This is a genomic window from Roseibium hamelinense (assembly GCF_007830545.1).
In the GTDB taxonomy this organism is placed as follows: domain Bacteria; phylum Pseudomonadota; class Alphaproteobacteria; order Rhizobiales; family Stappiaceae; genus Roseibium; species Roseibium hamelinense.
This window is the reverse complement of sequence record NZ_VLLF01000001.1, coordinates 170025-227695: the sequence shown is the minus strand read 5'-3', so window position 1 is coordinate 227695 and position 57671 is coordinate 170025. Positions and strand designations below refer to the sequence as shown.

At 57.4% G+C, this 57671-nt stretch carries 53 protein-coding genes, 1 tRNA gene and 1 pseudogene (2 of these 55 cut by a window edge); 28 read left to right on the top strand and 27 right to left on the bottom strand.

The genetic code is table 11. From position 1 onward, the window contains the following. The 5 genes from recJ to JM93_RS01075 all read right to left on the bottom strand — a co-directional run. On the bottom strand, nucleotides 1-1306 hold the 5' portion of the coding sequence (gene recJ / locus JM93_RS01095) for a single-stranded-DNA-specific exonuclease RecJ (protein ID WP_145340229.1). 515 nt of this gene lie to the left of the window's left edge; 1306 of the gene's 1821 nt are visible here — the first part of the coding sequence; the start codon lies at nucleotides 1304-1306; the stop codon falls past the left edge of the window. A 50-nt stretch (nucleotides 1307-1356) separates the two neighbouring features. Then, complete coding sequence (glpX, locus tag JM93_RS01090; RefSeq protein WP_145340228.1) at nucleotides 1357-2352, bottom strand: class II fructose-bisphosphatase; 996 nt, start codon at nucleotides 2350-2352, stop codon at nucleotides 1357-1359. A 50-nt stretch (nucleotides 2353-2402) separates the two neighbouring features. Then, complete coding sequence (locus JM93_RS01085; RefSeq protein ID WP_145340227.1) at nucleotides 2403-3728, bottom strand: homoserine dehydrogenase; 1326 nt, start codon at nucleotides 3726-3728, stop codon at nucleotides 2403-2405. Between the two features lie 36 nt (nucleotides 3729-3764). Further along, nucleotides 3765-4982, bottom strand: a complete 1218-nt coding sequence (locus JM93_RS01080) for an LL-diaminopimelate aminotransferase (protein WP_145340226.1) — start codon at nucleotides 4980-4982, stop codon at nucleotides 3765-3767. Between the two features lie 159 nt (nucleotides 4983-5141). Continuing rightward, complete coding sequence (locus JM93_RS01075) at nucleotides 5142-5417, bottom strand: hypothetical protein (RefSeq protein WP_145340224.1); 276 nt, start codon at nucleotides 5415-5417, stop codon at nucleotides 5142-5144. 240 nt (nucleotides 5418-5657) lie between these two features. Here JM93_RS01075 and JM93_RS01070 point away from each other — a divergent pair, with 240 nt between their 5' ends. Further along, complete coding sequence (locus JM93_RS01070; RefSeq protein WP_145340222.1) at nucleotides 5658-7463, top strand: PHA/PHB synthase family protein; 1806 nt, start codon at nucleotides 5658-5660, stop codon at nucleotides 7461-7463. A gap of 60 nt (nucleotides 7464-7523) precedes the next feature. Here the strand turns inward: JM93_RS01070 and JM93_RS01065 are convergent, their stop codons facing one another. Then, nucleotides 7524-9842 (bottom strand): sensor domain-containing protein, encoded by a 2319-nt coding sequence (locus JM93_RS01065; protein ID WP_145340220.1) that lies wholly within the window; start codon nucleotides 9840-9842, stop codon nucleotides 7524-7526. A gap of 179 nt (nucleotides 9843-10021) precedes the next feature. Here JM93_RS01065 and JM93_RS01060 point away from each other — a divergent pair, with 179 nt between their 5' ends. After that, a complete protein-coding gene (locus JM93_RS01060) occupies nucleotides 10022-10642 on the top strand; it encodes a DUF6653 family protein (RefSeq protein WP_145340218.1) in 621 nt (206 codons plus the stop codon). Nucleotides 10643-10727: 85 nt separating this feature from the next. On the opposite strand, the gene speB is transcribed toward JM93_RS01060, so the two are convergent. After that, nucleotides 10728-11687, bottom strand: a complete 960-nt coding sequence (gene speB, locus JM93_RS01055; protein WP_145340216.1) for an agmatinase — start codon at nucleotides 11685-11687, stop codon at nucleotides 10728-10730. A gap of 407 nt (nucleotides 11688-12094) precedes the next feature. Between speB and guaD the strand changes: the two genes are divergently transcribed. Next, on the top strand, nucleotides 12095-13405 hold the full coding sequence (guaD, locus tag JM93_RS01050; RefSeq protein ID WP_145340214.1) for a guanine deaminase: 1311 nt from the start codon (nucleotides 12095-12097) through the stop codon (nucleotides 13403-13405). A 28-nt stretch (nucleotides 13406-13433) separates the two neighbouring features. On the opposite strand, the gene JM93_RS01045 is transcribed toward guaD, so the two are convergent. After that, nucleotides 13434-14831: an MATE family efflux transporter gene (locus JM93_RS01045; RefSeq protein WP_145340212.1), complete on the bottom strand. Its 1398-nt coding sequence runs from the start codon at nucleotides 14829-14831 to the stop codon at nucleotides 13434-13436. A 297-nt stretch (nucleotides 14832-15128) separates the two neighbouring features. Between JM93_RS01045 and cueO the strand changes: the two genes are divergently transcribed. Further along, nucleotides 15129-16703 (top strand): multicopper oxidase CueO, encoded by a 1575-nt coding sequence (cueO, locus tag JM93_RS01040; RefSeq protein ID WP_244300735.1) that lies wholly within the window; start codon nucleotides 15129-15131, stop codon nucleotides 16701-16703. Nucleotides 16704-16766: 63 nt separating this feature from the next. Here the strand turns inward: cueO and JM93_RS01035 are convergent, their stop codons facing one another. The 3 genes from JM93_RS01035 to rplM all read right to left on the bottom strand — a co-directional run bounded on the left by JM93_RS01035 (nucleotide 16767) and on the right by rplM (nucleotide 18117). Further along, a complete protein-coding gene (locus JM93_RS01035) occupies nucleotides 16767-17087 on the bottom strand; it encodes a VOC family protein (RefSeq protein WP_145340210.1) in 321 nt (106 codons plus the stop codon). Nucleotides 17088-17170: 83 nt separating this feature from the next. Next, a complete protein-coding gene (gene rpsI, locus JM93_RS01030) occupies nucleotides 17171-17647 on the bottom strand; it encodes a 30S ribosomal protein S9 (protein ID WP_145340208.1) in 477 nt (158 codons plus the stop codon). Further along, nucleotides 17647-18117, bottom strand: coding sequence for a 50S ribosomal protein L13 (gene rplM, locus JM93_RS01025; protein WP_145340206.1), 471 nt, complete (start codon nucleotides 18115-18117; stop codon nucleotides 17647-17649). The genes rpsI and rplM overlap by 1 nt, the downstream gene beginning before the upstream one ends. Nucleotides 18118-18449: 332 nt before the next feature. On the opposite strand from rplM, the gene JM93_RS01020 reads away from it, so the two are divergent. Further along, nucleotides 18450-19664: a GGDEF domain-containing protein gene (locus JM93_RS01020; RefSeq protein ID WP_145340204.1), complete on the top strand. Its 1215-nt coding sequence runs from the start codon at nucleotides 18450-18452 to the stop codon at nucleotides 19662-19664. A 38-nt stretch (nucleotides 19665-19702) separates the two neighbouring features. Here JM93_RS01020 and JM93_RS01015 read toward each other — a convergent pair whose 3' ends face one another. Further along, complete coding sequence (locus tag JM93_RS01015) at nucleotides 19703-20650, bottom strand: LysR substrate-binding domain-containing protein (RefSeq protein WP_170230463.1); 948 nt, start codon at nucleotides 20648-20650, stop codon at nucleotides 19703-19705. Nucleotides 20651-21140: 490 nt separating this feature from the next. Between JM93_RS01015 and JM93_RS01010 the strand changes: the two genes are divergently transcribed. The 8 genes from JM93_RS01010 to JM93_RS00975 are packed head-to-tail and all read left to right on the top strand — an operon-like array spanning nucleotide 21141 to nucleotide 28698. Then, nucleotides 21141-22133 (top strand): type 2 periplasmic-binding domain-containing protein, encoded by a 993-nt coding sequence (locus tag JM93_RS01010; RefSeq protein WP_145340200.1) that lies wholly within the window; start codon nucleotides 21141-21143, stop codon nucleotides 22131-22133. A gap of 37 nt (nucleotides 22134-22170) precedes the next feature. After that, nucleotides 22171-22707 (top strand): cobalamin-dependent protein, encoded by a 537-nt coding sequence (locus JM93_RS01005; RefSeq protein ID WP_208994851.1) that lies wholly within the window; start codon nucleotides 22171-22173, stop codon nucleotides 22705-22707. Nucleotides 22708-22709: 2 nt separating this feature from the next. After that, a complete protein-coding gene (locus JM93_RS01000; RefSeq protein WP_145340198.1) occupies nucleotides 22710-23747 on the top strand; it encodes an aspartate-semialdehyde dehydrogenase in 1038 nt (345 codons plus the stop codon). 1 nt (nucleotide 23748) lies between these two features. Next, nucleotides 23749-24816, top strand: coding sequence for an amino acid kinase family protein (locus JM93_RS00995; RefSeq protein ID WP_145340196.1), 1068 nt, complete (start codon nucleotides 23749-23751; stop codon nucleotides 24814-24816). Nucleotides 24817-24846: 30 nt separating this feature from the next. Continuing rightward, on the top strand, nucleotides 24847-26229 hold the full coding sequence (locus JM93_RS00990; protein WP_145340194.1) for a methylaspartate mutase: 1383 nt from the start codon (nucleotides 24847-24849) through the stop codon (nucleotides 26227-26229). A 27-nt stretch (nucleotides 26230-26256) separates the two neighbouring features. Further along, nucleotides 26257-27297 (top strand): TauD/TfdA family dioxygenase, encoded by a 1041-nt coding sequence (locus JM93_RS00985; RefSeq protein ID WP_145340192.1) that lies wholly within the window; start codon nucleotides 26257-26259, stop codon nucleotides 27295-27297. A 28-nt stretch (nucleotides 27298-27325) separates the two neighbouring features. Then, nucleotides 27326-28249, top strand: a complete 924-nt coding sequence (locus JM93_RS00980) for a DMT family transporter (RefSeq protein ID WP_208994850.1) — start codon at nucleotides 27326-27328, stop codon at nucleotides 28247-28249. Nucleotides 28250-28251: 2 nt separating this feature from the next. After that, nucleotides 28252-28698, top strand: coding sequence for a hypothetical protein (locus JM93_RS00975; protein ID WP_145340190.1), 447 nt, complete (start codon nucleotides 28252-28254; stop codon nucleotides 28696-28698). A 280-nt stretch (nucleotides 28699-28978) separates the two neighbouring features. On the opposite strand, the gene JM93_RS00970 is transcribed toward JM93_RS00975, so the two are convergent. The 10 genes and pseudogenes from JM93_RS00970 to gndA form a co-directional block, all read right to left on the bottom strand. After that, a complete protein-coding gene (locus tag JM93_RS00970; protein ID WP_170230462.1) occupies nucleotides 28979-30142 on the bottom strand; it encodes an MFS transporter in 1164 nt (387 codons plus the stop codon). Beyond that, on the bottom strand, nucleotides 30132-30488 hold the full coding sequence (locus JM93_RS00965) for a hypothetical protein (protein ID WP_145340188.1): 357 nt from the start codon (nucleotides 30486-30488) through the stop codon (nucleotides 30132-30134). Before JM93_RS00965 ends, JM93_RS00970 begins: the two co-directional genes overlap by 11 nt. Next, entirely contained in the window at nucleotides 30485-31207 is a 723-nt protein-coding gene (locus tag JM93_RS00960) for a cupin domain-containing protein (RefSeq protein ID WP_145340187.1), read from the bottom strand. Before JM93_RS00960 ends, JM93_RS00965 begins: the two co-directional genes overlap by 4 nt. Further along, the gene (locus JM93_RS00955) at nucleotides 31204-32394 is read right to left on the bottom strand and encodes a sedoheptulose 7-phosphate cyclase (RefSeq protein ID WP_145340186.1); all 1191 of its coding nucleotides are present in this window, start codon (nucleotides 32392-32394) and stop codon (nucleotides 31204-31206) included. The genes JM93_RS00960 and JM93_RS00955 overlap by 4 nt, the downstream gene beginning before the upstream one ends. A gap of 2 nt (nucleotides 32395-32396) precedes the next feature. After that, nucleotides 32397-33245, bottom strand: coding sequence for an acyltransferase family protein (locus JM93_RS00950; RefSeq protein WP_244300734.1), 849 nt, complete (start codon nucleotides 33243-33245; stop codon nucleotides 32397-32399). A 20-nt stretch (nucleotides 33246-33265) separates the two neighbouring features. Continuing rightward, a pseudogene (locus JM93_RS22365) lies at nucleotides 33266-33523 on the bottom strand (acyltransferase family protein); the annotation flags it as partial. Beyond that, nucleotides 33498-34973 (bottom strand): FAD-binding oxidoreductase, encoded by a 1476-nt coding sequence (locus JM93_RS00940; RefSeq protein WP_170230460.1) that lies wholly within the window; start codon nucleotides 34971-34973, stop codon nucleotides 33498-33500. The gene JM93_RS00940 and the pseudogene JM93_RS22365, both read right to left, overlap by 26 nt. 119 nt (nucleotides 34974-35092) lie before the next feature. Next, on the bottom strand, nucleotides 35093-35974 hold the full coding sequence (locus tag JM93_RS00935) for a VOC family protein (protein WP_145340182.1): 882 nt from the start codon (nucleotides 35972-35974) through the stop codon (nucleotides 35093-35095). A gap of 31 nt (nucleotides 35975-36005) precedes the next feature. Beyond that, nucleotides 36006-36776, bottom strand: a complete 771-nt coding sequence (locus JM93_RS00930) for an SDR family oxidoreductase (RefSeq protein WP_145340181.1) — start codon at nucleotides 36774-36776, stop codon at nucleotides 36006-36008. A 292-nt stretch (nucleotides 36777-37068) separates the two neighbouring features. Beyond that, nucleotides 37069-38550: an NADP-dependent phosphogluconate dehydrogenase gene (gene gndA / locus JM93_RS00925; protein WP_244300733.1), complete on the bottom strand. Its 1482-nt coding sequence runs from the start codon at nucleotides 38548-38550 to the stop codon at nucleotides 37069-37071. 264 nt (nucleotides 38551-38814) lie between these two features. On the opposite strand from gndA, the gene JM93_RS00920 reads away from it, so the two are divergent. Then, complete coding sequence (locus JM93_RS00920; protein ID WP_145340180.1) at nucleotides 38815-39381, top strand: TetR/AcrR family transcriptional regulator; 567 nt, start codon at nucleotides 38815-38817, stop codon at nucleotides 39379-39381. Nucleotides 39382-39419: 38 nt separating this feature from the next. Here the strand turns inward: JM93_RS00920 and JM93_RS00915 are convergent, their stop codons facing one another. Next, entirely contained in the window at nucleotides 39420-39845 is a 426-nt protein-coding gene (locus tag JM93_RS00915) for a PaaI family thioesterase (protein WP_145340179.1), read from the bottom strand. A gap of 278 nt (nucleotides 39846-40123) precedes the next feature. On the opposite strand from JM93_RS00915, the gene JM93_RS00910 reads away from it, so the two are divergent. From JM93_RS00910 to JM93_RS00885, 5 genes are all read left to right on the top strand, one after another. Further along, nucleotides 40124-40951: an enoyl-CoA hydratase gene (locus JM93_RS00910; RefSeq protein WP_145340178.1), complete on the top strand. Its 828-nt coding sequence runs from the start codon at nucleotides 40124-40126 to the stop codon at nucleotides 40949-40951. 609 nt (nucleotides 40952-41560) lie between these two features. Beyond that, a complete protein-coding gene (locus tag JM93_RS00900) occupies nucleotides 41561-41857 on the top strand; it encodes a P-loop NTPase family protein (RefSeq protein WP_145340176.1) in 297 nt (98 codons plus the stop codon). Between the two features lie 77 nt (nucleotides 41858-41934). After that, complete coding sequence (locus JM93_RS00895; RefSeq protein WP_145340175.1) at nucleotides 41935-42465, top strand: CoA-binding protein; 531 nt, start codon at nucleotides 41935-41937, stop codon at nucleotides 42463-42465. 113 nt (nucleotides 42466-42578) lie between these two features. Continuing rightward, nucleotides 42579-42785 (top strand): hypothetical protein, encoded by a 207-nt coding sequence (locus JM93_RS00890; RefSeq protein ID WP_145340174.1) that lies wholly within the window; start codon nucleotides 42579-42581, stop codon nucleotides 42783-42785. 155 nt (nucleotides 42786-42940) lie between these two features. Further along, the gene (locus JM93_RS00885; protein ID WP_145340173.1) at nucleotides 42941-44224 is read left to right on the top strand and encodes an O-acetylhomoserine aminocarboxypropyltransferase; all 1284 of its coding nucleotides are present in this window, start codon (nucleotides 42941-42943) and stop codon (nucleotides 44222-44224) included. A gap of 64 nt (nucleotides 44225-44288) precedes the next feature. Here the strand turns inward: JM93_RS00885 and JM93_RS00880 are convergent, their stop codons facing one another. Beyond that, entirely contained in the window at nucleotides 44289-45386 is a 1098-nt protein-coding gene (locus JM93_RS00880; RefSeq protein ID WP_208994934.1) for a COX15/CtaA family protein, read from the bottom strand. A 164-nt stretch (nucleotides 45387-45550) separates the two neighbouring features. Here JM93_RS00880 and JM93_RS00875 point away from each other — a divergent pair, with 164 nt between their 5' ends. Beyond that, nucleotides 45551-45766 (top strand): DUF2842 domain-containing protein, encoded by a 216-nt coding sequence (locus tag JM93_RS00875; protein WP_145340172.1) that lies wholly within the window; start codon nucleotides 45551-45553, stop codon nucleotides 45764-45766. A 21-nt stretch (nucleotides 45767-45787) separates the two neighbouring features. On the opposite strand, the gene JM93_RS00870 is transcribed toward JM93_RS00875, so the two are convergent. Continuing rightward, on the bottom strand, nucleotides 45788-46798 hold the full coding sequence (locus JM93_RS00870; RefSeq protein ID WP_208994848.1) for a polysaccharide deacetylase family protein: 1011 nt from the start codon (nucleotides 46796-46798) through the stop codon (nucleotides 45788-45790). Nucleotides 46799-46964: 166 nt separating this feature from the next. Here JM93_RS00870 and JM93_RS00865 point away from each other — a divergent pair, with 166 nt between their 5' ends. Next, on the top strand, nucleotides 46965-48212 hold the full coding sequence (locus tag JM93_RS00865) for a GNAT family N-acetyltransferase (RefSeq protein WP_170230458.1): 1248 nt from the start codon (nucleotides 46965-46967) through the stop codon (nucleotides 48210-48212). Between the two features lie 5 nt (nucleotides 48213-48217). Here the strand turns inward: JM93_RS00865 and JM93_RS00860 are convergent, their stop codons facing one another. After that, a complete protein-coding gene (locus JM93_RS00860) occupies nucleotides 48218-50608 on the bottom strand; it encodes an exopolysaccharide transport family protein (protein ID WP_145340169.1) in 2391 nt (796 codons plus the stop codon). A 196-nt stretch (nucleotides 50609-50804) separates the two neighbouring features. On the opposite strand from JM93_RS00860, the gene JM93_RS00855 reads away from it, so the two are divergent. The 6 genes from JM93_RS00855 (at nucleotide 50805) to JM93_RS00830 (ending at nucleotide 56800) form a co-directional block, all read left to right on the top strand. After that, entirely contained in the window at nucleotides 50805-51362 is a 558-nt protein-coding gene (locus tag JM93_RS00855) for a polysaccharide biosynthesis/export family protein (RefSeq protein ID WP_145340168.1), read from the top strand. Nucleotides 51363-51468: 106 nt separating this feature from the next. After that, on the top strand, nucleotides 51469-52695 hold the full coding sequence (locus JM93_RS00850; protein WP_145340167.1) for a glycosyltransferase: 1227 nt from the start codon (nucleotides 51469-51471) through the stop codon (nucleotides 52693-52695). Nucleotides 52696-52856: 161 nt separating this feature from the next. Then, complete coding sequence (locus JM93_RS00845; protein ID WP_145340956.1) at nucleotides 52857-54335, top strand: undecaprenyl-phosphate glucose phosphotransferase; 1479 nt, start codon at nucleotides 52857-52859, stop codon at nucleotides 54333-54335. Continuing rightward, a complete protein-coding gene (locus tag JM93_RS00840; RefSeq protein WP_208994844.1) occupies nucleotides 54332-55636 on the top strand; it encodes an O-antigen ligase family protein in 1305 nt (434 codons plus the stop codon). The genes JM93_RS00845 and JM93_RS00840 overlap by 4 nt, the downstream gene beginning before the upstream one ends. A gap of 8 nt (nucleotides 55637-55644) precedes the next feature. Further along, a tRNA-Pro gene (locus tag JM93_RS00835) sits at nucleotides 55645-55721 on the top strand. 266 nt (nucleotides 55722-55987) lie between these two features. Continuing rightward, the gene (locus JM93_RS00830; RefSeq protein ID WP_145340166.1) at nucleotides 55988-56800 is read left to right on the top strand and encodes a substrate-binding periplasmic protein; all 813 of its coding nucleotides are present in this window, start codon (nucleotides 55988-55990) and stop codon (nucleotides 56798-56800) included. Between the two features lie 150 nt (nucleotides 56801-56950). Here the strand turns inward: JM93_RS00830 and JM93_RS00825 are convergent, their stop codons facing one another. Further along, complete coding sequence (locus JM93_RS00825; RefSeq protein WP_145340165.1) at nucleotides 56951-57139, bottom strand: hypothetical protein; 189 nt, start codon at nucleotides 57137-57139, stop codon at nucleotides 56951-56953. A 275-nt stretch (nucleotides 57140-57414) separates the two neighbouring features. Here JM93_RS00825 and JM93_RS00820 point away from each other — a divergent pair, with 275 nt between their 5' ends. Further along, nucleotides 57415-57671, top strand: partial view of a glycerophosphodiester phosphodiesterase family protein gene (locus JM93_RS00820; protein WP_145340164.1) — the beginning only. The gene runs 955 nt beyond the window's last position; 257 of the gene's 1212 nt are visible here — the first part of the coding sequence; it begins with the start codon at nucleotides 57415-57417; its stop codon lies beyond the right edge, outside the window.

Genomic DNA, 57671 nt, shown 5'->3' with positions numbered 1-57671 from the left:
CTCGCACGGCCTTGCCCAAATCAACGCCGTTGATCGACCGGCCCGAACCGGTTCCCTTGCCTGTTTCGTCAAAGGCAATGGCAAACGCCGGACGCCGGTTGGCTTCCTTCAAGCGGGAGGCGATCAAACCGACAATACCCGGATGCCAGTCCGACGACCCGGTCATCAGCACGGCAGGATCGCCGCGTTCCATGGCCTGGAACGCCTGCGCTCCGGCCTCTTCCAGCATGACGGCTTCCATGGCCTGGCGCTCTGCATTCAACTGATCGAGCTTTTCAGCAATCTGCCGGGCTTCTGCGCCATCATCACAGGTCAAAAGCCGTGCACCCAACGCCGCATCGCCTATACGTCCGCCGGCATTGATCCTTGGCCCCAGCAGGAAACCGAGATGATAGGGCGCGGGTTTTCCAGCAACGCGCGCAACGTCGGAAAGGTTCGACAGTCCCGGGTTGCGCCGCTGATGCATCACGGCAAGGCCGCGCGTCACATAAGCCCGGTTCAGCCCAAGCAAAGGCACCACGTCGCAGACCGTTCCCAAGGCGACAAGATCGAGCAGGGACATCAAATCCGGTTGGGCGTACCCGTTAAAAAATCCGCGATTGCGCAGTTCCCGGTTCAGCCCGACCAGAAACAGAAATGTCACGCCAACTGCCGCCAAATGCCCCTGCCCGGACAGGTCGTCCTGCCGGTTCGGATTGACGAGGGCCACAACCTTTGGAAGGGTTTCGCCAACCTGGTGATGGTCGATGACGACAACATCGAGTCCGAGACCGGCTGCTGTTTCAAACGCGTCGAATGACGTGCTGCCGCAATCGACCGTGATCAAAAGGCGGGCCCCATCTGCATGCAGCGCCTCAATCGCTGGGCCGTTCGGTCCATATCCTTCAATAATGCGGTCGGGAATGTGGATGACCGGATCAAGCCCGACCCAACGCAGGTACCGCGCCAGAACGGAGGAGGACGTTGCGCCGTCGACGTCATAATCGCCGAATATCGCAACCTTCGTGCCCGCCTCCACAGCATCAGCCACCCTTTGAACCGCAGCATCCATGCCGGCCAGGCGCGATGGATCAGGCATCAACGTCTTGAGCGAGGGCTCGAGAAAGTCTTCCGCCGCTTCTGGAAGCACGTTCCGCGCGGCCATGACCCGTGCCAGCACGTCCGGCAGGTCATGCCTCTGGGCAATCGCCATGGCATGACGCCCCTGCGCCTCGTCCAGCCGCTCGCGCCAGGCGTAATCATTCGCCGAGCGCTCGACGCCGAGAACAAGCCGCCCGGCTGGGGAGATCCCGGCCGGGCCGCTCATGAGGTTTTCCGTTCGTTCGGGCCCAGGCCCATCACATGCCCTTGCGTCTCTCAGTCCAAGTGGAACTTTTCGATCTGGTTGTGCTGCGCCTTGATGTAGCGGACAGTCCCTGTGGACGAGCGCATCACCACGGTATGCGTGGTGATGTTGTTCCGTCCGAAGCGCACACCTTGCAGGAAGTTGCCATCAGTCACACCCGTTGCCGCAAACAAGACATCCGGTCCGGCCATTTCTTCGAGCGTGTATTTCTTTTTCACGTCCTCAATGCCCATGCGGTGCGCCCGCTCGACCTGCTCATGTCGGGTGATGACCAGACGGGTCTGCATTTGGCCGCCAATGCAGCGCAGAGCGGCAGCGGCCAGCACACCTTCTGGCGCGCCGCCAATCCCTGCATAAAGATCGATCCCGGTTTCGTCGGGATCCGTGGTGTGGATGATACCGGCAACATCCCCATCACCAATCAGACGGATGGCAGCTCCGGTCGCGCGGATATCCTCGATCAGACGGGCATGACGCGGACGGTCGAGAACACAGGCTGTCACCTCGCCGATCGGCACATCCTTTTCCCGGGCAACAGCGGCAAGGTTTTCCGCAATCGGGGCATCCAGATCAATCAGCCCGTCCGGATAACCCGGCCCAATGGCAATCTTGTCCATGTAGCTGTCGGGCGCGTTCAGGAGATCACCTTCCGGGGCCAAGGCAATGACCGCTAGGGAGTTTGGCAGGTTCTTGGCGCAAATCGTGGTGCCCTCAAGCGGATCGAGTGCGATGTCGACCTTGGGCCCCTGTTTGGTGCCGACATTCTCGCCGATGTAAAGCATGGGCGCCTCGTCGCGCTCGCCCTCGCCGATCACCACCGTCCCGTCGATCGGCAACCGGTTCAGCTCGCGGCGCATGGCGTCAACAGCCGCCTGGTCTGCAGCCATCTCGTCACCGCGGCCGCGCAATCTAGCGGCCGACACGGCAGCCCGCTCTGAAACGCGTGCAAGCTCCAATGTCAGGATGCGGTCGAGCCCACTGGTCGCGGCACCATCACTATTCGCCATCAAATTCTCCAAACTTCTCCCAACTGCGGCGCAATTATACCGCAGTCCCTCTACTTCAACTTTTCAATACGGATCATCTGAGGAGGATGAGACACGACCCCCTTCTCCGTAATGACCTCAAGGGCCTTTTTAACGGCGACCTCGGTGGTTTCATACGTGATCAAGATGACAGGCTGAGGTGCACTGTCCCCACCGGATCCCGGCGCGTTTACCGCGCGCGTTGCACGCCGCTGGACGATGGACTCCAGCGAAATGCCTTCATCAGCCATGCATTTCGCGATTTCGGCAAACGCACCCGGACGGTCGTGAACCGACAGGCGCATGTAGTAGCCGCCTTCATGCAAGCGCATCCGGGCGCGGGTGTAGTCTTCAAGATGGGCCGCAGGCATGCCCAGAACGGCCGTCTTGTCGGCGCGGGCAATGTCCACAATATCGGCAACGACCGAGGATGCCGTAGCATCGCCGCCGGCTCCCGGCCCAACAAGCACGATCTCGCCGACGAAGTCGCCGTCAACGGCAACGGCATTCAACACACCATCGATTCGGGCAATCGCGGAGGCCTTGGGGACCATGGTCGGGTGAACACGCTGCTCGATGCCCGTGTCCGTTCTCTGGGCAACGCCGAGCAACTTGATGCGGTATCCAAGTTCGTCCGCCGCCTGAATGTCAGCCGTTGTGATCGACGTAATGCCTTCGATATAGATGCTCTCATCCGAAATTTTGGTGCCGAAGGCCAGACTCGTCAGAATCGCGAGCTTGTGTGCCGTGTCATCGCCCTCGATATCGAACGACGGGTCGGCTTCGGCATATCCGAGCCGCTGGGCGTCAGCCAGACACTCCTCGAAGCTCAGCCCTTCTGCTTCCATCCGGGTGAGGATGTAGTTGCAGGTGCCGTTCAAGATCCCGTAAACGCGGGTAATTTCGTTGCTGGCGAGCGACTCGCGCAAAGTCTTGACGATCGGAATACCGCCGGCAACCGCAGCTTCATAGTTCAGCGACACACCATTTGCTTCAGCCAACTCGGCAAGAGAGACACCGTGTTTGGCCAGAAGCGCCTTGTTGGCTGTTACCACGTGCAGGCCGCGCGAAAGGGCCGCCCGCACACTGGATTCAGCGGGCCCGTTATCGCCCCCGATCAACTCGACAAATACGTCGATATCGGCTTTTTCGGCCATTTCTACTGGATCTTCATACCAGGCGTAACCGGACAGATCGACGCCCCGGTCCCGGGCGCGATTGCGGGCACTCACAGCTTTAATCTCGGCCGTTTGGCCGCTTTTCAGCGCGATCTTTTCGCCATGTTTTGTGAGCAGCCGGACCACGGATGCCCCGACGGTACCGAGGCCTGCGACCCCCACTCTCAACACGTCACTCATATGTTTGAAGATCCAATTTCAGACAGGAACCAATCGTTAGCCAGAAGCCTCGATCGGGATCACGTTGTGCAATGTTTCGTCCGCGCTTTCAAGGAAGCGCCGGATATTCCGCGCCGCTTGGCGCAAGCGTTGTTCATTTTCGACCAAGCCAATGCGTACGAAATCGTCGCCATGTTCACCGAAGCCAATCCCTGGCGCGACGGCAACGGAGGCTTTCTCCAACAACAGCTTGGAAAATTCGAGACTGCCAAGCGCTCGGAATTTTTCAGGGATCGGTGCCCAGCAAAACATGCTCGCCTCCGGTGCAGGCACCGGAAAACCGGCCCTTCCGAACGAATCAACGACCACGTCCCGACGCTTCTTGTAGATCGCCCGCGTTTCCTCGATGCAGGTTTCCGGACCGTTCAAGGCCGCCGTAGCCGCAACCTGAATTGGCGTGAAGGCACCATAGTCAAGGTAGGACTTTACACGCGCCAACGCGGAGATCAGCCGCTCGTTGCCAACAGCAAAGCCCATGCGCCAGCCGGGCATGGAGAAGGTTTTCGACAGCGACGTAAACTCGGCGGCAATGTCCATCGCACCGGGAACCTGCAGAACGGATGGCGGCGGTGTCGCACCGAAGTAGATTTCGGAATAGGCCAGATCCGAGAGGATGAAGATGTCATGCTTGCGGGCAAACGCGACCACGTCGCGGTAGAACGCGATATCCGCGCAATAGGCGGTCGGATTGGCAGGGTAACACAAGATAATCGCGATCGGCTTTGGCACCGAATGGATGACTGCGCGCTCAAGGGCGTGGAAGAAATCGGGGCCGGGCTCGGCCGGGATGGAGCGAATCGATGCGCCGGCCATTAAAAACCCGAAGGCGTGGATCGGGTAACTCGGATTGGGGCTCAAGATCACATCGCCCGGGGCGGTAATCGCCTGGGCCATGTTCGCAAATCCTTCCTTGGAGCCGAGCGTGGCAACGACTTGGGTGTCAGGATCGAGCTTCACACCGAACCGCCGCCCGTAATAGGCTGCCTGCGCTTTACGCAGACCATTGATGCCCTTGGAGGCCGAATACCGGTGCGTGCGCGGGTCCTGAACGACCTCGGTCAGCTTTTCTACAATGTGCTTTGGCGTTGGAAGGTCCGGGTTGCCCATGCCCAGATCGATGATATCCGCGCCCGCCGCTCGCGCCTTTGCCTTCAGCCGATTGACTTGTTCGAAGACATAAGGCGGAAGCCGCCGGGTCTTATGGAATTCCTCCATGGCGCGGGTCCTTGCGATCGTTAGACACTTGGTTTCTTCAAGGCGCACGAAACCGGGGCCCCGGGCGCTTTGGCGGCCCTTTTAACAGCCTCTGCAAGGTTTCGCACCCGTCTTTCAGCGCCTAGCCACCTAAATTTGTGCGGCGCATTTCAAAACAGCCTAGTCGGCATTGGCAGCCTGACTGCGCGACTTGAGATATTCCAGCGTCGTGTCGCGCTGTTGCGGGTCTAGCAAACCGGCCGGCTGATTGGGCGCCGCCGCTTGTGGGGGTGCTCCATCGAACCCCGCAGCCGGCAACGGCTGTTGTGACTGGTCCGCGCGGCTTTGTCCCGTTGGTGATTGCATGACCTCAACCAGAGACGTTCCGGGCTCAATCGAACATCCGGTCACAAAAAGTAGCAGCGCCAGAAGCAGGCCCGCTGGACGTATTTTCATTTTTTTGTCTCCAGACCTTGGCTTAAAGCGGCGCAGGCGCCCCCTAGTTTCAAGGGCGAACAACCATGCTTTGAAAGGTAGGCGCTTTTTCTCATTCGACGCAACGGCAGAAGTTGTGTCATAAAACACTGATAATGCCGGGAGTTAAGCCCGCTCGCCGCGGGCGCAATAATGACGCTGCTCAACAATCCGCATGAGCGGAGAAAAGGCAGCGGTGTAAGGTGGAGGGAACCTGCAGAGATGGCCAACGAGCGCCAGCATCCCATGCTGCAATATATCATCAATAATCCTGAGGCTTTTGCAAACAATCTTGCCAAGACCCTTGAGCAAGCCGGTAAGGCAATGGCAGTCTATATCGAGCCTCGCGAAAAAGGCGAGATCAAGGACAGCGGCGCCGATGAGTTGACCGGCGTCATCAAGACCCTCGCACAAGTTGGCGAATATTGGGTTTCGGACCCGCAGCGGGCCGTGGAAGCGCAATCCCGCCTATGGTCCGGATACATCGATCTGTGGAATTCCTCCCTCAAACGCATGATGGGTGAACCCTGCAAGCCGGCTGTAGAGCCCGAAGCGCGCGACAAGCGCTTTGCGGACCCAGACTGGAACGAGAATCAGTTTTTCGATTTCATCAAGCAGCTTTACCTGATCACCAGCAAATGGGCGGAGGACATGGTCCATGAAGCCGAGGGGCTGGACGATCACACAAAACACAAGGCCGAGTTTTACGTTACGCAGATCGCCAATGCGGTGTCGCCGTCAAACTTCCTCTTGACCAACCCGGAATTGCTGCGCCTGACCATGGAAAGCAATGGCGAGAACCTGGTCAAAGGCATGCAGCATCTGGTCGAGGATCTGCGCACAGGCCATGGCGACCTCAAAATCCGTCAGACAGATCCCTCGAAATTCAAGCTTGGCGACAATCTTGGCACCACACCGGGCAAGGTGATCGCCCAAAACGATGTTTGCCAGGTTATCCAGTATTCGCCAACGACCGAAGACGTGTTGAAGCGCCCGCTCCTGATCGTTCCGCCGTGGATCAACAAATTCTACATACTCGATCTGACACCTGAAAAGTCCTTCATCAAATGGGCGGTCGACCAGGGCCACACCGTGTTCGTGATTTCCTGGGTCAACCCGGATGAAAGACAGGCGCAGAAAAGCTTCGAGCACTACATGCGCGAGGGCATTCTCAACACCCTGGATGTGATCAAGCGCGCCACCCGTCAGGAAGAAGTCAACGCAATCGGCTATTGCGTTGGTGGAACGCTGCTGGCTGTCACGCTTGCCTACATGGCAGCAAAGGGCGATCAGCGCATTCAATCCGCGACCTTCTTTACCACCCAGGTGGACTTCACATACGCAGGAGACCTGAAGGTCTTTGTAGATGAGGAGCAGATCCAGCTTCTGGAGAAGCGGATGGCCGAGCACGGGTATTTGGATGGCAGCAAGATGTCGTCAGCGTTCAACATGCTGCGCTCAAACGACCTGATCTGGTCCTACGTCGTGAACAATTACCTGAAGGGCAAGGAGCCGTTCCCCTTCGACCTGCTCTACTGGAATTCCGATTCAACACGTATGCCGGCCGCCAACCACTCATTTTATCTGCGTAATTGTTATCTCGACAACACCCTGTCCAAGGGCCGGATGGAAATCGGCGGCGAACGCCTGGACCTGTCCAAGGTCACGATCCCGATCTACAATCTTGCCACCCGCGAAGACCACATCGCGCCGCCCCGTTCGGTATTTATAGGCAGTGGCTTGTTCGGCGGCCCGGTGGAGTATGTCCTGTCCGGCTCAGGACACATTGCCGGCGTCGTCAATCCGCCCGCCAAAAACAAGTATCAGTATTGGACCGGCGGAAAGCCGGAAGGCGCACTAGAAGACTGGATCCGTGGCTCCGAAGAACATCCCGGCTCATGGTGGCCTCATTGGGACGCCTGGACCCGATCACTCGACGACACCAAGGTCAAGGCTCGAAAACCCGGCGCCTATCGCATCAAAATCCTGGAGGATGCGCCCGGTTCTTATGTGATGCAGCGCGTATAGCGCTGCGCGCCGGAAAGAAACCGGCAACCAGCTGGCTCCGGCCGGCTAAAGCCACGCGTCTCAGATCGAGTAGTCGGGGACGTTCACTGTGCGTTGAAGGCGCTGGCCGGCCAGGCATTTGGTGAACTGGTCGGCTCTCATAGGACGGCCCAAGTGGAACCCTTGGCCTTCATCACAGCCGAAACGGCGAAGAGCATGAACTTGCGCCTCCTCTTCGATACCTTCCGCAATTACGGAAAGGCCCAGCTCTTTGCCGAGCGTAATGATGGCCTGCATGATGCTGCACTCAGACGATATATCGCCGGTAAAAATACGATCGATCTTGAGCCGTGTGAGCGGCAGATGCTTGAGGGCTGCAAGCGATGAATACCCGGTTCCAAAATCATCGATCGCAAGCTTGACGCCGAAATCGCGCAGCTCGGACATGGTAGCAATTGCCACATCCCGGTTGCGGATCAACAGGCTTTCGGTGATCTCAAGCTCCAGATATTCGCCAGAAATTCCGGCGGCCTGAACAGCTGCCCTGACCTGACCAACGAGATCCCCGTCCCAAAACTGGCGCGCTGACACATTCACACCGACCAGCAACGGGCCGAGCCCTTCCGATTGCCACCGTTTGTTTTGACGGCATGCTTCTTCCAGAACCCATTGCCCCAATTCAACGACGAGGCCGGTCTCTTCTGCATGCGGAATGAATTCCGATGGGGGCAGCAACCCGAGCTCCGGATGCTGCCAGCGCACCAAAGCTTCCGCGCCGAAAATGTTTCCGGTCTGCAGGTCAAACTGCGGCTGATAGTCCAAAAAGAACGCGTTTTCGCGCAGTCCGGCCCGCATATCCTCTAGAAGAACAAGCCTGCTCTTTGCACCCTGCCCCATGAAACGGTCGAAGAAATGCACCCGGTCGCGCCCCGCAGCCTTTGCGGCGTACATTGCGGCATCCGCCCTGCGTAATAGGTCGCCAGCGGTCTGAGCATCCTGCGGATAGCGGACAGCCCCGAAGCTGCAGGTCACCGAGAACCGTTGCCCCTGGGCTTGGACCGGCGCCGCGACAACGGTGCGCACTCTATCAAGCAGATCATCCAGCACGGCCGGATGGCCCGAAACTTCCCCTAGAACAATGACGAATTCATCGCCGCCGAAACGGATCACCATGTCTTGTGAAGGCACTTCACTTCGGACCCGAGCAGCCACCTCTTTGAGAACCTCATCCCCGGTTGCATGTCCGAAACCGTCATTGATTTCCTTGAATCGGTCGAGATCCATGAACACCAGCGTAAGGTTTGCAACCCCATCGTCCTCGGTGTTCAAAAGCTTTTCGAGATGTTTTTTCAGAGAGTATCGGTTCGGCAGTCCGGTCAGGACATCATTGTGAGCCAAACTCCAAATCTGTTCCTCTGCCCGCAAACGCTCCACGGCAATCGCAGCTATCCGGGTTGCTTCGGAAATCAAACGGCGCTCATGCTCTTCGGGGCTTCTCACTGCGGCTGAGTAAAGCGCAAAGGTTCCCAGGACTTCGCCCGATTGATCGAAAAAAGGCGTCGACCAGGAGGAGCGATAGCCCGTTGGGCGAATAAGGTCCCGATAATCCGCCCAAAGCGGATTTGTGAGGACGTCTTCAACGATCACGGTTTCGCGCCGGGCGGCGGCTGTCCCGCAAGACCCGACCGCCTCACCTATTTCAACCCCGTTGACCGCCTCGACATAGTCCGGTGGCAAAGACGGGCCCGCCCCGGTCAAGAGCCGCCGGCCATCCTCGTCGAGCAGCAGGATCGAGCCGTGCACGCCATCAAGCTGTTCTTCAATCAGGAGCACAAGCTGACGCAACAGTCCTTCAAGCGGCGCACCTTTCGCCAGGTCTTCCAGGAGCCGCGCCTGGCCCACGCGCAAAAGCTCCGCTTTCTTGCGCGGGGTGATGTCACGGGCCACACCCACGATGCCGACCACATTGCCATCGGCTCCGGACAATGGAAACTTCGACGACAAGAACCATCGGTGCCCACCGTTCTTTGTGACGGCACATTCTTCAAAGTCCAGCTTGGGGTGCCCGGACTGCATTATCTGCTGCTCTTCCAGAAAGTAACTCTGCCCCATTGCCTGGGGGTGCAGATCCAGATCGGTCTTACCGAGGATTTCATTCGGATGGGAACATCCGAAACTTTCGACAACCTTTTGATTGGCAAACAAAAACCGCGAATTACGATCCTTGACGAACAGGTAGTCCACCAGATGGTCGGCGACCACATTCAGCCATTGGCGTTCGGACGCCCAGTCCAATGAAGTGCCAAACAGTTCGGACATGGCCGTGACGGAGTTCGACAGAGCAAAATCTGTCCCACGATCGAAAATGGTCTTTGAGTTATTCTCGGGCTGCTTGCCCATGCAATTTATTCCCGTCGACTATTTTTTAATATCCTAACGGAAGTTACTTAAAAAACTTCGACTTTTTACCGGTTTCAAATCTGAAAATGCACGGCAAGCCCACATTCACGATGTAGCGTTAAAAATATCCGTCGCAATTCAGTGTGATTTGCATGCCCGCCAGCTGATGCGCTATGAACATGCAAAAGAAGAGGCTTCTCGATATCATGCAAGCGCAGCGGATCAAGCCGGCCGTCGGAACCGACGCAAGCCCGGTCAAGCGCAGCCGTATCCAACCGTTTTTGGCCCGTGGTCCGTTGTGGCAACATCGGATCCACCCTGCGGCCGCCTACTTGCGCGTTCTTGCTTTGCCATTGCTTGCTGCAGCTGTCTGGTCACACACATTGTTTGGTGCAGGACCCGCGACCGGAATGAGCGCCGCCACTGTTCTGCTGTTGCTTATTGCACCGAGATTTTTTCCTGCCGCATCGGGTACACCCGGCTGGGCAGCGAAATCGCTCTACGGTGAACGGATGTGGCTGAACCGGATCAATTTGCCGATCCCTGAAGATGATGCACGCAGCGCGCTGATCCTGTTCCTGACAGCACTCACCGGCCTGTTGATCATGATTTGGGGCGCCCTGGCCGCCAACGCACTGGTGTGTTTGCCAGCGCTTTTGGTGGCCGTGATTGCAAGGTTCGCCTTTCAAAACCGCATGGCGATCCTCTACGAGCGCATGCGTGACGCCCATCCGCTTTACCGGTTCTGGTCCGTCAGTGCCGACAACGATAATCCGGCCCGCAAGCGCAAGTCCGCCTGATGTCCAACCAACAATTCAGCAGCTTCCGCCCCTGACCGGACAGGCCTGAGGCTCCGAAGACGGCGTCATACCGGGATCGTCCGCCCTAGCGGACGCGCCGTTTTTCCGCCAGCAAACCGATATAGGTCAACGCGACAGATGCCCCGGCGATGGACGTGATATCTGCATGATCATAGGCAGGTGCGACCTCGACAACATCGCCGCCGACAAAATTTATTTCGCCAAGTCCGCGCAGGATAGACAGGGCTTCGCGGGACAACAGCCCACCGGCTACAGGCGTTCCGGTTCCTGGCGCAAAAGCCGGATCGAGGCAGTCGATGTCGAAGGTCATGTAGGCCGGACCCGCGCCAACCCGTTCAATGATCCGGCTGATGACACCCGCTAGACCGAGCTGATCCATCTCGTAGCCATGGATGATTTCGATCCCGCAGGTTTCCGGCGCATGGGTCCGGATGCCGATCTGGATGGATCGGTGCGGATCGATCAAGCCTTCGCGCACCGCCCGTCCAACGAAAGTGCCGTGGTCGATCCGGTCGCCCTTGTCGTCCCAGGTGTCCTGGTGCGCATCAAATTGCACCAGACCGACCGGCCCGTGCTGGCGCACATGCGCTTTCAGCAGCGGATAGGTGACAAAATGGTCGCCTCCGATCGAGAAAAGGTGGGTTCCCGTTTCAACGATTCCTTCCGCCTGCTTCTGGATATGTTCCGGGATTGAGGCGTTGAGGCCGTAGTCAAACACGCAGTCGCCGTAATCAACCGCCGCCAGAACCTCAAACGGGTCAAACGCGAACGGGTATTGCGGGTCGCCGTCGAAAATCGCCGAGGCCCGGCGCACTCCTTGCGGACCAAAGCGCGCACCCGGGCGATTCGAGACCGATGCGTCGAACGGAATGCCCCAGATCGCAAGATCAACCCCGTCGAGCGTGCGGCTGTATCTGCGGCGCATGAAGCTGAGCGCGCCAGCGTAGGTCGGCTCATGGGAGCCTCCTTTCAGGCTGTCGCCCAAAAAGGCGTTGTCGGTCGGGCGCGGCATATCGGTGTCCATCGGGAGATCCATCTGTTGCCTTGGCATTGCGTGTCGGGCCAAGTGGTTCCATAGCGAGTGGCAGAGGTCAATCGCCCTTAAGTCAAGAGCATCTCGAATATGGCAGATCACGAACCGGCTGATGCGAAATCCAACCAAGACCACACAGGTCACGCACATTCAGGACATGCGCATGACCACACGCCAGAAGTGAGCGCAAACGGTGCCGACCAAGTGGTCACATCCATCCGCGACCGAATGAAAACACCCCACGGAATATCGCACGCGACGATCGAAATCTCGCTCCCATCCCCAGATCGCGCAGCCCAAGCCTGAGACAAGGATTGTTTGTGCCCCCCTAAAAGACTACAAGGCAAAGGTTTGCCTGAGTACGGGCATCGAAAAACAATGATAAGGGATGTGAAGCCGTGGGGAACAACAAGGCAAAGCTGCTGCGCGGACGCGTGCTGACGTTTTCAAGCGAACCGAAAGCGCCAGAAGACACCCATGCCTACCGGTTCGAACAGGATGGCGCCGTCCTCGTCCAAAACGGCAAAATCACGGCAACCGGCTCCTATGCCGAGCTGGCCAAGTCGCTTCCCGAGGGCACGGTTACCGTCGATCATCGGCCGCATTTGATCTGCGCCGGGTTCATCGACACGCATCTGCATTTTCCGCAGGCACAAGTCATCGGCTCCTGGGCCGATCAGTTGCTCGACTGGCTGAACGATTACACCTTTCCCGAAGAAACCCGCTTCCATGACAAGGCACATGGCGATCACATCGCCAAGGGGTTTTATGATGCCTTGATCTCCAACGGCACGACCACCGCCGTGGCATACTGTTCCAGTCAACCCAATTCAGTGGATGCCTATTTCGAGGAAGCTGCACGGCGTGGCATGCTGATGCTCGGCGGCAAGACCATGATGGACCGCAACGCACCGGAAGCCCTGTGCGATACTGCTCAGTTAGGCTATGACGACAGCAAGGCGCTGATCGCCAAATGGCACGGCAATGGCCGAGCGCACTACACCATCACGCCGCGCTTTGCGATCACCTCGACCCCGGAGCAGCTTGAAGCGGCCGGAACACTTTTAAAAGAACATCCGGACTGCCATCTGCAAACCCACTTGTCCGAGAACCATAACGAAATCGCCTTCACACGCGAGCTCTATCCAGAGGCCGACCACTATCTCGGCGTCTATGAAAAATATGGCCTGCTCGGCCCAAAAAGCCTGTTCGGCCACTGCATTCACCTGACCCCGCACGAACATGATCTTATGGCGGAAACAGATTCTGTTGCCGTATTCTGTCCGACTTCAAACCTGTTTCTGGGCAGCGGTTTGTTTGACAAAAAGAGCGTGGAAAATGCGGGTATCCGCACAGCGGTCGCAACCGATATCGGTGGCGGCACCAGCTATTCGATGCTGCGCACCCTTGATGAGGGCTACAAGATCCTGCAACTCCAACGCCAGCGCATGCACCCCCTCACCGCGTTTTACTGGGCAACACTTGGCAATTCCAAAGCGCTGGGCCTGTCAGACAAGATCGGAACGCTCGATGAGGGAACCGACGCTGACATCATCGTCCTGAATGGCGCTGCCACCCAACCGATGGCACTGCGCATGGAAACGGTCAAAAGCCTGTCTGAAGAGCTTTTTCTCCTGCAGACCCTGGGCGACGACCGGTGCATTGTCGAGACCTATATTGCCGGAATACCATCTAAAACGACAGTTTGAGCGCTGCAGCGGGCGCAACGCCCGAAAATCAGCGGCGGTTGAAGAACAGGATCACCTGCCGGGCCTGGCGCTGGAAAATGCCGGGTCCCTTGCCGGCAACGCCGCGCGCCTGCACGTCGTTGATGACCCAGCGCACCAAAAACACCGAAGCGACACCAAACAGAATGCCGCCGACGGCCTGGCCAACAAGCACCCCTGGGGCGCCAAAAAATGCGCCGCCCAGCAGAACGAACGGGATCGTGCCAAGCGTATGCCTTCCCCAGTTCAGCCAGGTTGAATAAAACGGCCGCCCCAGATTGTTGAAACAGGCATTGGAGACAAAAAGCGCGCCGTTGAAAAAAAACGCCAGAGCCAACGGACCGCAGAACAAATGGATCAGCGTGAGCGCAACCCCATCCGCTTCGAACAGCGCAGCAATTGGCCCGCGCAGGACGAACAGGAGCACGGACACGCAGACCACGAACAGGCCGGTGAACAACAGCGCATCCTTCTGCGTCTGACGCACCCGGTCGAATTTTCCGGCGCCATAGTTCTGGCCGACAATGGGGCCGACCGCCCCGGACAAGGCGAAAATAGTCCCGAAGGCTACAGGCGTCATCCGTGCCACAATCGCCATTCCGGCCACCGCCTCCTCACCGTATTCTGCCATAGAACGGGTCACAAACGCTTGGCCGACAGGGGTTGCCAGCTGGGTCAGAATGGCGGGGCAGGAAATCGCGGCAATCGGTGACAGATCCGTCAAGAACGCCCCAGGGTGTGGCCACGCCAACCCGCCGTGATGGCGGAAGATCGGCCCAAGCGCAAACACGGCGATTGCGACCCGGGAAGCCGCGCTGGCAATTGCTGCGCCGGTCAGTTCCAGATCAAGGCCGAAGATCAGAATCGGATCCAGCACCGCATTGACAAGCCCGCCGACAACAGTTGCCATCATCGCGCGCTTGGCATCGCCATGCGCTCTGAGCACAGCTCCGCCGGCCATGCCGAGCAACAGGAACGGCAGTGTCGGGATAATGATCGCAAGATAATCGACCGCCAAGTCATGGGTCGGCCCGGTCGCCCCGATCAGAGACACCAGCGGGTCAAGAAACTCCCAGACCAGAAATGCGAACACCGACGCAAAAATAACCCCGGCCAGCAAGGCATTGGAGGCGCGCTGGCGCGCGAGCTCCTTATCGCCTGCGCCCAAAGCGCGCGCGACCAAAGCCCCGGCGGCAATTGCAACCCCGATGTTGAAGGAGGTGGTGAAGAACAGGATTGCCCCGGCATAGCCGACTGCTGCGGCAAGCTCGGCCTTGCCCAGCATGGAGATGAAGATCATGTCGATGAAATCGACCGCAAACACGGCCATAAGGCCGACCGAGGACGTCAGCGACATCACCGTGACATGGCGGAAGAGGCTGCCGGTCAAGAATTTCGGTTGATCCATCAAAGGTCCTGGCGTGTCGGCAGCGGGCGCATGTTTGAGCGCATCTCATGACACGGACCGGCTGAATTTGCCAACGTGTTTTCATGGCAATGCTCCTCGCGCGCCTGCTGCGGTCTGCGCAAGGCGGCAAGCTGAAACGATGTCAACTGGGCTCAATGATCCGCACGTCATTCAATGCCTTACAAAATGTTCACTCGGCAGTCGCCTTCGGCTGTGGCACTGTTGCCTGGAACCGTGTGGCGTCATTATTTTTTTGCAACGCCGCAGCGACGGGCAGACAACATCGGGAGGCCTACCGTGGCCGGACAGGATTTTGATTTTTGTGTCAGCCGCCGGCTCTTTCTTGCAGGCAGCGCAAGCGCTGCGCTCATGGCAGGCATAAGCCCACGTCTCGCACTGGCGAGCGATCGGCCTGCCCTGCCAATCCCAGCGGAAATGAGGGCGGATCCGGCCGGCACAATCAAGCTCAGCGCCCAGGCCAGCACGATGAATTTCCTGCCTGGCGTTGCGACACCGACATACGGCATCAACGGTCCCTACCTTGGCCCCGCCCTGCGTGTGAGACGCGGCGACACCGTTAATATGGATGTGCGCAACACGCTGGCGGAACCGGTCACCATGCATTGGCATGGCCTCGAAATTCCCGGCGATGATGATGGCGGTCCGGCGGAGGCCATAGCGCCCGGCGCAACCTGGAAACCGAGCCTGACCATTGATCAGCCCGCTGCCACCTGCTGGTTTCACCCGCACTACTACCCAAGTACCGCCGAACTGGTTTTGAAAGGCCTCGCCGGTCTGTTCATTATCGAAGACGACGATACCGACCGTTTGCCATTGCCCTCCACCTGGGGTGTTGATGACATTCCAATCATCATTCAAGATCGGCGGTTCAACCCGGACGGCTCATTCTTTCACAGGTTCAATTTGGCCGCCGTCACTGTCGGTTATGTCGGTGACACCGTGCTGGTGAATGGCGCCATCAATCCGGTTGCTTCAACTGCAAAGGGCTGGTTGCGCCTGAGGCTGCTCAACGGCTCCAATGCCCGCAGCTATCAGCTGGCGTTTTCCGACGATCGGCCGTTCTATGTCATCGCGAGTGACGGCGGGCTACTCGCCCAGCCAGTGCGCATGAACAGCCTGCCGCTTCATGCGGGCGAGCGATATGAGATCCTGGTCGATGCACGAGACGGCAGCGCGTTCGATCTTGTGACCAGTCCTGTTATGCAAATGGCGATGAACCTGCCGCCATTCGACCAGACTCTGCCGGTGATGACCTTCTCTCCAGATGGTGCCGAGACGGAGGGCACCATGCCAGATGCCCTGGCAACACTTCCACCACTCAGCAGCTCTCAAGACCTGCAAACTCAAGACCTGAAGTTCGGCATGAACCTTGATGCGGAAGGCATGGGGCTTTTCATGAAGGCCGGCCTTCCAAAGATGCGGGCCGGCGGTTCAACGGATCCGGAGATCGCAAAGGCCGTTGAACAGGTGATCCTGGAAGGCCCCGACCTCACGCAGGAAGCTCAGCTGTCGGCCAACAACATCAACGGTGTGTCCTTTGCGTTGAACAAGGTCAATTTTGACCTGCCCATAGACACGGACCTGCGCATGGTGTTTTCCGAAGGCACCGACAAGATGTTGCACCCGGTTCATGTCCACGGCTGCCAATACCGGGTGGTCACAGTCAACGGTGACCCAGCACCGGAGTATATGCAGGGCTGGAAGGACACGGCCGCGATCTCGCAGGGCGGCACAGTGGAGGTGCAAGTCCGCTTCAAACATCCGGCCACTGCCGAGAAACCCTACATGGCCCATTGCCATATCCTGGAACACGAAGATTCCGGGATGATGGCTGCGTTTACGGTATCATAAACCCGCCGCTTGCATGCCTTGGCAGCAGAGCGTCCCGCAGCAAGAAACGCTGCGGGAGGGCTTTCATGCCTTTGTATCGTACTGCATCAATTCAACCGGCGCGCCGGCGGATTCGATGAAGGCAACGGTGAGCCCGGCTGACGGGCTGTTGGGGGCGATGATGACAGTCTGTCCCTTCAGCGCGGCTGAAAGATCATCGACCTCGAATGCCGCATGAGGCACGGTTTTGACCAGATCCGGATAGTCCGCATCTGCGTCAAAGCGCATCCATTGGATGCCAAAGGGACTGGCCTTGTGGTCGCTCACAGTCATCTTCAAGTGCGGAATATAAACCTCACCCTCAAACCGCTTTTCGGTCGGAATTCCGATGTGATTAAATTTCATGGCGGCCTCTGGAAACGGGTAAATCAAACAAAAAACCCGCCGGATGGCTCCGGCGGGTTTCGAAAAAGACAAGTTCCAGGCGATTAACGCTTGGAGAACTGGAACGACCGGCGGGCCTTGCGCTTACCGAACTTCTTACGCTCGACAACGCGGCTGTCGCGGGTCAGGAAGCCATTCTTCTTCAGAACGCCACGCAGTTCCGGCTCATAGTGTGTCAGCGCCTTGGACAGGCCGTGACGGACCGCACCGGCCTGACCGGACAGACCGCCACCTGTGACGGTTGCGATAATGTCATACTGGCCATCGCGTTCGGTCAGCATGACCGGCTGCCGCAGGATCATCTGCAGGACCGGGCGAGCGAAATACTCGGTGTAGTCCTTTTTGTTGACGATGATCTTGCCTGTGCCCGGCTTGATCCAGACGCGTGCAATCGCGTCTTTCCGCTTGCCAGTGGCGTATGCACGGCCATTCGCGTCCAGCTTCTGAACGTGGACCGGTGCTTCAGGGGCTGCGGTATCGACCGCGCCGCCCAGGTCTTCCAGGGATTGCAGCTCAGCCATTATTCAGCCCTCATGCCATCGTTTTTCGCGTTGAGGCTCTTCACGTCAACCAGTTCAGGCGACTGTGCCTCATGCGGGTGGGTCGCACCTGCATAAACCTTAAGATTTTTCAGCTGCTTGTTGGACAGCGGACCGCCCGGCATCATGCGCTGAACAGCTTTTTCGAGAACGCGCTCCGGGAAACGGCCTTCCAGAATGCCGCGCGCCGTACGCTCCTTGATGCCGCCCGGGTGACCGGTGTGCCAGTAGTACTTTTTGTTATCGTACTTGCGGCCCGTGAACCTCACCTTGTCGGCATTGATCACGATAACATTGTCGCCGCAATCAACATGGGGCGTGTAGGTCGGCAGATGCTTGCCGCGCAGGTGGTTTGCGATGTAAGCCGCCAAACGGCCGACAACCATGCCTTCTGCGTCGATCAAGATCCACTTTTTCTCGACCTCAGCCGGCTTGGCAGAGAAGGTCTTCATGTGACTGATCCACTATTGATCGGTTAAAGAGAAAGGCCCGCCCGGCACGGTCATGCCAGCCAACGGACCTGAATTCGTTCGTGGGGGTGTATACGGCGTTACAAAACCGTCGTCAAGCACAAACAAGACAACATCACTCTAGAAAATACAGTAAATTCAGTAAGATATAAAAACGGTATAGAGATACCACATATTCTCCTGTTCTTTTTCAAGGAAAACCGTTCTGCCCCATGCCAAATCTACCACGGCACCCGCGGACCAATGGCCGGTTTAGGCTTTGGTCAAGCAATTTGAGCCAAGCTGGATGAAACCCTTGAATCCGGACCCTGCGCATGCGGCCACCTGTCCTTTCAGTCATTCGGCGCAATCCATTGCTGATTTCGGTGCTCGCCGGCTCCTTGCTTTGGGGCGGAGTCGTGGCCGCGCTGGACCGCCTGATCGACTGGCAGGTAGAAGTCTCCATCAAGCAAAATGCCGAAACCAGAGCCACCCGTTGGGCCAACAGTTTCTTTGATTCCGCAGATGATTTCCGCCGCCTTGTGGAACAGGGCATCACGACGCCGGATCAGGTCAACCGAATTGAGGACTCATTCGCTTTGGTGGATGTCATCCGGTTCGAGATTTTTGACCGCAACGGCATGCAGACGTTCTTGTCCGATGCCGGCATTCTGGAACCCTCGGACGTTTTCAATTCAACGGCCAAGTCGGCATTTGACAGTGGTCAAACACTGGTCTTCTTCCACGAACATGAGGACGATGACGAAAGCCGGCAAGCGGACATTGAAAACTACGTCGAGGTTTATATCCCTGCCCGGCTTCCGAACGGAGAGCGCATTGGCGCAATGGAAGTCTACGTGGATGTCAGCACCCTGAAGGAGGCGCTGGAAGACACGTTTCAACGCATCAGCTGGTATCTTATAACCGGGACCGTCCTCGTTCTGCTTTTTCCCGCGATCGCCTATGTTCACCGCACGCGCCAGCTCATGCGCAAGGACCGGGAACTGTTGGAGCTGACGCGCTACGATCAGCTCACCGGCACCTTAGACCGCAACTCCATTGCTGACATGCTGGAGACGATCTTTTCTCAAAGGAATAGCGGCGCGGGTCTTGGCATTTTGTTTGTCGACGTCGACTATTTCAAGCAGGTCAACGACCAATACGGCCATCAATGCGGCGACAAGCTGCTGCAGCATGTCGCAGGGATATTGCAATCCAGCACAAGGGCCCCGACGGACATTGTCGGTCGGTACGGAGGCGACGAGTTTGTTCTTTTGTGCCCCGGTGTCGATCTGGATGAATTGCGCAAAGTCTACCGCCGTTTGATCGAAAACGCCCGCACCCCTTGCACGCATCAGGGCAATTCGTATGTGCCAAGCCTCAGTGTCGGAGCGTATGTTGCAACCTCGCAGGACACGGAACGCACTGCCCTGCACAAAGCCGACCTTGCCGTCTATCAAGCCAAAAAGAATGGGCGGGGCCAGGTCGTCGAATACTCAGACCATCTTCAAAACCTTTTCGACCGGAAACCCGAAGACAAGTCAGCCTGAAAATTCCCCAGCACGATCGTTAGGTCCGGCCCGACAACTCAGCCCTGCCAGTCCCTGAGCGTTTCGGCTCGTTTTTCCCAGACCTCGCACTCCTTGGTCAGCCAACTGACGAACACCTTAGCTGCCGGACGCAAGACCATATGTTCGGGGGACACCAAATAGTACCCTGCTTTTTCTACGGTCCAGGGCCCAAATGGCGCGATCACCTCCCCCGTTTTCATCCGCCCTTCAACCAGGGACAAACGCGCGAGCATGAACATGTTTTGAGAGATCATGTTCTCAATCGCTATGTGGCTGTCAGTGAACCGGAACGCATAGGAAATGCCGTTTGGGTCAAGCCCCCTTTCGGACATCCAGTCCTTTGCGCTCTGTTTAAAGGTCACTTTCGGCCCCACATCGTCAATGAAAGGCACTTCTGACAAACCGCTCATATTCTCGATAGAGCCGTAAGTCTTGATGTACCGGTAGAGTGCAGCCGGCGTGCAAACCACGTTCACATATTCCGGCATCAACTTGCGGCATGTCAGCCCGTCATAACCACCCATGCCATAGCGGACGCCCACGTCGATATTGTCGCTGCTAAAATCCACCAGACTGTTGGATGTCAGCACAGACACATCAATTCCCGCATGCATTGAGGTGAATTTTCCAAGCCGCGGGACCAGCCAGAGAGACGCGAAAGACGGCAGAACTGAAATGGTGAGTTGCGCCGAGTTTTCCGCTCCCCTCAAGTTTTGCGTTGCATCCTCAATCAAGGAAAGAGCCTGCCAAACGCTGGCATAGTAGGACGCGCCTTTTTCCGTGAGCTCGACGCTGGAATTCCGGCGCTGTAAAAGCTGCACGCCTATCCAGGCTTCCAGCGTCTTGATCTGCTGACTGACAGCTGATGGCGAAACACTGAGCTCCGCAGCAGCTCCTGCAATGGATTTTTTCTGGCCGACTGCGCAAAAACTCCGCAGCGCATTCAAAGGGGGTAGGTTGCTCAAAATACAAATCACTAAATAGGTTGCATATTTGAACATGCACATCTTTTGATCGTTTACAAGATCCGATCCCTGAAACACGGACCTTTCCCATCGGGCCTGTCGCAACTTTCACTGACGGGCTGATTTCTCCCGTTTTGAGAGCAATTTTCAGACTTCGACCGGCGCTTCAGTTTTTCAACGATGGAGCCGAGGATCACGATGCGGAATTCCAATTACAGGTGCGCTCTTTCAACAACCAAATCTCAAGGCCGGGCTAACGCAAAAAACTCTGCGACACGCCCCATATCAGCCCATCCGTTCGGCAAGTGACAATCAGACCAACCGGCGCTCTCCTCGAATTCGACAGCCCCTTCGAAGAATTAGCGCGTTGTTTTTCCGGAATTATTCTACTGCCCTTAGGTAGGATTAGCTTTTCTAAATAGCGATCACTACACGCTTAAGTCTACAACTGAATCGTGAAATTCAGCACTGAACGCGAGTGGTAGATCCGATGACGCATGTTTCGCCCCCCATGACCCCTTCAACGGTCCTGCCGGCCGCTTTGTCTGCCTCTCCTGCGCTGACGCGAATCCACCATCGCGGCATGCTGAAAGCCGGAACAAGTGCCGGTATCAAAGGACTTTCGGTCCATACGGATGACGGTTGCAAAGGGATGGACGCCGACTTCGGCCGCGCATTGTCAGCTGTCATCTTCGCAGATCACAGGCCGGTTGCCTTTGAGATCGTCAATCCGGATGAACGCTTCAGTGCCCTCGCCGCAGAATCCATCGACATCGGCCTTTACAATGCCAGTAAGACGCTTTCTCGAGAGCTTCAGAACGCGGTCACCTTTCCGGTCGTTACCCTTGTTGACGGTGAAGCGGTTCTGACACAGCGGCATAATGCCGAAAAGACATTCTCGACTTGGCAAGACCTGGTCATCGCTGTTCAGGGTGGGACCACTTCGGCCGGCAATATCGACGCCTACCGAAGCGGGCGTCCTGCAACAATCCGTCCATTTGAAACCCTTGCAGACGCGGTATCCGCGCTTGTCTCGGGAGACGTTGACGCTGTCGTGTTTGATGCCATTGGTCTGGCAGGCGTGCTCTCCGACTTGGAGGACCCACAACAACTCGTCATTTTGGACGAACGCATCTCGCGCGAGCTGATGGGGCCGGTTGTCCCTGTTGAGGATCCAATTTTCGCCCGGCTCGTCGAATGGACCTTTGCCGCTCTTGTCCGGGCCACCGAGCTCGGTGTCACGGCGGACCGCGTGACTGACACTGCGTGCACCGCCCGCCAAGACGCTTTTTTGGCAGCCGGCCTCCCCTTGTGGCCAAGAGATCCAATGGCCGCGCAGCGGCTGCGCGCAATGCTGCAATCGACCGGAAACTACCAAGAAATTTTCGACAGGAACCTGGGTCGTTTTTCAGACCTAAAGCTGCCGCGAGGGCTGAACGCTCCATCGGCCGACGGTGGGATTTTTCACCCGGCGCCGTTTTAAGCGCCTCATTTCAATCATCAATTACAGGATTCACCACATGTCCTTGACGCAGTCCCCGGCGCCCATGGCGCCGCAATTTCCCCCAATTGGCCACGGATTTGAACCGCCGCTCCGTGAAGACATCCGGCCAAAGGTCATTCTCTGCGTTGCGGCAAGCGATGCGCATGTTGTCGGCAACCACATGATCGCGATGTTTCTGCGCGACAACGGCTTTGAGGTCGTCAACCTGGGCGCGGCAACACCAATTGAGGAGATCATGGATGCTCATCAAAAGCATCCGGATGTCATTGCCATCATCATCGGCTCCTTGAACGGCCATGCAGCGGACGATCTTGCCGGACTTGGCATCGCAAAGCGCGACTATCAGGTGCGGTGCCCGGTTTTTCTTGGCGGAAACCTCTCTGTCGGCTCACGGAAAACAAGCCGCGAAGTCGATCAGCTGCTCAGCGACGGCGTGAATGAAATCGTCAACGACCCCGAAAAACTGCTGATCAAGCTCAAACAGCTTGCATCCGGGGCCAGCGCTTCCGTGCCGCAATTGCCGGTCCAAACCGCTCAACAGGGAACTTTTTAGTCATGAATACCAACCACCCAAACATTGCCATAGTGGGCGCGACAGGCGCCGTTGGACAAACCCTCATCTCGCTTTTGGATGAACGCGACTTTCCCGTGAATGACGTTGCGCTGCTTGCCTCTTCCCGCAGCGCAGGCCGCAAACAGGTCGTGCGCGGAAAAGAAAGACAGGTCGAGGACCTGGAGGGTTTCAACTTTGCCAACACTGATTTGGCGTTCTTTTCAGCCGGCGGAAGTGTTTCAGAACGTCATGCACGGCGGGCGGCCGCTCAAGGGGCGCTTGTCATCGACAACACCAATGCCTTCCGCATGGACGATGATGTCCCGCTTGTGGTCCCGCAGGTCAACGCGGAAGTCGTTCGCCAGCGCCCGGATTCTGGCATCATTTCAAATCCCAACTGCTCGACCATCCCGCTGGTGCGCCTTTTGCGCCCGCTGCATGACCATACGCCGATCTCTTCGGTTGTGGTCTCCACCTACCAGGCAGCCTCCGGCGCCGGTCTGTCCGGCATAGACGAGCTGCGAAAGTCCGCAGACCGTGTGCTCAGCGATCAGACCAGCGCCGACACAGACAATGTGAAGTTCAGCGATCCCCTCGGTTTCAATCTTATTCCCAATATCGACCGGCCATTGGACACCGGCTTTACCCTTGAAGAGCAAAAAATGCTTCAGGAAAGCCGGAAGATCATGGGACTGCCGGACTTTGCACTGACTGCAACATGTGTGCGCGTTCCGGTCATCAACGCTCATTCTGAAACAGCCTACATCCGTTTCGAAACGCCAGTCGGCCGCGAACAGGTTGTTAGCCTGCTCCGCTCGCTCGAGGACATCCTCGTTTACGACGACGGACCTGGCAAGGTCACCTATCCGACACCGCGTTTTCTCTCGGATCCGAACCAGGTTCATGTCGGCCGCATCCGCATCAATCCGGACGATCCATGCGGGCTCTGGCTCTGGCTGATTGCCGACAACATTCGCATCGGCGCCGCTCTGAACGCCATCCAGATCGCAGAAGCGGTCACCAACATGCAGGTGCAGTGACATGGCCCCGACAGTCATAAAGTTTGGCGGATCCAGCTTTGCGGACCCGGAAGGTTTCCACCGCGTTGCGGCGTACGTTATGAACGCACAGGCCCGCGGAAAGGACATGGTGGTGGTCGTATCGGCACCGCCCAACCTCACAGAGAGCTGGCGCAAGCTCCTCACCGACGTCAACCCCAAACCCAAGGAGCAAACCACAGGCGGCCTGTTGCCCCGTGCCGACACTGTGGGGGCCTATTTGCTGGCTGCGGCCTTCGATGCGGTCAATGCGCCATGCCGGGTGATGCCGGCAGACCTGCTGGGTATTGAAACAGATTCTGTGTTTTGCAATGCGACGCCCAAAAACATCGACATGAGCCGCGTGCGGCAGACGCTGGCCGAGGGTAAAATCGTTGTCGTTCCCGGGGGGCAGGCGCGCAGCCTGTCAGGCGACCTGACTTGGCTTGGTAAGAACTCTTCGGATGTCAGTGCAATCCTGCTGGCCGCATACTTGAACGCCGAAGCTTGCACGATTTGCTCCGACGTTCCGGGCGTTTTCTCGGCAGATCCCAACACCTACCCCGACGCACAGCTGCTCGAAGAAATCAGCTATGAAGATGCGATCGCGATGTCGATTTCCGGGGCAAAGGTTCTCCACCACCGCGCTATCGAAGTTGCCCGGAACCATGGTGTGCCACTCGAATTGCGCCTCAACCGGCCGCCGTTCAATACCGGCACCACAGTTGGACCAACTGGAAAAGCGCGGGCGGTCATTCCCGACCAGAAGTCAAAGGTGTTTGTTTTTCCGGACGCCGACACCCGCAGCTCTGCGCTTGAAGTCCTAGGTTCCAACAACCTTCCGGTCATCGATCTTGCGGAAGAAACCGGCGCGCCGGTTGTCGTGACCTGCGGTTTTTCAGACCCGGACAGGATCCTTCAAGAAGCCCGAATCTCCTTCAGTCGCACGGATCAAAAGATCCTCACGCTCCTCGTTGATGGCGAGATTGAAAGGACGCTTTGCCCGTCTCCGGATGCTCTCGAGGTCGTTGCCAGATCCCGGCACACCGTCCTTGCGCAAGCGTTTTGCTGACCGCCGAACCAACAGGAAAGGTGCAACACGATGTTCGATACCTACAAGCGCTTTGCCGCAAAACGGGGACAAAACCCGCCGTGCCTCAAGGAGACCATCGCTGCGATCAAGGCCGATGCGAAGCCAAGTGTCCATAGTCTTCTGGCAAATGCACAAAGAACCGGCCGGGTCCTTGTTCAGCCGCGCTGCGGGGTCGGTTGCCCCACAGAGATGACTGAACTGCTTAGATATCTGGAGACAAATTCAGACCCGGACATCCTGTCTCTGACAATCGATGCTCATACACGCCTGTTGCGTTTTGAAGTCCTCGACAGGGTGGTTGAAACCGCCCCGCAAAACCTGAATGGCTATCCGCTTTTGTCCCATGGCTGGGAAAAGACCCGCGCATTGAACAAAGCGGTCTCTACACCGATTGAGGTGCGCCATGGATCCCCGGACGGACGGCTCCTGTTTGCCGCAGCGATCGCCTCCGGGATCACGTCCTATGAAGGCGGAGGGATCGGCTACAACATCCCTTACTGCAAAAAAGTTCCGCTCGATTCATCACTACACTACTGGCAGGAGGTGGATGCTTTCGCGGGCGAGCTTGGGGCTTCCGGCGTCTCGGTTGACCGGGAGTTCTTCGGCACACTGACCGCTGTCCTCATCCCGCCGGGCATCTCAATAGCAATGTCCCTCCTCGAAGCATTCCTGGCCGCCCGCGAGGGGGTCCGGTGTCTTTCGATCGCCTACTGCCAGGGTGGTCACGTTGCCCAGGATGTGGCTGCACTTCGGGCGATCAAGAGCCTGGGCGAGCGTTATCTGCCCGAAGGTGTCGATGTCTTTCCGGTGCTGCATCAGTTCATGGGTGCATTTCCGGAGCGTCCCCTGCCTGCCAATTCCCTGATCGCACTTGGCGCCCTGACGGCAAAAATGGGCGGGGCAACCAAGATGATCAACAAGACCTCTGAAGAAGCGCTCGGCGTGCCGGTGCCGAAGGTTAATGCCAAGGGCATTCAGCTGTCGCAGCTGTTCAATGGCCGGGGGTTCGACAGCATTCCGATTGACGAGGGGCGCGTTTCTGAGGAGCAGGCCTGGATCGAAACCGAGGTTGCCGAGCTGATCTCGCCGATCCTTGCCCAAAGCGATCCGATCGCCGCCATCTGCGCCGCCTTTGAAAAGGGGACGCTGGACGTGCCGTTCTCAGCCAGCATGTACGCCCGGTCGGACGTGCTCCCGGCCCGCGACAGAGACGGCGCGATACGCATCTTACGGCCCGGAGCCCTGCCCTTTTCGCACGCCACAAAAGCCCGTCACATCCGCCAGCTCGAACGCAAAACGGCAAGCGCGGGCACCAGCGACTTCCACAAGCTGCGTGACGACATCCTGTACTTCGCGAAGGACGTCGCCCCCGAACTGCACGACCACACCTGACTCAGACTAGAAAACGGAGGAATAGCAATGAACACTGTCTTTCGCTCTCACGAGGCTCCTTTCCAGGTGCCGCGGACCGAGCTTGGCCGGCTCATCCTTGATGATGAAACGCGGGATGCCATGTACCGGGATCTTCAGGGCCTGACCGATCCCTTCAAGGATCCGCGCAGCTTTGCCGCCCAGGTCCGGCGCAGCCTGTCGACGATCGGCACCGGCGCATTGATGCAAATCCATGATTTCGCAACCGCGCCGGACAGTCCGGCCGTGATGCTGATCGACAACCTGCCGACCGATCGCGACCTTCCGCCGACACCATTGGACGATCCGTCTGCTTTGACGGGCCGTGCGTTTGTCGGCGAGGCGATGACCTACGGGCTTGGGAAGTTGATTGGCGAACCGATTGGATACACCACCGAAAAAGACGGAGATATCCTGCACAATCTCATCCCGGCCCAAGGCGCTGAGATGACCCAATCCAACCGCGGCTCCAAGACCTTTTTGAACTTCCACAACGATTGTGTTTACGACGAAAGTGGCTGGTTCCATACCTATAACGCCGATTTTCTCGTTCTCTACGGCCATCGTCCGGACAAGTTCGGTGAAGCGGAAACCATGTACATTGACGCCAAAACGCTCTGCGCGCTTTTGGACGACAGCGACATTGCCGAGCTCCGAAAGCCACAGTTCGAATTGGCCGCCCCCTCCAACTTCACGATGCTTCTCAACAACGGCGAAAAGATCTGGTCGCGGCTGGGCGCAATCATTTCCGGGCCGGAGGACTTTCCGGAAATTTCGGTTGCGGCCAACGGAACGCGCGGCACCAACAAACGCGCATCTGCTGCCCTGGAGCGTCTTCTCGCGTTCTGTGGAAGACCGGAGCACCACGTCTCCGTCCGGATCGGCTCCGGTCAGGCCTTGTTGATCAATAACCGCAAGGGCATGCACGCGCGTTCGAATTTCACACCGACCTTTGGTCCCGAAGAACGCTGGCTTTTGCGGGCAAATGTTCGCCGCGACACCTGGCCGATGCGCCATCGAAAGACCGACCGCTGGAATGTCTACGCCTAACACTCAAACCATTTGATAGGACCTTGTTATGTCTATGTTGAACGAACGGACCCGGGGAACACTGGAGATGGCCGCTGCCATGTTCCTTTCCGGCACACTTGGATATTTTGTCGTTGAATCCGGACAGGATGCTTTTAACGTCGTGTTCTTCCGCTGCCTGTTCGGCGCCATCTTCCTCGGTTTGTACTGTTTTGCCCGGGGGTTCTTTACGGATACCGGGCTGACCCGCACCACCCTTCTCATGACGGCTTTGGGCGGCGTTGCTATTGTCGCCAACTGGGTGTTTCTGTTCAGTTCCTACTCGATGGCATCGATTTCAGTCGCGACCGCAGTTTATCATACGCAGCCGTTTTTCCTTCTGCTGATCGGCGCTGTCGTGCTTCGCGAGGCAATTCCGGGCAACAAGGTCGTCTGGGTCACTGTTGCCTTTATCGGGGTGGTTCTGGTCAGCAACACCGATCTGGCGTCATTCTCGCTGTCATCGGACTATGTTCTGGGATTGCTGCTGGCTCTGACCGCTGCTGTTCTCTACGCGATTGCCACCATGATCACAAAACAGCTCAAAGGGATCCGGCCGCACCTGATTGCCTTGATTCAGGTCTCGATCGGCATCGTCATGCTGTTCCCGCTCGCAAGCTTCGGATCTCTGGAAGCGGTCACCAATGTCGAATGGGGATATCTTCTGATCCTTGGCGGCGTCCACACTTGCCTGATGTACATCCTGATGTACTCAGCGTTTCAAAAGCTTCCTACGCCTTTGATTGCAGTGATGTCGTTCATCTATCCGGTTGTTGCCATCGGAGTGGACTACATCTTCTATGACCAGTCTCTTACCTTGGCACAATTCGCCGGCATCGGCCTGATCATGTTTGGCAGCTTCGCGGTCAATCAGAACCTGCCAATCCTGCCAGGCCGGGTGGTTCCGCCCGCCCCTGCAAAGGAAGCGAAATAAACGTGCCGTGCGGCAATGCACTGGTCGTCGGGGAAAGCGCTGCTTTCTCCGGCGACACTTTCCGTTCACCTGAAGGTGCACTGGACCGCCTCGCGGTCTTTTCGGGTTTGAAACACCGCCGGTGGTACATTGCAGCCTTCGCAAGCCAGATCGAAAAACCGCCATATGCCGGTTTGTTTTGCGGGAAGACGGCACCGCTCGATCAGAGCTCGCGAGCCGGCCTAGAGCCAAAACCCATTGTCACCTTGATGCCGCCGGATCGCGTGACAATACCCCAATGGTTGGCAATCAAGGCGTTTTACGGGGAATGCGGCGCCAAGGGCGCGCCGCTCATAATTGGTCAATTGGCAACAGCACCGGCAACCCAGTCCCCCATCTGGCTCGACACGGATTTACGCCGCACCGCGTTTTATGCGGTTGCACCTTTCATCTTTCACGCCTTGACCTGACCATTTTTGCAATGCGGGCTTTCCGAAAGGCCCGCCTCTTGCCTCTTGGCCCGGACCGAGAACGCCAATCGGCACCACTGCCCTTTGACTTCCGAATGGTTCGCGCAACCGGGCACTGCGGGCGCCATAAAACGGAAACGGTCAGCACTGCATGGCACCGTCCAAACGGCCGAAGCCCACTCCAGCGCTGCTATGGCAGTCACTATCGCGGGCACATCAGGAATTGAAGGGCGAGCCCTAAAGCAATGTGCGGAACTCTTGTCCGACAGATCTGCAAAAATTACTCGCCCGAAGACCGGCTGAAGACACTTGAGTGCGTCACGCTGCTGAAAACCAGGACACTCAATCCAAAGGCAGCCGCCAGAAGAAAAACGCCGCCCAGGACCGGCGGGTATTGCATGGACAAAGGCTCCACCATCCCGCCTGCAAACGTGCCGGCTGCGATGCCGGAGTTGAAAGCCACAACGGCTATTCCAGATGCAAGCGTTCCGTTCCCGCCCTCAATCTCCAGCAATTCTGTTTGAACCAGTGTTGGCAGCAAACCGAAGCAAAAACCGGCACCGATCGCCAGCAGGAAGAATGACAGCTCTCCTCCGGCAAGGCCCGATGCGATCAAGACAGCTGCTTCAACACACACAATCGCGCAGGCCCTTTCCAGCCGTGCACGGGCAGCAAGGTACCCCGAAACCATTGTTGCCAGCACAACGCTGGCTCCGTAAAGCGCAAGAAACAAGGCAACCGGCCGGCTCGATACATCAACCAGCGGGGCGAAATAGGCGTAAAATGCAAAATGCCCGGTGATGATCAAGGCAAACAGTGTTCCGACACAAACAAGGCCACCACTCAAGGAGAATCGCGGCTCGCTTTTGTCTGTTGAAAATGCCCCGACGGGAACAGCGGGTGCAAAAGCGGCAGAACACACCACGCCAACGGCCGCAACGGCCATAGGCAACCGCCAGGAGGCAAGCTCCGCCATCGCCTCTCCGGCCGGAATTCCAAGCGCAAGGGCAAGCGCGTTCCCCATCAGGGCTTTCGCTACGGCACGCTCCGGCTGCGCACGTGCCGAACGGGCAGCCAACGCGAGCGCAAGGGGAAAAAACGCGGCATGAACCAGGCCGTTTGCAACCCGAAAACCGGTGTAGATAAGGATGTCGGGCGCAAATGCTGACGCAAGAGCCATGAGTGTGAAGGCAAATGACGCTGCCATGAATGCGCGCCTGAGATTGGACCGGCGCAAAATAAACGCCATTGGCAAGGCGAGCAAGGCGGTTGCAACAGCGTAAAAGGCCGAGCCCATGGCCGCCTCCGGCACGCTCGCCCCGAAGCCTTCGGCAATATGGTGAACAGACCCGGCAGGTGCCATCTCAACCGTAACGGCAAAAAAGATGGCGGACGGCAGCGCCAATTGCTCGGCAACCGCCGCCGGCCGAAAGCTAGAGGGCACGTTCATGCACCGGGAGTTCGGGGACGCGCGCCGGCAAAGACGAGATTGCCCTTTGGCTCAAAACACGAACGCTTAGGAGTGCGCCGGACTGCAAGGAGCGGAGTGACACGGAACCGTCCACTTCTCCCAAAAACACAGCGCTGCCAGGTTCGAGAACTGCGCTCTCCAGCTGGAAGCGCCCAGACAGCACGATGATTGTCTCATCGACCCCATGTCCTTCCGGAAACTCAAGTTCCCGCCCCCCTTCAAGGGTCCAGTGTTCAACGGATTCAGCGTCACTGTGCAGCATTCCGCGCCGTATAAGGCATGTCCAATAGTCATCTTGATCGACTGTTTTGAAGATCATTGCTGCGGCACCCTCAAATGAACCGAATAGAGTTCGGCTTCGCTGAGCGCACCGACGGCGGCCTCGCCTCCCGCTGGCACCAGAAAACACGCCGGTCCCTCAAGCGGACCATCGAAACCCGGAAAAGCGATGTTGGCTTTCCCCCGGTTCAAAAAGACGGCAATTTCATGCGTCCCATCACCGAAAAATGACTGGTCGCCCTGTTTCAGAACAGCGCGGTTCACACTCGTCAAAGGACCTGAGAAGATGCGCGTTGCATCGATGTTCGGCGTTTTGGTTAAGTCAAAAATATGCGCAGGCATTGAATTGCTCCCGGACGGAGACGCACCGGCCAATACCTCTTGGGTACGGGGTGTCAGCGTCTCGATAACCCACCAGTTGAGAACACCGTTTCCGGTGTTCTCCAGTCCATGCGTGTTGTCAGGGGGTGTCAGTGCGAGGGTTCCCGCGCGCACCGGGTGACGAATGCCGTTCAACGCGTATTCGCCTTCCCCGTCCAGGATCAGATAGATTTCCTCTGTCCGGGTGTGCCGGTGCTCCCCGCTCACAGCCCCCGGTGGAAGGGTTGCCCATTCCACCGCTTCTGTTGGCGACGTTAGGTCACGCCGCGTATAGAAGGCCTTCCACCCTGTTGCCCCTTCCGAGCCGTGCACTCCGATTACGGTTGCATGGCCTCTTGGGGTCCGGGGAGGAGGCACCAGACAAGGTGCCGGGGTCATACCGGTTCTTCCGAAGCAACCGGCGCGGCTTCACTGCCAGCAACCTGGGGTGCAATGGCACTTGCAGCCTTTGCGCCAAGTACGGCAACCAGCTTCAAGCCAGCGGAAATGTCTGCCTCAGTCAGATCATTGACGAAGACCGCATTGCCGATCCCGACCGGCAAGGGAAGCCTTTGCTTGCCGTCCCTATGACGGGTGGTATCTGCCAAGGCTTGCAAAAGCAGTCTTTGATCCGCCACGGGGTGAGACACAGGCAGACCCATTTGATGCATAACCCCGAAAATGGTCTCGGCCTGGTCGCGGTTGACGAGCCCCCTGTGCAGACCGATCGCGGTGGTCAACGCCATGTCAACATTCACTGCCTCACCATGCAAGAGTTCCGGAAGCGCCTTCATTTCAATGTTCGGGCTAAAGGTGTGGCCATAATCTACCAGGCGTTCCAGCTTGTGTTCCCACAGATTGGGCTCCAGCTCTTCCAGCATGCCGGCAATGGACCGGGCAATAATTTCGATCTCATAGTCCGTTCCCTCCTGGAAATGCGAAGCCAGAACGGTCTCCCCATGCTCTTCAAGCAAGGAAAAAAGGCGCTCGTCCTTGATCAGCGCGATCTTCAGGATCTCCGCCAGACCGTTTGAGATATGCCGCTTGTCCAAGGTGCCAAGGAACGACATGTCCAACAGATTTCCGACAGCTGGAAAATATGTGCCGATCTTGTTTTTTCCGGTCTTGAAGTTCGCACCTGTCTTGATGCCGACGCCCGCATCAACAATCCCCATCAAAGTCGTGGGAACCCGCACGAAAGGTGTATTGCGGCGATAGATGCTGCACGCAAACCCGACGACGTCGGTCAACACGCCGCCTCCAATCGCGATCACCGGCTCGCGGCGCCGATCGAGTTTGAAATTGTCGATGGCCTCCAGAACCGTCTCGACCGCCTGCCAGTTCTTGTTCAACTCACCGTCCGGCAACACAAGAAGACGATGTTCGGCCATATTGGTCTGCGCATAGGCCCTGATGCGGTCGCCATAAAGATCATTGACCCTATTGTCCGTGACGATAAGACGGCGAGCTCCGCTTTCCCCATCCACGAGTGCAAGATTGGAGACATCAAGAACATCTTTAACAATTTCAACGCTGTAAGCGACATCCTGTTGGGACTTAACAGTCCAGTTTTCGGCAATAGTCATAATCAGGCCTCCAATTTGCGAGGTTGGGAAAAAGAAAGGGAACGAAGGTAATTGTTTGAAGGAACTTCGACGTATCGCCACAGCGCCAAGGCGGCGACGAGGCTAACGGCGAATAGACCGGCAATAAAAACAACTGCGCCGGTAGGAGTAAGCTGCACCGGTCCGAGCCAGTTTCTGCCGACACCTAAAATGATGTCATGCACGAGGTACAGAGCGAAGGAGATCTCGCCCATCCGGACAGCCAAGGGGGATGCCAGCAGCGCTGGCCGCGAAGCCGTTTGAGCTGCTGCAACAATCAGCACCAGCACCGGCAGGACGAATATCGCATCGACTTGCCACAACAGCGGCACAAACAAACTGCCCGCATAGGAAAGTGCGACGGCCGCAAGTCCGAGCCATATCGGCAGGTGGGGCAAAAGGGCCTCACGTACCGCCCGTGCCGCCAGCATCCCGGCGACAAACTCCAACAACCGGACCGGCGGGAATGCATAAACAGACCAAACCTGGAGAATGGAAGCACCCAGCAGCGGAGACTGGGCATGATTTGACCCAAACACCTCGCCGGACGGCAACATCCCCGCGAGCAGCGGCATCGACAGGATGACGGCCACCAACCCCAGCATGACTGGCAGGACTGCTGTTTTGCGGAGCCGGTTTACCAACGGAATGGCAAACGGGAACATGGCGTAGAAAAACATTTCCGCCGACAAAGACCAGCTCGGATTGTTGATGCTAAAAAACGCCGTATCACGCGGGATCCAGGCATGAAGCAAGAACAGGTTTGCCACCGCTTCCCAGACCTGGGTGGCGCCAAGACCGGCAATTGCCAAAGCAACGCCATCCGGCGCCACATGAACCGTCCCGGCGTGTCGTCTTCCCGAAGTGACCAAGTTAAGACAAACCCGGACAGAACGAAAAAGAAGGTAACGCCGAACCAGCCTGCATTGGACAGCAGGAATTTCCCCGGCTCAACAAATCCGGCATCCCCCGCAAAAAACCGGTTCAAGCTGATATGAAACGCGACAACAAGAAGCGCCGCATACCCGCGCAATCCGGTCAGGGTGTCGAGGCGCTGTGCGGGTTTGACAGCACGCCCCCCCGTATCAGGTGAGTGGAATACTTTGGCCATGGCGGAAAAACTCCTTTGGGTCATATGTGTTGCGGACCTTTTGCAGCCGTGAAAAATTCTGTTTGTAATAGAGATCAAAAGAAGAGAGTTCGGACCGGTTGAATCTTGGGTCGTCGAGGTCCGTATCGCAGTAATTTATAAATGCTCCGTCCACAGTGCCGTTGGGCACAGGGACACCACCGGAAGATGCAAACATTCCGGCATAGGTATTTCGCGTCCACGCTATGTTTTCAGCGTCTTTTTCAGGATCATCCCAAATCGAAACGACCTGAAACTTTATGATGGAGTCACGCTGCGCCACGGCGGTGTCTTCGGGTGCGATGCTGTTGACCGCACCGCCATAGGAGGCAATCATCAAAAGCGCGACTGGATTGGTCATCCTGGGATCCGTCAGCCCGGCATATGCCGCGCTCAACATTTCATCGGTCCATGCCCGTTTGAGATAGGCCGACTTTCCGTCAAACCGCCGGGTCGGGTCTGGCCCCGTGAAACCGGCCCATTGTGTCGCCTGCATCCAGGGAACCCGCCGCTCTTGCAGAATAGCTGGGGCACCGACCCCGTCCGAGACGGCCTGGACATAACGCGCAAGCATTCCGGCCGCATCTTGCGCTGCGTCATCAACGATGGTGTCCATGGTGACCGCACCATTTGTCCGGTGCCAGGTCTTGAGTTGCGAAAACAACGCGGTCTCGGGAGCGTCGGGGGCGCTGTGCTTTTCATGCCATTTGGCATGATTGGTCATCAATCGCTTGAACGCTGCTTCATCCAAAGTGTCCCAGTTCCAGGAAACGGTACTGATCCACACATGGCGCGGCGGACGTGGCAAGGCGGTCTCCGGAGCATCGCCAATGGCTTGCGGAGAACGCAACCAATACCGGGTCGCAATACCGAAGTTGCCTCCCCCGCCACCGGTATAGGCCCACCACAAGTCGTGGTGCGGATCGTTTGGATCCCGGGTCCCGCGGGAAATGGCAACTGAACCATCTGCGCGCATATGGACCACCTCGACGGCATGGAGATGATCGACGACGAGACCATCACGGCGATTCATGCTGCCATAGCCGCCTCCAGCGATATGGCCGCCGGCGGCAACGGTCGGGCAATTTCCGGCTGGAACGTAAACGCCCCATTGTTTGTAGAGCAGCTGATAAACCGCACCAAGCTGGGCTCCGGCCCCCACTTCAAAGGCCTTCATGTTCGGGTCCCACGAGACCTGATTCATCGCGGACGTGTCGATGATCGCCGTCACTCTGCCGTTGGATACGAAGTCTTCGTAGCAATGTCCGCCACTTCGCACGGCTGGAACGAGGCCAGTATCGCGAATGAGAGCAACTTCGTGTGCAACATCTTCGGCGTTTTTCGGGAATGCAATCCGCTTTGGGCTGCCCTTCCAGCGCAGGTTTGTTCCCTGCCGCAAGTCGTCATATTGTTCCGAGAGGTCCGTTATCACCCTGTAGGGTTCGCTGGGACGGCTCCCAGAACCGGCCACTGAAGGCCTTAAAGATAAGCCACCGACCGCTACCGCACTGGCAGCACCCAAGAAGCCCCGTCTTGAGGTCCGTATCACTGTCACATTCCTTTTCTGATTGGTGAGCGGCAAGCCCCCGCTGCCGCTTCGTAAGGAAGATTCCCATCAGGCATGTGGATGAGTTCGAGTTGCAGACCGGTCGGTGAACCAAGGTACACCCAACGGTCTCCGGCGATGGGTCCGTCAGCGATTGTTTCCGGCTCTCCAAACGGCCGGTATCCTGCTTTTGAAAGTCTGGATGCAGCGGCATCGACATCGTCGGCGTGAAACGCAACATGATGACCGCCGGGTTCACTGTTTGCTGGCCGAACCGGATCCTGATTTGCTTTCAACACTGCCAAATTCGCGCCGGCGTGCCCGCGCAACACCACCCCAACGGCCCCAAGGGCCGTGATCCGTCTGACCTCTTTCATTTCAAACAGCGTTAGGAAGTCGGGAACAAGCACCTCGAACTCGCCCGTTCCCAGGAACACCATGGGTGTCAGTCGGTCCTCCGCCGCTTTTCGAATGAGCAAGCGCAACCCGCTAGCGGTTTTGACAAGCACATCTCCCCCGCCCCATTTCCAGGATTTGTGAGGCACTTCGGCTAGCCGGGCACTCAGCTTGGCCATGTCCGGACTTTCGATGAGCAATGCAAAGCCATTCTCGCGGCCAGCCGCACGGCATTCGCGACTGCCATTTTTGACGCGGTATTCGAACAGCTCGAGATTAGCGCCCCCCACATTCATTGCGGCGACCCGCAAGGAAGTCGCGCGGGTAGCGCCAAGCTTTTTTGCCATCCACCCAGGTTCAGGCTCTTGAATTGGGCCTTCGATGTAACACAAGCCCCCATCCAGCAGCCCCTGCACGGTGGCAACCGCTTGGTCGAGATCAGGCACAGTGAGACCGACATGGTCGATCCCAGCAGTCAGCATGGGAGACATGTGTTGTGTTCCTGGATCGATGTGGCCAAATCTAGAGTTGCGTTCCGCCTGTCGCGTCGAGCACCTGCCCTGTCACCCAACGTCCGTCGTTGGACGCAAGGAAAGAGACAACACTTGCAATGTCATCGGGCTGCCCAACCCGTCCAAGTGCGGAGCTTGCGGAAACATAGTCAATCGCATCCTGATTTCCGCGAAGCCATGATGCGTTGATGTCCGTATCGACAACACCTGGAGCGACCGCGTTCACTGTTATGCCACGCGGGCCCAGATGCTTTGCCAATGTGAAGGTGAACGTATCGATTGCGCCCTTGGTCATGGCATACGCAATGATCTCGGGGAAGGCTATGCGGGTCACGCCGGAGGAAATGTTGATGATCCGCCCGCCGTCTTCCAGCTCAGGCAGGGCATCCTTCACAATGAAGTATGGCGCGTTCATGTTGACAGCTTGCTGGATGAGATAGTCCTCTTCCTCAAACTCCTCAATGCTGCCACGCAGGGTCACCCCCGCATTGTTGACGATCCCGAACAACTTGCAGCCGGGCGCGGCCCCCTCCGCAGCCTTTTTGTACGCAGCCCAGAAAGTGGCCGCCGGGTTTTTCTCTGACAAATCAGCCTGAAAGACAAATGCCCTTCCGCCCTGCGCCTTGATTTCTTCAGCAGTTTTCTCGGCCTCTGTCGCGCTCGTTCCATAGTGCAGAGCGGTCACAAAACCATCTTCCGCGAGGCGGGTGGCAATCGAATTTCCGATGCCTCGGCTCGCGCCCGTGATCACGATGATCCGGTCAGAATTGGCTTGGGTCATTTCAAAACTCCTAATCATGTAGCGTTCGTTACACGGATAGCATGCATGTAGCGATCATTACAAGTTAAATCTGGGCAGTCGCATCGTTTTTTTTCACAGGGCGCTTCAATACTTTTTGGTGCAATGCACATTTATAATACTCATAATTGCATTAAGGCGTGAAGACCATTTTCCCTTGCACCCGGCTGGGCGCATGGGCAGCCTGTTTCAGGCTTTCTTGGAAATCGAACCGGCTTGTGTCGTGTGAAAGAAAAAACCGGGCCAAAAGGCCCGGTTTATGACATCCACCTGCTCAAGCTGTCGCCAGAACCCTGGTCTTTTCATGTGCCCACGGCCCGCGAAAACCAGTGCCGGGTTGATCGGTCCGCATGAAGCCGTGGGCGCCGAAATAGTCCCGTTGAGCCTGAATTACATTTGCGGTGCAACGCGAAGTGCGGGCGGTGTCGAAATAGGCCAGCGCCGCCATCAAGGCAGGGATGGGCTGGCCCGCTTGAATTCCCGCTCTGGCAACCTTGCGCAGGTTCGGAATGGTTTGGCTTAATTGTTGCGCAAAATATGCCGAGCGCATGAGGCTCTTTCCCGGCGCGCCGGCAAGCGCGGAGGCCATCTCGTCCAGCATCGCGGATCTGATTATGCAGCCGTTGCGCCAAATTCGTGCAACGCTTGCAAGGTCAATGTCCCAACCATTGTCATCAGCGGCCTCCTGAATCAATTGAAAGCCTTGAGTGTAGCTGATGATTTTTCCGGCAATCAGTGCCGCCTCGATATCCGCTATCGAGAGGTCTTCCGCACAAAGCTGTGCTCCAGAGCCGCTAAATACGAATTGACCATCCTTGCGTTCGGCCGGCCGGGCGGACAGGAAGCGAAAATCAACAGCGGCCGAAATCACACCGGCAGGCACTCCCAGGTTCAAGGCTTCAATCGCCGTCCAGCGCCCTGTCCCCTTTTGTTCGGCACAGTCGAGAATGACATCGAGCAGGGGCTTTCCTGTTTCCGGGTCTGTTTCCTTGAAAATTTTTGATGTTATCTCAATCAGGTAAGACTGGAGAGGACCGTTGTTCCAGTCCTCAAAAACGGCTCCTGAAGCGCGATAGCCAAGCTTTAGACCACGGGTGAGCAACCCGCTCGCCTCCGCGATAAGCTGCATATCCGCATATTCAATACCGTTGTGAACCGCCTTCACGAGGTGCCCTGCGCCGTCGTTTCCAACATGGGCCGCACACGGCAATGCACCGTACCGGGCCGCGATCGCCTCGAATATCGGTTTCACATGTTCCCAGGCATCGAGATCGCCTCCGGCCATGATTGCCGGACCGCGCCGTGCTCCGGCTTCGCCGCCGGACACACCCACCCCCATGTAACGCAACCCGATCGCGTCAAGCGTTTCCGCCCGACAGTTTGTGTCATGAAAGTTCGAATTTCCGGCATCGATCACGATATCCCCGACATCCAGATGCGGCTGCAAAAGCCTGAGCACAGCATCCACGGGCTCCCCTGCCGGAACCATCAGGAGAACCGTGCGGGGGGATCTCAACGACAGAATAAAATTCGACAGAGTCTGAACCGGATGAAGACTCTTGCGCATGGCACCGGCACTGGCATAGACACTCATTGCCTTGTCGGGGTTCTGATCCCAGATCGAAACCAGAAACCCTTTTTCTGCGATGTTCAGCGCCAAACTGCCGCCCATCGTTCCAAGGCCGATAATTCCGATGTCATTGCCCCGGTCCCTTGATCCGGAGTCGTGATAAAAAGACTTTTGTTCGTGCTGCACCGCACCCTCCAACTGATTGAAAATACGACTTCATTCAAATTTGATCGCGCAGCGCGCAAATGTGCTGCAGCAGAAATGAGCAAGCAAAAAAGAATACATTTTTCATCTTGCAGAAACGAAAAACGAAGTTACATTTCCGTCATGTAGCGATCACTAAATTCATACCATACGTTTAGCGATCACTACATTAAAAAAATGCAAATTCGCGCAAGACGCGAAAATGCCGCCCAAGATGGCTTGGACGCATAAAACGGAGGAAGAAAAATGGTGTCCAGGCTTGGCCAGGGCCGCAAGTTCATGATCGAGGACGCGCTCGAGGCAGCCACTCTGGTGTTTTGGCTGCATGGCTACGAGGGCGCATCCATCTCGGAATTGACCAAGGCGATGGGTATCAATCCGCCCAGTCTCTACAAAGCATTCGGATCAAAAGAAGATTTGTTTTTTAAAGTTGTTGACCATTACAATCAGACCCACGGGAATTTCATGTCCAAGATATTTGAAGAAGAAACCGATGGCCGGGCGTTGTTGCAGCGCCTGCTTTTAGAGGCAGCGGACCACTATCCATCCGATCAGTTCCCGGGCGGGTGCCTGGTGATCAGTGCCGCTGTGGCGGTGACGGAAACCAACAAACATGTGGCTGACCGTCTTGCGAGCATGCGCAACGACAACGTGAAGGAAATGGCAAGCCGGGATGGTGTGACGCCAGACATGGCGCGGTTTGCAGCCGCTACACTGCAAGGCATGAGCCAGCAAGCCCGCGACGGGGCTTCGCGCGAAGACCTCAGAACGATTGCAAAATACGCCATCTCGGCGCTCGACACCGCACTTTAGACAAGAACCAAGGATGTGCACCCGTTGCGGGAGTGCTGCTATCGAGGCGGGACGGAGTAGGTCGCCGTGGCATGGGCAACCAGATCCTCGTCTCCGTCCCCGGCGATCCCGCAATCGACAACAGCAAGCCGCTTGCCGAGCTTGAGGATCCGGCAGGTTCCTAAGAGATCTCCAGGACCGGGTTTCCTCAGAAAATTGATGTTGAGATTCGTGGTGACCGCAAGCGCCACCGGCCCGATATGTGCAAGGATTGCCACATAGGCAGCGAAGTCGGCCAGTGTCATCATGGTCGGTCCTGACACGGTGCCACCCGGCCTGAGATGATCATTGCTTGCTGTCAGGCGAACGACGGCCTCTCCGTCGGACACGCTATCGATGGTATAGATGCGCCCGCCCGCATGCATCTGCGGGAACTCTCTGTCCAGAAATTCAGTGATTTCCTCCGCAGTCATAACCGCTTTCATTGGTGCCCTCTTCTCCCGCCCGCAATCGGCTCCTTATTCCTTTGACGTAAGCGTCAAAATCAAATTCACACAAGCCGGAATTTGCCCGGGACGGTACGCCGCCCCTTGCAGCGCATGATCGGAAAGCCGGCACCTGGCCAGCCGCCTGTTAGACAGCCTGGTCTGTTCTCTTGTTTCAGCTTGAACCATTTCCTCGATTGTCCGGGCTCTCGTCACAAAGGAAAATCCAGTGTAAACCTCACGTCAAATCCGTCTTTTGACGACACATGAGGATCCCCATGACCGATTCTGCCGCTGCCGCCCCAACCCCTTCAGAGCCTCCTCTGGTTGCAACCTTGCTGCATGAAGGCGTGTTCCGGATTGTCATGCAGCGGCCAAAGCAGATGAACGCCCTCTCCAGCAAGATGATGGCGGCATTGTCAGCCGAACTCACCCGGGCCGCTGACGACCCTGAGATCCGTGTCATTTTGCTGGGCGCCGAAGGCAACGTGTTTTGCGCCGGGCACGATCTCAAGGAATTGACGGCAGCGCGGGCGGAAAGCGACCGCGGACGGGCGACCTATGAACGGATCATGCGCCAGTGCTCCGACCTGATGCAGCAGATCGTACGCCATCCCAAGCCCGTGATTGCAGTCGTCACCGGCGTTGCAACGGCTGCCGGTTGCCAGCTGGTTGCGTCCTGCGACTTGGCCCTGGCCACTGACACCGCCACCTTCTGCACGCCCGGCGTCAATATCGGACTGTTTTGTTCGACCCCGATGGTGGCGCTCTCGCGCAATGTCGCCCCAAAACAGGCCATGGAAATGCTGTTGACCGGCGAAAGCATCGATGCCTCGACGGCCAAGGAGTTTGGCCTGATCAACCGGATCGTACCGCGCGATTATCTCGATCAGGTTGTCCAGAAATATGCGGAAGTCATCGCTTCCAAATCGTCGCATACGTTGAAGGTCGGCAAAGAAGCGTTCTATCGGCAGCTCGAAATGCCCTTGTCCGATGCCTATAACCATGCGGCCAATGTCATGGTGGAAAACATGCTTGCACGCGATGCCGAAGAAGGCATTTCCGCGTTCCTGCAAAAACGCTCGCCGGAATGGTCGGATAGTTGAGGCGGCTGGCATCTTTTCACGCGTGTTGAAGAATCGCCGGGCTGGAGTTAATGTCTCCTAAGGTGTAGTCCACGCCTCCCCCCTCCGCTCGGGAAAGCAGCTAACCTGTGGGACAATAGCGACATCTAACCTGCTTGTTTGGCTCGCATAAGGAGGGACTGCGGTTTTGCCTGTAACAGGAGGTTCTATGCCGCTTTCTTCTCCAATTTATCGTTTGAAACAAAACGCCAAACGCCGCGCCCGTGCGGAGGGCTTACCTCTCCACAAAGCACTTGATCAGATCGCAATAAACGAGGGATTTCGGAGTTGGAGCCACCTTTCATCAAGTGAAGGGAGCCCAACTCCGGAACGGCAAATGCGCGAGAGCCTTACTGCCGGCGATCTAGCCCTGATCGGCGCGCGACCAGGCCAGGGTAAAACCCTGCTTGCATTGCGAGTTCTGCTTGAGGCTGCAAAAGCCGGTCAAAAGGAATCTTTTTCACACTGGAATACAGCCCGAAAGACGTTGCCCTCCGGCTCGAAAAACTGCGCGGCACATACCTCGTCGAAACGGGGACGGTCTCACTTGATTTCTCTGACGGAATTTGCGCGGGATACCTCGTCGAAAAGATGATGCATTCACCGCCGAACTCTTTTGCAGTCATCGACTACATGCAGTTGTTGGATCATCAGCGTCAGAACCCACCTCTGGTTGAGCAGCTAGATATCCTGCACAGGTATTGTCAGAAAAGCGGACAGACTATGATACTGATTTCCCAGATTGATCGCGCGTTCGAGGCAAGCGGAAAATCGCTGCCCGACATTCATGATGTTCGCTTACCGAACTCGACTGACCTCAGTCAGATTTCAGCAACCTGTTTCTTGCATGAAGGGCAGCACCGGATCACCCGAGCAAACAACATGTAGCAAAAAGCAACCAGAGACTATCCGGACCGGCCCTACAAGGCTTAAGGTCCCCTTTTTGAACCGGCCTGGATCTTCGCATGAACCACGACAGTTATTCAGATACCTACATCCGGCAGATCCTGGACGAGGTCAAAACAATCGCCATGATCGGGGCGAGCGCGAACAACGTGCGTCCGTCCTATTTCGTACTGAAATACATGCTCGCAAAAGACTATGAGGTCTGGCCGGTCAATCCCGGCCAGGCCGGCAAGGAGATTTTGGGCCAGACGGTCTACGCTTCGCTGGCGGATCTGCCAAAAGTACCCGATATGATAGACATTTTCCGGAATTCCGATGCGGCTGCCCAAATCGTGGACGATATAATCGCCACGAAGAGCCTTCCGAAGGTCATATGGATGCAGCTGTCCGTGCGCAATGACGAGGCTGCCAAGCGGGCGGAAGACGCTGGGATCAAAGTGGTGATGGACCGGTGCCCGAAAATCGAATACGGGCGGCTTTCAGGGGAAATCGGCTGGGCCGGAGTGAATTCGCGCACGGTATCGTCCAGGCGCCCTTCGCTCAAGGCCGGGTTTCAGCACCGCGGACTCGGCGCAAAACCCAAAATCTGACACCACCGCTGGCAGCGCAATGCACTGGACAATTCAGGCAGCGCCAGCTTCGCGCAATCCCCGCTCGCTACGGCTTGGTTAACCGGCACGAGGCACAAACGGGGACCGCAGAAATGTCTGAGCAGATTTTCCTCTTCACCGCCATGGAATGGACCCTTTTGGTGATGGCTGCTGGACTAACGACAGCCCTGGCGCTCTATGTCAAACCGCCTGAGAAGGGGTCGCCTTTCTGCCCGCGCCAGGAAAGTTGGTTTCGTGACGAGGCCGAGCCGCAATCAGGCCGCGATACCGCCCTGCAAAACCCTGACCGCAAAACCTGAAATAAAAATTTATTGTTTTTCAGCAGCTTACGCTGGAATCGCGCATCCGCTTTCACAGCCTCAGCATAGGCTTTGACCTTGCCTGACGCATCGGCCAATATGCCGCACAACCATGGCCCTCAACAGCAACGGCCTGTGAAAGCGGAGGTACAATAATGAACGACGGCGTTCCAGGTTTTTCAACTCTGGCGATCCATGCAGGCGCCCAGCCCGATCCAGCTACGGGCGCCCGTGCGACCCCCATCTACCAGACGACTTCCTTCGTTTTTGACGATGTCGATCACGCCGCTTCGCTGTTTGGTCTGCAGGCCTTTGGCAACATCTACACCCGTATCACAAATCCGACGACCGCGGTTCTGGAGGAGCGGGTTGCCGCGCTGGAAGGCGGAACGGCTGCGCTTGCGGTCGCTTCGGGCCATTCCGCCCAGCTCTTGACCTTCCACACCATGATGCAGCCTGGCGACAACATTGTCGCAGCCAACAAGCTCTATGGCGGGTCGATCAACCAGCTGAACCATTCATTCAAAAGCTTCGGCTGGGACGTCAAATGGGCCGACCCGGATGATCTGAATTCTTTTGAAGCGGCTATCGACGAAAACACAAAAGCAATTTTCGTCGAAAGCCTTGCCAATCCAGGTGGTATCATCACCGACATGGCCTCGATCAGCACCATTGCAAAGGCCAAGCGGATCCCGCTGATCGTCGACAACACCATGGCAACGCCATATCTGTGCCGCCCGATTGAGCACGGCGCCGATATCGTGCTGCACTCCCTGACCAAATTCATGGGTGGACATGGTAATTCCATGGGCGGTGTCATCGTCGATGGTGGAACGTTCGACTGGTCGGCAGACGACCGCTATCCGCTGCTGTCCAAGCCGCGGCCAGAATACCAGGGCATCGTGATCCACGAGACCTTCGGCAATTTTGCCTTCGCGATTGCCTGCCGCGTACTCGGCCTGCGAGATCTTGGACCGGCAATCTCGCCCTTCAACGCGTTCATGATCCTGACCGGCATCGAAACACTGCCCTTGCGCATGCAGCGCCACTGCGACAATGCCAAAAAAGTCGCCTTGCACCTGTCTGGCCATTCCAGCGTCGGCTGGGTGTCCTATGCGGGGTTGCCCGAAGACAAGTATCACCCACTCCAGCAGAAATACATGCCAAAGGGCGGCGGCGCAGTGTTCACCTTTGGCGTGCGCGGCGGATATGAAGCGGGCGTCAAGCTGGTGTCGAACACGGAACTGTTCTCGCATCTGGCCAATATCGGCGATACGCGCAGCCTGATTATCCACCCGGCCTCAACCACCCACAGGCAGCTGTCGGACGAGCAGAAGACCGCGGCGGGCGCCGGGCCGGATGTGGTGCGTATCTCCGTCGGTCTGGAGGATGTCGATGACATCATCGCCGATCTCGACCAGGCAATGTCAGCAGACTAATCAACAAAGCAAAAACAAAAAGCCCGCCGATCCGGCGGGCTTTCGCATTCGGCTTTCAATCCGTTCAAACAGGTGTCGAGACTGATCCGGGGCGCGCGAAATGCCCCTTCAGCGCCACCAAATACTCGATGCTGGCAGCCAGAACAAACACCGCAAACCCCTGATGCACCAGAGCGACGGCAAGCTGATGCATAGACAGTGTGCCGGTGTAGTTGCCGAAGCCGAGCAGTGTTGCAATTCCGAATACCATTTGAATGACCGTAAATGCCGCGATGACCAGCGCAGGCCGGCGCAGACGGGAGTTGCCGGTTGTCCGGTAGGTTCGCCACACAAGATAAAGCACCGCTGCCGCCAACAGATAGGCCGTCATCCGGTGCTGGAATTGCACGGTCATGACGTTTTCAAACGCGTTCAGCCACCATGGCGACATGGCCAACAATCCGGAGGGGATGATCTGCCCGTCCATGAGCGGCCACGTGTTGAAAGTGAACCCGGCATTCAGGCCCGCGACCAGCCCGCCCAAGAAGAGCTGCAGGAACACCAGACCAAGCACCATCCAGCCGGCCGGAAGGAGTGCCGCCTGATCGGACCGGTCAGGCGCAGGATGTGGCGCAAGCCGTCGCGCAAACCAGAACAGATAGGCGAAGATTATGAAGGCCAGCGTCAAATGGGTTGCAAGCCGGTATTGGCTGACGTCGGTGCGCTCCGTAAGGCCCGAGGCCACCATCCACCAGCCAACGGCGCCCTGAAGTCCGCCGAGAACCAAACCGAATACCAGCCACGGCTTGATCCAGGACTCCAACCGCCCTTGCGCCCAAAACACCACCATGGGCACGAAAAATGCGATACCGATGACCCGCCCGAGAAGCCTGTGTCCCCACTCCCACCAGAAGATGAACTGAAACTCCTCCATGCTCATGCCTTTGTTGATGAGCTGGTATTCCGGGATCTGCCGGTACTTTTCGAGTTCTTCTTCCCACTGCGCTTCGCTCAACGGCGGAATGACGCCGTGAATCGGCTTCCATTCCGTGATCGACAAACCCGATTCGGTCAGGCGCGTGGCACCGCCGACCACCACCATGGTCAGGATCAGCGCGCACACACTATATAACCACCAGCGAACGATTGTCCGGTCGCGGGCAATCTCGGCTTCGGTTTTCATCGTAGACGCAGTGTTGGCCGTGGTGATCGACATGAGAATAGCGTGCTTTTCCGTGGACGGGTTTGACGTGTTGCCCGGTGAGATATAGGTGCACGGCTGAGCCGGCAAGTCATTCCGCACCTTTGCGACACTTGATCGCTTGCGGGAAGAGAAAGGATTGGAGGATGGTTCCCTCGTTTCGAAAATTCATCGGCATGGTCGGGCTGGTCGTGTTTGTGATTGTCTATGCCTTCGTCGCCATGGTGATTGGCGATCTGAAACTGCAAAACGCAAACGGTTGGGTGACCTTCGGTTATTATGCGTTCGCTGGCCTCATTTGGGTGATACCTGCAGGTGCCATCATTTCCTGGATGGAACGCCCGTCCCGCAACAAAAGCTGACGGGGTCCTACCGGTCCGGTTTCAGGCAGGCCTAAGGCCAAGACCGTTCCGCAACCACGACACAGCCCGATAGGCTGCGAAAGGCACGCCGGTCAGATACTGCGCGACCACAGCCCGCTCTTGAAAACACCCGTTGAGAGAGACCCGAGGCAGCATCAGCGGCTGCCGGGCATGCGCTGATTGAAGAACACCCGGCCGGGTCGTCACCGCGGACAGGAACCCCGCCTCCCCGGCCAATGCCGCGTCCCTTTCGGAAACGGCATAGGCTTTGCCATAGGGGTAGGCGAAATGCCTCGGTTTCACGCCGGTTTGCTGTTCCAAACGATCAGAGCCAGTGACAATGTCCTCGCGTGCGTCCTTTGTTTCAAGGCGCGCCAAAGCATAATGGTTTTGTGTATGCGCGCCGATCGTTGCAAGCCGCTGCCTGCCAAGTGCACGCACATCGTCCCAGGACATCATGAACCGGGAAGATAAACCCGGCAGGTCATAGCGATACCGCTTTGCAAGATCGCGGACGATCTGGCGCTGCTCCATTTCGCTCACCTTTAACGTGAGGAGCCGGCACACCTGGGCATAGCACTGCTTTTTTTCCTGAACTGTTCGCGCAGGCAGCGGATTGCCGTCATCGGTGAGACGGATTTCCGCGTTTTCGCGGATGATTTCTTCGAGCGCGATCCACCAAAGTTCTGCGGTCTCGTCGATCAGACCACTTGCAACATAGACAGTGAATGGCGCGTCCAAATCCTGCAATATAGGCAGCGCGTGCTCGATATTGTCGCGGTAGCCATCGTCCAGCGTCAAAACCGCATAACGCTTGCGCGCATACCCGGCCTTCAAGAGATCGACCGCCTCACCGATCGGCAGGATTTCATATCCCGATGACCGGATCTGCTGGACGGTCTGCCGGAGGAACTCTGGCGTGATCTCAAGGTGCCGGTTAGGTTGGAATGCCTCCGTCCGCGGCGGGCAGACGTGATGCATCATGAATATCGCACCGCAGCCTTGGGTCAGGGGCGCGATTGCGCGGCTCACCCCTGTTGCCTGGAGGGCATTGAAACCAAAACGAAAGAACGCTTCGCGGGCCGACATAGTCTCTCAAAGTCACATCATGCGGGGCCGCAACGCTAGCACGCATTGTTTATATTTTATTGCTATTTCAGACAGGGTCCACCGCTCGAATGCACTTTCACCCAACCATATGGCAAAGCTGACGCTGTCCGACCCGATGTCCAAAGCCCCCTTTCCGCCCGATCATTCCGCAGTACCCGAACAGTCTTTCCAAGGCAGGGCGTTTGCGCAATTGCAGGCAGGACGGGTTCAACTCTTCGGTTTTCGCGAAATCGAGGGGCTCGAAGAGCTTTGGCAAGACCTGGAGACCAACGGCACCTGCGGGCCATACCAGCGTCTGGAGTGGATCCGCAGCTGGCTCACGACCCTCGGTCAGAACGCGGCAACACGCCCGGTAATGGTCAGTGTGCACGCAAGGGGCCGCCCGGTCGGCCTTCTGCCCTTGGCTGTGACCGCAAAAGGCACATTCCAAATTCTGACATTTGCAGGTCAGAACTACGTCAATCAGAACACCGGACTTTGGGCAGATAACGCGGAAGCCGAGTTCGATCCCACGGAACTCTTGGCTGCCTTGCGCGGACTGGCCGGAAAGATCGGGGCAGACCTTGTTCAACTGAACAACCTTGCAAGCGGTCCCGGCGGATCAGACAATCCATTATATTTGGCGGCCTGTATCCCGAGCGTTCATCCGTTGTTCGAGACGGCTCTGAGCGGGTCGTTCGACGAGCTGTTTCGGCAGACACACAAAAAGGAAAGCCGCAAGAAACTGCTCCGCAAGGAACGCGGCCTACGTGAAAGCGGGGCCTTTTCAATCGAAAAAGCGTCCAGCTCGCTCCAAATTGAAACCGCATTGTCGGCATTCTTTGCCCAGCGTTCGGCCCGCGAGAAAAACGCAGGCATCCCAAATGCATTCGGCAGCAAGGCCGAACAGGATTTTGTCCGCAAGCTGGCAAGCGAACCCGATATCGGAACTGCGCCTCTGTCGGTCTGGTCGCTCAATGTGGCTGGCAAAGTCCGGGCCGTCTTTCTTACGGTTCGAACGGCATCCCATCTCAGTGGCTATGCCATCAGTTTCTCCGAGGATGACTTGAGCGTCTACAGCCCCGGACTGGTGCTTTTGAAGAATGTTCTGCAGACCGAAATGCAGACCGGAGGTCTTTTGGCTCTTGACCTCGGGATTGGCGATGAGCGCTACAAACGAAGCTGGACCAATCCCGTTCAGCTTAAAGACCTGGTCTGTGCAACCTCGGCGAAGGGGACAATTGCCCTTACGGCTCTCAAAGCGCTTCAGGCCGTCAAGACCCGCGTTCGCCGGTCAAAGAAGCTCTGGCCGATGGTTCGGAAAATGCGGCAGCGGCTGGCGCGCAGCTCAAAATAATTGAATCAAGCGGCTTTGCCCGGTCCATTCGAGCCATCGTCGGTGAAACCGGCCGGAACCACCTCGACCCGGGCACCGGAATTGCGCGCAAGCAAGTCAGCAGCTCCCTGGAGGTCCTCGTCCTGATCTGCATCCCCAGCAGCAACAAACACCTGATCTGCGGCTGCCATCAACTTGGCGCCGGCAAGAGAACCATCGATCCGCCCGAGATCAAAAACCACCACTTCATATGTCGTTGCCAGCGCATCAAGCACTTTTTGGAACCGGCGCGACTCCGCGATATCGTCAGGAATGGCAAAGCGGCCCGATTCAATGATGTGAATGCGGGAACGGGCGTCCCGGTAAACACTTTCTGAAAAGACGGCCTTGCTCAGGGCAAGATCAGAAAATCCGGGCGCCCCTTTCGGATTTTCCATCTCCGGAAATGCCTCGACCAAAACAGCGGAGTAACCGTCTTCGGATGCTCTGCGCGCCAGCGAAAATGCCAGCATATGGGATTGCTCGGCATCATCGACGCTCAAGACAACGGTGCACCCGGCCACAGCCTTATAGACCACACCAGCATCGCGTGCGACGGGCTGCGCAGGTTCTGAAACACGGTCTTTCGAGGCTGCGGGGCTGGCAGAAGCCGCCACCCATTCGGGAGCAAAATTCCTGTCATACCCCGATGGATCCACGGCTTTTCGCTGCGCCGGCCGCGGCCGGTTGTCTTGCGACTGGATGGGCGCAGAAGGTCTCTCGGGCGGCTGTTTAGAACCGGGATCTGCGCTGTCTTCTGCCATGTCCGCAACATATTGGCGGGTGCGTTCGTGGCGATCAGCCTCTGTTCTGGGCTGGAAGTCCCCTGCAAAACCGGAAAATGAGCCGGTCATGCGGACCCCTGCACCCGCAAAACCGGGTGCATAAGACCCGTATGCCCCGGGCTGTGGTCCCGGCGCCATCTGGTTCATAGCAGGCTCTTGGCCGCGGGGCTCGGCAGGACCGCCGTAAGAGACCGGATAAAGCGCACGGCCGGATAAGAATGCCCCCATGATCACCCAGGCCGCCCCGATCAGAAAAGTTGCGAGCGCGGCCACCACTGTCAGCAAAAGGATCTTTGGAGAGGAGGGTTTCAGCGGAATGCTGGCCTCGGAAATAATGCGTGCATCGGCTGGCAGAACCTGCGCCCGGAGCCGCGAATCCGCTTCCCGGAACCGGGCCAAAAGCGTATCGAGCTGATCCGCTTTCGCATCGGCTTCACGCTCAAGCTCGGCAAGCCGGACCTGATCGGCATTGGTGCGCGCTGCGGCTTGTTTCAGTTGCTCCAGCCTGCGGTTCAATGCCTCCGCCCGTTGTTGGGCAACTTGTGCTTCGCTCTCAAGTCCTGCAGCGACTTTGCGCGCTTCGGAACGGATCTGATTGTTGTAATCGTTGAGCTGTGACTGCAGGGCCCGCAAAGTCGGATGGCTGGGCAGCAGTGTGATCGACTGTTCGGCGATATTCGACTGGATCTCTACCTGCCGTTCGCGAAGGCGCTGGATCAAGGGCGATTCCAGAACGTCGGATGCGCTTTCAAGCGACCCGCCCGTGTTCAACAGCTCGCGGATCTGGTCCGCCTTGGCTTTTGCCTCCGCACTGGCGGCTTCAGCGGCAGAAACCTCGGTGCTGATTTCCGTCAGCTGCTGCTGGCTCAAAGTGATGTTTTCCGAGCCGAACAGCAGGTCAGCGCGGGCTCTGAAGTCCGCCACAGCCTTGCGCGCGCTTTGCACTTCCTGGCGCAGTTCCCGGATTTGTGGCTCAAGAGCCGAGGCCGCCTCTTCGGTCGATACGCGCTTTACGCTGGACTGCAGCGCGATGTACTCGGACAAGATTGTATTGGCGACCAGAGCCGACAACTCGGCATCGCGGGCGGTATATTGTACCGCAATCACCCGCGAACCATCGAGCCGGAACACCTCCAGATTTTCATAGTAGTGTTCAAGGACCCGGTCTTCGGCGGAATCGCGTTCACGGCTTGCAATCCCAATCATGGCCAGGGCATCGCCCAGGAGACTTCCCCGTCCCTCCGCGTCAAATTCCGGAATGGCTGCCAGGTCGAGACGCTTTGCGACCCGCCGCGCAAGATCACGCGACATTAGAAGCTGAACCTGGCTCTCCACTCCTTCAGTGTCCAAAAGCGCGCGTTCTTCTTCAGCCCCGCGCGTGGAACCGGGCAACTCAGCATCCTTGCTTTCAATCAGCAACCGCCCCTCGGCCGTGTATTTCGACGGCACGATTTGCAGGGCCAGAAAAAGACCGCCCGCGACAACAATGACGAGCGGCAACAACCAGCGCATCGCCTTGCCGAGGGTTTTCAGCAAGCCCCCCAAATCCAGCGCCATGTCTTCCGCATTATCCGGTTGTTGGGACAAACCCATTGCCATCCACTCCACTTGATGGACCAACAATGACAAATTAGGGTAAGCGATCGGTTAAGCCGATGTACAGCTCCGAAACTCGGCAGTTAATTCTTTCATCGTCAATTCTCACATGTAGAAATTACCGAAATTGACCACATTCACCGTCGATTAACCATGACTTGCGATGTTTAGGCATGTGTCTGGAGAGTCGCGGATGTTTACGAGAATTTGCCTTGTCCTTGCTGTTTGCCTGGGCCTCGCTGCTTGCAGCGGGTATCAACGCCCGCCCACGGCATTTCATGAGACATTGACGCAGCCATATCGTCTGGACTCAAGTGATCGCCTGCGCATCATCGTGTTTGGCCAGGACGACCTCTCAAACACCTATGTAGTTGATCAAGCTGGATATATCTCTTTTCCGCTGATTGGCAACGTCGCCGCGCGCGGCAAAACACAAATTGAACTGGGCAATGAAATCGCACGCAAACTCCGCCAGGGCTTCCTGCGCGATCCGGATGTGTCAGTCGAGGTGGATACCTATCGTCCCATTTTCGTAATGGGTGAGGTGCAAAATGCAGGCCAGTATTCCTATGTTGCAGGCATGACCGTTCAAAATGCGATTGCAACGGCGGGTGGATTCAGCGCCCGGGCCCAACAAGCAGACGTCGATATCACGCGCCAGATCAACGGCGAAATCCTAAACGGACGTGTCCCCATTTCGGACCCGATTCGCCCCGGCGACACAATTTACGTGCGTGAACGCTATTTTTGAGGCCGCACAGGATTAACCGCAAAATCATTTCCCTGTCATAAGATGCTGGTGTTCGGCGGCGAGGGTTCTAGAAGAAACCCCGACGCCCGCACAGGGAGCGCATCATATGACCCAGGAGCCTCTCCGGATCATTCATTGTATCCGGTCACCGGTGGGCGGTGTTTTCAGGCATATAAAGGATCTGGCCACCAACCAGATCAAGGCAGGCCATGACGTAGGCCTGATTTGCGACAGCACAACCGGCTCGGATTTTGACAACCGGCTGGTGGAAGCCCTGCGGCCTCACCTGACGCTCGGTCTTGCTCGCTTCCCTATGAAACGCCAGCTCACCCTGCAGGATTTCAGGGCGACCCGCGATCTTTATCGGCACATTCGCGATTTGAAGCCGGACGTCTTGCACGGGCACGGCGCAAAGGGCGGTGCTTATGCGCGAACGATAGGCACCTGGCTCCGCCTGAAGGGCAATAAAGTTTCGAGGCTTTATTCTCCGCATGGCGGCAGCCTGCACTACGATCCGAACCGGCTTGAAGGCAAGGTCTACCACACGATCGAGCGGCTGCTGGGCCGCGTCACCGACGGGCTGATTTTTGTCTCCGATTATGAATACGCCGCCTTCGAAACCAAGGTCGGTCAGCCGCGCTGTCCGGCCCGCGTCGTCTATAATGGTCTTCTGCCGGACGAATTCCAGGCCGTTCGTGCTGATGAAAATGCTGCGGATTTCGTCTATATCGGCATGCTGCGCGATCTGAAGGGGACCGATCTTTTCATTGATGCGCTCCACAACATCAAGACGAAAACGGGCCGCGCGCCACGCGCGCACATCGTGGGAGATGGGCCGGATGCCGCGCGCTACCGCAACATGGTCGACCGGCTCGGCCTGAGCGAGCGGGTAACATTTCACGGCCCCCTGCCCGCGCGCGACGCATTTCGCCTGGCCCACACGGTGGTCGTTCCATCCCGTGCGGAAGCGATGCCCTATGTCATTCTGGAAACCATCGCCGCGCAACGACCGCTCATCGCGACGCGTGTCGGCGGAATTCCGGAAATCTTTGGCAAATTTGCGTCGCGCCTGGTTGAGCCCGGAAGCGCAGGCAAGCTTACATCAGCCATGGAGCGCAACATGCAAGACCCAGCGGCTGCGCTGGACCTTGCAAAGGATATGCGCGGTTGTCTGGCCGAAACGTTCTCCGCAGAACACATGAGCGAGCGCATTACATCACTCTATCTTGAACTACGTGGTCGTACGCTAGACGCCCCTGCCGGAACCTCCGACACTGCCCCAAAGGAAAAGCTTGGCACGCATACTGCATATGCTCGTTCCAGCAATGAATAACAAAGACAGTGTACATGCGATCACCGGATTCTGAAGAGCTGGACAAATACCCTGCAGGGCCGGTTGACCTCGGTCAACGGCTGCAGTCCGGCTTGCCACAGCCGGACGACACGCAACCTGCATTTGGGCCGAGCGCCTCAACTTTGTACCGGCTGCGCGGTATGGCCGAAAAGCCGAAACGCACACGCGGAGGCTTGAGCGACGAGGCGCTGGAAATCGCCCAAAACCTGGGTGACAAGAGCGTTTCAGAACCGGTATTGACCGGCTCTGTGCGTGCTGCCGACATTGCCGTGATTGTCCTGACCGGTGTGGGCGCCGCCTTTACCGATGCCGGATCGGTTCCGCTTGATATCGTACACGGCGTCGCAATTCTGGTGGCGTCGGTTTTCGCGCTTGCGTTTTTTCAAGCCGCTGATGCGTACCAGATTTCGGTCATGCGCCAGGGCCTGTCTCAATTTGGACGCATGGCCGCGGGCTGGACCCTGGTCTTCGCCATGTTTGCGCTGTTGCGTACCAGCACGGGACTCGGTTCCGCTTTGGAACAGTCCTGGCTCGGCGCGTGGTATGTTTTGGGTCTGTGTGCCCTCCTGATCCTGCGGCTTTGCGTATTCCGGCTTGTGCGCCATTGGATGCAGAGCGGGCACCTAGAACGGCGTGCGATTATCGTCGGCGGCGGAACGGCAGCTGCAGAACTCATTCACGACCTGGAAGCCCAAGCCGATAACGACATTAAAATCTGCGGGATCTTTGACGACCGCGCCAATGACCGCTCGCCGCCGGTTGTTGCCGGTTATCCAAAGCTCGGCAACATCAGTGCCCTAGTGGAATTTGCCCGCCTCGCCCGGATCGACATGTTGATTGTCTGCATTCCGCTGCGCGCAGAACAGCGTGTCTTGCAGCTCCTGCGCAAGCTTTGGATCCTGCCTGTCGACATCCGTCTGTCCGCCCACACCGACAAGGTCCGGTTCCGCAACCGTGGCGCGTCGTTCATTGGCACCGTGCCATTTGTCGATGTTGTGCAGCGGCCGATCACCGACTGGGACATGGTCGCCAAACGGGTCTTCGACCTGTTCTTTGCGAGCCTGGCGATCCTCATGCTGTTTCCGCTGATGATCGCGGCAGCAATCGCCATCCGGACCGACAGCAAGGGCCCGGTGATTTTCCGGCAGAAGCGCTATGGGTTTAACAATGAGATCATCGAGGTCCTGAAATTCCGCTCAATGTATCACGAGCAGTCGGATCCCGACGCCAAAAAGGTCGTGACAAAAAACGATTCCCGCGTGACCCGTGTCGGCCGCATCATTCGCAAAACCTCTATCGACGAGCTGCCGCAACTGTTTAATGTCCTTTCCGGATCGTTGTCGCTTGTCGGACCCCGCCCCCACGCCGTCAACGCCCACACCAACGAAACCACCTGGGACGAGGTCGTCGATGGCTATTTCGCACGGCACAAGGTCAAACCCGGCGTTACCGGCTGGGCCCAGATCAACGGCTGGCGCGGTGAGGTCGATACGCCGGAAAAAATCCAGAAGCGGGTCGAGTGCGATGTCTATTACATTGAGAACTGGTCGATCCTGTTTGACCTGCAAATCCTGCTTCTGACACCTTTCCGGCTACTCAATACGGAGAATGCCTATTGAGTATTGCCACCGCCACCGTTTTGAGTACCGGCGAAAGGCGTCCCCCGGTTTACAGCGTGAGAGCGTCGAGCCTCGGCAACGCGGTGCTGTGGCTTGCCGCATTTTCCTCCGGCTTCGTTATCCGCGAACCTGCGCCATACGAGCTTTTCATGGTGGGGGTCCTGTTCATCTGGCTGCTTTGCGGGCTCAAGCTGCGGCCCGAATTCGGTCCGCTGATCATTTGCATGATGCTGTATTCAGCGGGCGGCATCGCAGCTGTCCCGCTGGCGGACAATCTTGGCGATGCCGCGCTGTACATCGCCGTCACCGCGTTTCTCGCAGCCACGTCGATCTTCTTTGCCGCCGTGATCTGCCAGGATCCAAGGCGTTACAAACCGATCCAGAACGGGTATGTGCTCAGCTCGCTCTTTGTCGCCCTCGCCGGGATCATCGGCTACTTCCAGCTGCTGCCTGGCACGGACTACTTCACGCTCTACGACCGGGCGCGCGGCACCTTTCAGGACCCGAATGTGTTCGGGCCGTTTCTGGCACTTCCGACCGTGCTGTTTGTTCGCAGGCTCTTAACAGAGAACCTGAGCCGGAACCTGATGACCCTCGTGGTCTTGCCGATTCTGATACTGGGCATTTTCCTGAGCTTTTCGCGAGGTGCCTGGATGGTTGTCAGCGTCGCGACCATCATCGTCTACTTGCTGGCCTTTTTGACAGATCGGAATCCAATGCACCGGTTTCGAATGCTTGTCTTGGCCGTCCTTGGCTGCGTAGGGCTGATGGCGCTGCTTGCCGCAGCATTGTCGATCGGCACCGTCGCCGACATGTTCGAGCAACGCGCCCGGCTGGTACAGGATTACGATAGTGACCGGCTCGGGCGTTTCGCGCGCTATGTACTCGGCTTCGAGATGGTCATGGAGCGCCCGTTCGGCCTCGGCCCGCTCCAGTTCAACAAGTATTTTCCCGAGGACGAGCACAATGTGTATCTGAAAGGGTTCACCACCTATGGCTGGCTCGGCGGGGTCACCTTCCTTGTTTTCACCCTATGGACGATGAGAAAGCTGGCGCCGCTCGTCTTCAAAATGCGGCCGTGGACGCCGTTCGTACAGTGCCTGTTCGCCGTCATGGTGGCGCATGCCCTGCTTGGCCTGATCATCGACACCGATCACTGGCGGCATGTCTTCATGATGTATGGCGTGGCCTGGGGCTTTATCGCAGCAGACGCCCTTGAAACCCGGAAGCGCCATAAGATGTGGAGCCTTGCAAGGGCACAACAATCTGGCTTGCACGCAGGGCCCGAACCGGCTAGGTAGGGTCCGTTCGGGCAGTAGCGCAGCCTGGTAGCGCACTTCACTGGGGGTGAAGGGGTCGTCGGTTCAAATCCGGCCTGCCCGACCAATTCTTCAACGGACCTGAGGGCGCTGATTGGGGGTGTCGTTTCGATCCGGCACTCACAAGGGCATTCCTTTTGTCTGTGACTACCAGCGCCAGGGCGTATTGAGCCACTGCGCGGATACAAATCTCGCGTTTACCAAAGCCCCCCATCCTCTTCCGCTACGGAATATTTGTGATGCGCTTGCGGATCGGGTCTTGTATAACCCCTTGAAATCCGGTTCAGGCGATTGTGCTGCATACACTGCGGCGCGCCCGAAGGAAGACCAATCATGAAAGCATCGTTTTCTCTTGTGATCCTTTCGTGTTTCCTTGCTTTGGCTGTTTCAAATCGTGTTCTCTCCAGCCCCTTAAAACAGCCGGTCGTTGTTACCGCCTATCCGGATATTCCTCCCCTTGTATCAAAGGACACGCCGGGTCAGGGCTATGCGACCCTGGTGATCAATGCCGCATTTGAACGGGCCGGTGTTCAGATAGAACTCGTCTGGCTTCCGTGGAGGCGCGGTTTGGTGGAGATGTCATCGGGGCGAATCGATGGATCCTTTCCTTGGTTCTTTAGGACTGAGCGAGCGGAAAACATGCACTATTCCAACGCTTTCGGATCCGAAGCCATCGGCCTTTATGTCCGCGCTGACAGGGATGATCTGAGGCATCTGTCAAAGCCCAAAGACTTCATTGGCGAAACAATATGCATCCCCGTCGAATATGCAGTTCCCCATCAGTTGGAGAAGCTGATCCAGAGCGGCGAAATCCTGCGGGAAGAAGCTGATATCATAGAGAGCTGTGTAAAACTTTTGCGCCACAACCGGATCGACGGCATGATCCTGTCAGATGCCTCAAACAAGGAAGAAATCCTTGGCGATGTACTGCAAGGCGTTTCGCTAGATCGTTCAGACATCTTCCTTCAGCCTGAAACCTATCATCTTATGGTGCCCAAAACGAACGAACGAGGCACCGCAATTATCAAGGCTTTCAACAAAGGCCTCGCCGATCTGCACGCCGACGGGTCACTTGAACGGTTCGCCCGGATGACCGGCCTCCCGATGACCGCTTTGCCCGCACGCCAGCCATCTCAGGGAAACTGACCCCTGGTTCCGCCCGCCAGCGTCAGGTCTTACATGGCTGGAGCCGCTTCGATCACACGCTGATGGTCCGGTTTGTCTGCTTGCGATTGCACAAGGGAGACAGGAACAGGCCGAATTGGCGGGCTCAACCGAGCATGTCGCCATACGCAATCAAGCCACCTGCCGCTTGTGATCCTCCATCCGGCCGATGAAGTCTGACAGCCAGGCGATCTCTTTTAGATAAACTTCCATGCTGAGCGAGGCGAGCTCAAGCAACAACTCCTGCGGGTGTTGCTTGTCAAAGCCGTTTGCCTTGAGGAAGTCCTCATATTCCGCGCGCAGCGCCTTGGGGATCGTCATGCCGGTCTCATCGAATGGTTGGATCTGGAGCCGCGTGACAACCCGGTACAAACACGCGTTCCGAAAAAACTACGCGTTGCCAGCCTCCGCCCCCTATTGTCAGCTTTGTCATTTCCTCGCTTTCCACATAGTTCAAAGTCGAAGGAAAAAAGCTTGTGCAGGGCGGCGCCTAGCGAACATGGCCTGCATTATTGACAGTTTTGTCATGTCCCTGCCAATTACAAGAACTACGCGTTATGGTTAAGATCCCCATGTTTTGAAAGCGCTGATACACAATGAAACGATCCATTTTCCCTTTGTCTTCTGCACTTGCCATTGTGTTATCCACAGGCACGACTGGTCTTAGTGCAGAAGTGGGCCCGCGCCCGGCCTACCTCATTTCAAAAATGCAGCCCGGCCCCTTGAAGGAGAAACTGGAAGGCTGCGCCGGTGCGCCTGTCGGCAAAACGCTGTTTTCCATCGGACATCGGGGCGCGCCACTGCAATTTCCAGAGCATACGGCCGAGAGCTACCGCGCCGCCCAGGTCATGGG

What these genes read in the sequence shown, in the direction of transcription:
- JM93_RS00860 (WP_145340169.1), bottom strand. Translation starts at nt 50,608, where the DNA reads ATGGGTTTGTCCCAACAACCGGATAATGCGGAAGACATGGCGCTGGAT.
- JM93_RS01045 (WP_145340212.1), bottom strand. Translation starts at nt 14,831, where the DNA reads ATGGATCAACCGAAATTCTTGACCGGCAGCCTCTTCCGCCATGTCACG.
- JM93_RS01010 (WP_145340200.1), top strand. Translation starts at nt 21,141, where the DNA reads ATGACGCATGTTTCGCCCCCCATGACCCCTTCAACGGTCCTGCCGGCC.
- JM93_RS00930 (WP_145340181.1), bottom strand. Translation starts at nt 36,776, where the DNA reads ATGACCCAAGCCAATTCTGACCGGATCATCGTGATCACGGGCGCGAGC.
- JM93_RS00865 (WP_170230458.1), top strand. Translation starts at nt 46,965, where the DNA reads ATGGCAAAGCTGACGCTGTCCGACCCGATGTCCAAAGCCCCCTTTCCG.
- JM93_RS00845 (WP_145340956.1), top strand. Translation starts at nt 52,857, where the DNA reads ATGGCCGAAAAGCCGAAACGCACACGCGGAGGCTTGAGCGACGAGGCG.
- speB (WP_145340216.1), bottom strand. Translation starts at nt 11,687, where the DNA reads ATGGACACCGATATGCCGCGCCCGACCGACAACGCCTTTTTGGGCGAC.
- JM93_RS00915 (WP_145340179.1), bottom strand. Translation starts at nt 39,845, where the DNA reads ATGAAAGCGGTTATGACTGCGGAGGAAATCACTGAATTTCTGGACAGA.
- JM93_RS00990 (WP_145340194.1), top strand. Translation starts at nt 24,847, where the DNA reads ATGTTCGATACCTACAAGCGCTTTGCCGCAAAACGGGGACAAAACCCG.
- JM93_RS00920 (WP_145340180.1), top strand. Translation starts at nt 38,815, where the DNA reads ATGGTGTCCAGGCTTGGCCAGGGCCGCAAGTTCATGATCGAGGACGCG.
- JM93_RS01005 (WP_208994851.1), top strand. Translation starts at nt 22,171, where the DNA reads ATGTCCTTGACGCAGTCCCCGGCGCCCATGGCGCCGCAATTTCCCCCA.
- JM93_RS01075 (WP_145340224.1), bottom strand. Translation starts at nt 5,417, where the DNA reads ATGAAAATACGTCCAGCGGGCCTGCTTCTGGCGCTGCTACTTTTTGTG.
- JM93_RS00995 (WP_145340196.1), top strand. Translation starts at nt 23,749, where the DNA reads ATGGCCCCGACAGTCATAAAGTTTGGCGGATCCAGCTTTGCGGACCCG.
- JM93_RS00885 (WP_145340173.1), top strand. Translation starts at nt 42,941, where the DNA reads ATGAACGACGGCGTTCCAGGTTTTTCAACTCTGGCGATCCATGCAGGC.
- JM93_RS00875 (WP_145340172.1), top strand. Translation starts at nt 45,551, where the DNA reads ATGGTTCCCTCGTTTCGAAAATTCATCGGCATGGTCGGGCTGGTCGTG.
- rplM (WP_145340206.1), bottom strand. Translation starts at nt 18,117, where the DNA reads ATGAAGACCTTCTCTGCCAAGCCGGCTGAGGTCGAGAAAAAGTGGATC.
- JM93_RS00985 (WP_145340192.1), top strand. Translation starts at nt 26,257, where the DNA reads ATGAACACTGTCTTTCGCTCTCACGAGGCTCCTTTCCAGGTGCCGCGG.
- JM93_RS01000 (WP_145340198.1), top strand. Translation starts at nt 22,710, where the DNA reads ATGAATACCAACCACCCAAACATTGCCATAGTGGGCGCGACAGGCGCC.
- JM93_RS01065 (WP_145340220.1), bottom strand. Translation starts at nt 9,842, where the DNA reads ATGGGCAAGCAGCCCGAGAATAACTCAAAGACCATTTTCGATCGTGGG.
- JM93_RS00890 (WP_145340174.1), top strand. Translation starts at nt 42,579, where the DNA reads ATGTCTGAGCAGATTTTCCTCTTCACCGCCATGGAATGGACCCTTTTG.
- JM93_RS01035 (WP_145340210.1), bottom strand. Translation starts at nt 17,087, where the DNA reads ATGAAATTTAATCACATCGGAATTCCGACCGAAAAGCGGTTTGAGGGT.
- JM93_RS01070 (WP_145340222.1), top strand. Translation starts at nt 5,658, where the DNA reads ATGGCCAACGAGCGCCAGCATCCCATGCTGCAATATATCATCAATAAT.
- JM93_RS00980 (WP_208994850.1), top strand. Translation starts at nt 27,326, where the DNA reads ATGTCTATGTTGAACGAACGGACCCGGGGAACACTGGAGATGGCCGCT.
- JM93_RS00960 (WP_145340187.1), bottom strand. Translation starts at nt 31,207, where the DNA reads ATGACCCCGGCACCTTGTCTGGTGCCTCCTCCCCGGACCCCAAGAGGC.
- JM93_RS00895 (WP_145340175.1), top strand. Translation starts at nt 41,935, where the DNA reads ATGAACCACGACAGTTATTCAGATACCTACATCCGGCAGATCCTGGAC.
- JM93_RS00965 (WP_145340188.1), bottom strand. Translation starts at nt 30,488, where the DNA reads ATGATCTTCAAAACAGTCGATCAAGATGACTATTGGACATGCCTTATA.
- JM93_RS00900 (WP_145340176.1), top strand. Translation starts at nt 41,561, where the DNA reads ATGATGCATTCACCGCCGAACTCTTTTGCAGTCATCGACTACATGCAG.
- JM93_RS00955 (WP_145340186.1), bottom strand. Translation starts at nt 32,394, where the DNA reads ATGACTATTGCCGAAAACTGGACTGTTAAGTCCCAACAGGATGTCGCT.
- JM93_RS00850 (WP_145340167.1), top strand. Translation starts at nt 51,469, where the DNA reads ATGACCCAGGAGCCTCTCCGGATCATTCATTGTATCCGGTCACCGGTG.
- rpsI (WP_145340208.1), bottom strand. Translation starts at nt 17,647, where the DNA reads ATGGCTGAGCTGCAATCCCTGGAAGACCTGGGCGGCGCGGTCGATACC.
- JM93_RS01085 (WP_145340227.1), bottom strand. Translation starts at nt 3,728, where the DNA reads ATGAGTGACGTGTTGAGAGTGGGGGTCGCAGGCCTCGGTACCGTCGGG.
- JM93_RS00880 (WP_208994934.1), bottom strand. Translation starts at nt 45,386, where the DNA reads ATGAAAACCGAAGCCGAGATTGCCCGCGACCGGACAATCGTTCGCTGG.
- JM93_RS00855 (WP_145340168.1), top strand. Translation starts at nt 50,805, where the DNA reads ATGTTTACGAGAATTTGCCTTGTCCTTGCTGTTTGCCTGGGCCTCGCT.
- JM93_RS00825 (WP_145340165.1), bottom strand. Translation starts at nt 57,139, where the DNA reads ATGACGATCCCCAAGGCGCTGCGCGCGGAATATGAGGACTTCCTCAAG.
- JM93_RS00830 (WP_145340166.1), top strand. Translation starts at nt 55,988, where the DNA reads ATGAAAGCATCGTTTTCTCTTGTGATCCTTTCGTGTTTCCTTGCTTTG.
- JM93_RS01060 (WP_145340218.1), top strand. Translation starts at nt 10,022, where the DNA reads ATGCAAAAGAAGAGGCTTCTCGATATCATGCAAGCGCAGCGGATCAAG.
- JM93_RS01080 (WP_145340226.1), bottom strand. Translation starts at nt 4,982, where the DNA reads ATGGAGGAATTCCATAAGACCCGGCGGCTTCCGCCTTATGTCTTCGAA.
- JM93_RS01020 (WP_145340204.1), top strand. Translation starts at nt 18,450, where the DNA reads ATGCGGCCACCTGTCCTTTCAGTCATTCGGCGCAATCCATTGCTGATT.
- glpX (WP_145340228.1), bottom strand. Translation starts at nt 2,352, where the DNA reads ATGGCGAATAGTGATGGTGCCGCGACCAGTGGGCTCGACCGCATCCTG.
- JM93_RS00935 (WP_145340182.1), bottom strand. Translation starts at nt 35,974, where the DNA reads ATGTCTCCCATGCTGACTGCTGGGATCGACCATGTCGGTCTCACTGTG.
- JM93_RS00910 (WP_145340178.1), top strand. Translation starts at nt 40,124, where the DNA reads ATGACCGATTCTGCCGCTGCCGCCCCAACCCCTTCAGAGCCTCCTCTG.